The sequence below is a fragment of the Serratia proteamaculans genome (genome assembly GCF_946227095.1).
GTDB classification, from domain to species: domain Bacteria; phylum Pseudomonadota; class Gammaproteobacteria; order Enterobacterales; family Enterobacteriaceae; genus Serratia; species Serratia proteamaculans_E.
On sequence record NZ_CAMISV010000006.1, the window covers coordinates 1 to 57,671 of the forward strand.

Here is a 57,671-nt window from a genome sequence, read left to right on the forward strand (position 1 = left end):
ACGCCGCCACAGTGCCTGTGAGGATCAACCCCCTGCAGTTTATGAAAGTGCCTGGTTCATGAGGCACGGAACAGTCTAGGAAACTAGGGTCTATTCAACCACCTATTACCGGTCACAATTCAAAACCGGTAATACCGCCATCCGGGACGATCTGTACGCTGGGTTGAATTCAGGTTTTAACCTTGAAGGCTGGCAGATCCGCGATAACAGTACCTTTTCACATTATTCCGGCCGTGACAGCCAGTGGCAAAACAATACCCGTTATTTGCAGCGCGGGTTCTCGTCTATTACCTCAACGTTAACCGGAGGTGATTTCTATTCACCAGGCAATATGTTTGACTCTGTCCGTTTACGGGGGATCTCACTGGCTTCCGATACCAACATGTTGCCCAATTCCCAACAGGGATTTTCACCCGTGGTTCACGGCGTGGCACAAACCAATGCTTTGGTCAAAGTGATGCAGAGCAGTAACGTGATTTACCAGGAAAACGTCCCGCCAGGTGCTTTTAGCCTCGACAGTATTCAACCCACTGGCTCCGGCGGCGATCTATTGGTGATCGTGAAAGAGGCAGACGGCAGTGAACAGTCTTTCACCGTGCCCTTTTCCGCCGTGCCAAACATGTTGAAACCAGGGATCGCCAAATACGCGCTGTTGGCGGGCAAGGTCAAGCAAAGCAATACTCGTTACAGTCCGGATTTTCTGCAAAGTTCATTGCAATACGGCTTCAACAATTTGGTCACCGGCTATGCCGGTGTGCTTATCAGTAACGATTACCGTTCTTACCTACTGGGGAGCGGCTGGAACCTGCCCTTTGGGGCTGTATCCGTAGATATCACCCAGGCGGACGCTCATTTCCCGGGCAGGAGTGAAAGCGGACAAAGCTACCGAATTGCCTACAGTAAATTCCTAGATACCACCGCCACCAACTTTACCCTGGCGGCCTATCGATATTCGACCAAGGGTTATTACAGTTTTTCAGATGCTATTTATACCCACGACGGTTATCGCCAACTAGCCGATCGGCAACCCGATATTCAGGGTCCACCGGGAGGATGGTCCGAGGATCCGCTGGATATGAATACGCTGGATGCATTGCGTTCGGCCCGGCCACGCAATACCTTTAACCTGAGCCTGAACCAGCGCCTCAGCGACAATCTGGGCACACTGTTTTTCTCTGGCACCCAGCGCGATTACTGGACCGCACAGGGCAACAGCCGGGAATACCAACTGGGTTATTCCAATGCCTTCGGCAAGGTGGATTACAATCTCTCCGCCAGCCGTGTCCGTAATGACAGCCATGAAGAAGAAACGCGTTATTACCTGTCAATCAATGTGCCCTTCGATGCTTTCGAACACACCGCCTATCTGAGCAGCAGCCTGTCGATGACGGACAGTCATTACCAGCAGAGCCAGCTCAGCGTCAGCGGCGTGTCCGGTGATGCCAACCAACTGAGCTATACGCTGTCCGGCGCCAATCAGTCTGGCGGCGAGAATATGGCTGGTGCAAGCGCCAACTATCGCACGTCGCTTTCAACCCTCGGGGGATCTTACAGTGAGGCAACCGATTATCGGCAGGTTGGGTTTAGCGCACGCGGTAGCCTGGTAGCCATTCCCTGGCACCTGCTGGCCAGCAATGAGATTGGCCACACCCTGACGGTGATCGACGCCCCGCAGGCTGCTGGCCTGATGGTTAATGGCGATGAAAGTATTATCACCAACCGGGACGGATTAGCCCTAGTTCCCTACGCCACGCCGTATCGCCAAAACACGCTTACGCTCTCAGACACCAATGACGCAACCGGCGCAGAGATTACCAATAACATCGGCTATACCGTACCGTTCTACGGTGCAGTCAATCGCGTCAAATTTGCCACCGATCTGCGCCAATCTTATACGCTGAACGCCACCTTCCTTGATGGAACCCCCCTGCCATTCGGCGCGGAGGTTATTGACCAAAGCGGAGGATCGGTCGGTTATGTCGGCCAGGCCAGCGTACTGTACGTTAAGAGTGAACAAGTACCAGAACGTCTCGAAGTCAAGCTCAACCGGGGTGACGCCGGCAACTGCGTCATTGCTCTGACTGCCGCCGATATTGCGGCGGTGAATAAGCTAATTTGCCGTTGATTACGTGTGATTGAGGTCATTATGAAAACATTGTATTTATCCATTTTAATAGCCGGTTTTTACGCCGGAGAAAGCTCGGCAAAGTGCTACGGTAATCCTTTGGTGGTAGCGAACCCGATCACTATCGACCTGTCAGATAAGCTCAGTGTTAACTCACCTGAATGGACCGGGCAGGTACACACACAGTTTTCAGGCGTCTTCGACTGCACAACCAGAAACAACAGATTGGGCTATTTCTCACCAATAGCCGATACGGCCAGTAACACATTGGTTGTCGGCTTTGGCGATGGAAAACACTGGATTAAGATACAAACCTCAGCGCCTGAACAAAGTGAAATCACTCTTGCAGAAAGGGGGCAACATTCAGCGACAGAGCTGAATATCGGCTATACTGTTAAAGCGACACTGGTAAAAAAATCTGGCAGCACTACGACAAAAAATAGCTATTATATTGATAACTCCATGATGGCATCCGACTGGACCGGCATGTCCTTATGGGAAATTATCACCTGGCCCATCAAACAGGCGGGAAAGTTTTTATCCTGGTTGACGGGCAATGGATGGCCGGTGGATCAACGGGACATGTATATGCAACCCTTAACTATCTTATATACGCCAAAAGCCACGACCTGCCAGTTTGAAAATGCTGGCCTGGCGGTGCGATTACCGCGTTTGGGTCTTGCCCAATTAGCCGGTCAAACTCGCCCCGGTTTTACGCCGTTTACCCTGAATATGCGCTGTGAAAACAGACTGGAGAATGGAACGTCAGACAGAAGTATTGAGATGTTTTTATCGAGCAACAACCTATTGGCCTCAGATAACAGCGTAATGATAGACACCGGCGCCGGATCGGCCAAAGGTATCGGCATCCGTCTTACCCAGCCAAACGGTCTTTCAACGCCAGTGATAATGTCAACCTCCACAACTCATAAAGGAAACGCGACCTCACTGTTTAAAGCTAACGCAGGTGACACATTGGATGCCCAATTCACAATGACTATGGGTGCTTATTATTTCCCCTATAACCTGTCCGCTGCGGGCAAAGGAAAGATAAATACCAGCGCCACATTAAACATTTTTTATGAGTAAATGCTGCAAATAACAAATCGTAAATAACCATTTGTTATAATAAGGATATTATAATGGGTGAACAAACGCAAATTGGCGTAAAGGTAGACAAAAACCTGAAAGATGGGGTCGATCAAATATTACGCAACCTAGGAATAAAACCCACTACGGCTATCACCGGGCTTTATCATTATATTTTGCAACATAAAGAGCTGCCGTTCATCAGCAATACGCAGGTTAACAAACCCAGTACCTTACTCAGCAATTTATTTATGGATTATCTATTACTGAAAAATACCCTGCACGATTTTTATCGAAAAACAGAACGCGCAGAGCAGATCACCGAAAATGGTCTGTCATTGCTAAAATATGTCATCCTTGAGTTTATCGCTAACTTCCGTCAAATAGAGAAATCTTTATTTTCGTCAAACTACGAAGATAGCATAGACTGGAAAAAGGTGTTTAACGGTTCCAAACGGGCATTTTATATTATTGAGACTCATCTCATGTTTGAAGCCAGTAAGGGCTACTTTCTTGATGAAATCGGAATAATAAAACTATCGCTGGAGTTAAAGATGCTCACTGATGCCGAAACGGGCACGTAGCCGATTATTAGTTAAATATTAATTTATTTAAACCGCCCTCATTGAAGGGCGGTTTCTTTGGGTAATTTACGGTCACATATTCGATGTCAAAGAAAACCTCTACGTTTAATGTCGATAGTTACCGAAATAAAATGGAACTTGTCTATTATGAGAAAAGTCTTTCTGCGTAAGCAGATCCTTGTCGCTGCATCATTCGTAACAATAGTGCTACGGCTACCTAAGGTGATTTATATACATTTCCTCAGGGAAATGGCGTCGTACGAATACTCTAAAAGAGAGGGTTTTATTTCCGCCATCGGCATTAGCATGATCTTGTGGTTCTTTATCACACAATTCATTTTATGGTTATGGTAACGCTTCCGTTACGGACGCAATGTCACACCTGCACTGTCCGTTTCAATGTCATAACGAGCCCCGAGGAAGAGATCGAAAGGTTGTGGATCCCATTTAACCAGCGCGCGGATTTCGAACTGAATAATACCATTGCAGACGGGGGACTGCATGTCCCCCAGTAACGTGATGATAATAGAGTCAGCGATAAGGCGCGGCTCGAAGCGGATTATCGCCTCACGTATCATGTATTCCAGTGCCCCCCAGGAGCGAAGCGTTGCATAGCCACCGACCAGCGGTGAAATGCCGAAATTAACCACCGACACCGCAATAGATCCATGACGCACCTTATCCAACCTATCCTCCATATTAGCCGTATTAGCCGTATTGAAAATATCGGTAATATTTCGCTGTATAAGTGTGCGCATCGTGCGAGCATCAAAGTGGTAACGATCCCAGAATTAAACACGCTCGATGCTTCAGCAGATCTTCTGGACACTCGTAGAACCCGGCCAGCATATGTAATATGCTGGCCGTGGGTGCACTAGTTCAACCCAATACATGAACTACTGGCCTAAGGTATCATTATCCCGTCGGAGAAAAAATCAATACGGCCTTCGGCTAACACTTACGTGGTAACTAATTATCAGGATTTTGTACGCCAAACCAATTCACCGGTATGAGGTGCCCCTCCGATGTCGATTGGTCCCATACTCAGCACAAGCATATCACCCTCAAGGTAATAAAAGCGTACCTGTTGCTTACCTATCCAATTTGGAAAGCTGCAGCCTTCAACGCAATGGACAACCTATTTTTGAGAGCAATCAATTTTATAGCGTCCAACATAGCAAAGTGATGTCACGAATGCTTGACGGATCTCCTGATCACTTCCTTTAAACTGATCGCTTTGTACGAAAGGAGCCTGTCCGGTACTGTAAAGCTGCACTGCCATATAGCCAGAGGAGTCATAATACAGGAGACCAATCATGGAATTTCCCAATGGAAAACGTATTTTGTTGTCATCGGTTTTTAAAACTGACGATATCAATCGCCAGCTTCCCAATAAAATATTGTCCACTTTTACTTTCTATTCTAATTCAATTAAAAATGCACCGCGTTCCGGGCCGGCACCAACGACCATGACAGCCAACTCATCGCCAGACTTCAGTTTTTTGGCATTGATATCATCGTGGATCATCTTAAGTGTGCTAGGAATAACTAGATTGCCATACTTCCGCACGTTAGTACTGAATTTGGACTGTTCAACGCCAGTCTCTTCGCTGAACATTTTGATAAAACCTTCCACCATATTCGGGCTGGCTTGATGGGTGTAAATCCGCTCGACCTCATTAAAATAATGTTGGCGGTGGATTTCCAACCCCTGGTGATTGAGTTTCATTCCTTTAGAGTAATAGAGTTTAGTTTTATCTCCAGCCATGGCATAGCAAGACAGTTGCTCACTTTGCTCAAGGCCGGGCGGGTTCAATGCCCCACCGCCGGGATAATGGATCAATGGGTCATCAAATCCCTCCCCGTCACCAAAACTCAGCGAATCACGGCTATACAAACTGTAACCGTTAGCAGAAGGACTATGCCGCAGAACAATCGCCGCAGCGCCATCTGAAAATAGAGCAGGTGATGCCCACAATGCGTTGTTCAACGGATGATGCGTGTTGTAACGATAAATCGGTGAAACCATGTATAAACTGGATACTTCATAGGTAACAATCAGAATATTTCTTACATTCAGCTTCGCTGCTAGTGACAACGCTCGCGCCATACCTGCGCAACCAGAAGCGAGTTGTAATGGAGGAATATGGTCAGGTATTTCAAGCGCACGTAACAATTTAAATGAATCGTAATCCAGTTGTACCTCATATGGCGTACTGGTGGCTACCATCACTATATCAATATCTTGTGCAGTCACGTTGGCATCCTCCATAGCCGTACGAGCAATCTCTATAATGTGATTAAAATCCCTAAAAAAATCAGGGTCCCAGCTTTTAGATGCTACTGGACCAATAATATTTTGAATATCACTACCGGATAGAAAACTGCCTGGTTTTTTTCTGTTGGGCACCTTAAAGTTTTTTGCCCATTCATCTATACCTAGTACTTTACCGATAACACTAGAGATTCCAGCGATTTTATAATTAAAATAAAATCCTTGCTGTGTTATACTCATAGTCACACCTTATATTATGGATAACAAACCCGTTAATTTATTGAAATTAAATTTTATAAAAGACAATTAAATATAACATTAAAAAAATTACTTTAATTGATGTTTTGAAAAAACAAAACTATTACTTTTTTGCTCAACATTTTCAATGCGCTCAAATACACGACGAGCAGAAACCAATAACGGTGTGCCAGGCTCAAAGATATCGGTCACACCACACTGATACAAAAACTCGTGATCTTGCTGGGGAATAACACCACCGACAAACACAATGATATTATTCATATTTTTCACACTAAGCTGATTAAACAACTCAGGTATCAGGGTTTTATGTCCTGCCGCTAATGACGATACACCGATAGCGTGGCATCCCGAACTCATTGCGTGATCTGCCGCTTCCTCCGGGGTCATAAATAATTCGCCCAATTCGACTTCAAAACCTAAATCGCCAAAACCTGATGCCACCACTTTAGCACCACGATCGTGTCCGTCCTGGCCCAATTTGGCGATCATGATTTTAGGCCTTCTGCCATACTGCTGTAGAAACATCGCTACCTTTTGCAGTAACTCCTTCCATTGGAGATTATCTTCTAACAATTCACCGTAGAGACTTTGTATAACCTGTGGTTTTGTATGGTAGCGGCCCCAAACATCGGCCAATACCGCAGAAACTTCACCGACTGTAGCCCTGACACGCATTGCTTGCACGCTCAGTTCTAGCAGATTTCCTACACCGGACTTAGCGCAATGTGTCAAATTATCCAAAACCTGACTCACCGCTTGTGCATTACGCACCTCACGCAATGTTTTCAAGCGGATAACTTGTGCATTACGCACTGCACTATTATCAACTTCACGGTAATCGACCGGTCGTTCACCCGGTAATCTGTATTTATTCACCCCGACGATTACCTGTATACCCGTATCTATCTTCGCTTGAGTCCGCACCGAGCAAGCGCTAATTTGTTGCATCACCCAGCCTGATTCAAGGGCTTTTAGCATCCCGCCCATCGCAGCAATTTCCTCCAACAGTTTCCTGGCTCCAGCAGCCATTTCATCGGTGATTTTTTCCATCATGTATGAACCAGCCCATGGGTCCACTACCGCACAAATCCCGGTTTCCTCCTGAAGGATCAACTGAATATTGCGCGCCAGGCGTGCCGAAGTGTCTGTTGGTAAAGCGATAGCTTCGTCAAAGGCATTGGTATGCAATGATTGTGTTCCACCAAATACCGCTGCCATCGCTTCGACGGTGGTACGTACCATATTATTGTACGGATCTTGCACGGTTAACGACCAACCCGACGTTTGACAGTGGGTGCGTAGAATCAGAGAAGTTGCACGTTGCGGATTAAAGGCCAACATGGTTTGATACCAAAGTAGACGAGCGGCACGTAGTTTGGCAATTCCCTGATAAAAATCCATGCCGATACCGAAGAAAAAACTCAGACGGCCAGCAAAATCATCAACGTTCAGCCCCTGGTTCAATGCAGTCTGCACATACTCTTTGCCATTGGCCAGAGTCAATGCCAACTCCAGAATATCACTGGCACCCGCCTCTTTCATGTGATAGCCAGAAATTGAAATGGAATTAAACTTCGGCATGGTTTTCGACGTATAAGAAATAATATCCGAGACAATGCGCATTGAGGGAACTGGCGGGTAAATATAGGTATTTCTCACCATAAATTCTTTTAAAATATCATTCTGAATCGTGCCCTTGAGCTGCTCAGATGCCACCCCCTGTTCTTCTGCCGCCACAATATAAGCTGCCAGAACAGGCAATACTGCGCCGTTCATGGTCATCGATACCGATATGCTGTCCAGAGGGATCTGGTCGAATAATATTTTCATATCTTCGACAGAGTCTATTGCTACACCAGCTTTGCCTACATCCCCGGTGACGCGCGGATGATCTGAGTCATAGCCCCGATGAGTGGCGAGATCAAACGCCACTGAAATCCCCTGAACGCCCCCTGCCATCGCCTTACGATAAAACATATTGGACTCCTGACAGGTTGAAAAGCCGGCATATTGGCGAATGGTCCAGGGCTTAACACTATACATAGTGGCATTCGGTCCCCGAACATAAGGTGGTTGCCCCGGCAATGAGTACACATGTTCGATATCTTTTATATCATCATGGGTATAAACCATCTTTAACGGTAATACATCAGGTGCATTATTATTTATTAATTCTACGTTTGAGTCGCAATGTAGTGAATTTTCAGACATCACGTCAGATTCAGGTAATTTCATGATATACCTAATATTTTAGTGAAGAGGCATTAAGTTGTAAGATATGCAGGAAATATAAAACTAGGTGAGGATGATATTTAAGTCCACCCGTCATAACAAAAAAAGTGAAACAAAACGAAAATAGGCTAGAACAGCAGTCTCCCTATGGTGATCAAGGCAACACGAGGACATTCAACTCGCAAAAACTACGGGTAGATATTCAGGTCGAGAAGCTGACGTCACAACTCACGAGCGTATCATCACGCTTCGTCAGCCAAGTCAAGCTATTGAACATACAACCCCTTGACTGGGTGCTAGATTAAACGTATCTGGGCTATCATCAGTCCAAAAAACCAATCAGACTAATTATATTTTTCATAATGTTTTTATCCTGTACTCGTTAATTTTCTTTCAGTAGGATAGTGTGAAAGTTAGGGTAATTAAATGAAGTAGTGTTCATGACAGTCAAAAATTTCACTGAATAATTCAAAATTGAAGCTGTAAAAATATTAACAAATAGGATACCCTTTTTCTGAAATTACCCATTTCAGTTGCTCCCGTACCTTCAGGAGCTCGCTTTGGGCTTCCAGTAAATCATGGGCATGTTGTTCGCTGTTATCGGGTTTTATGGCCCACAGCCATTTGTAGAGGTTGTGCGCAGAAACGGACAGAAACTTCAGCAACGGAATAACCACGCTCCGTGATTTGACGGACGGCCTCTTCTTTACTTTTAGTTGTAAATCTTGGTGCTCCCATACGCTCCTCCTATAATAAAATTATTGCGCAGGATCGCCTACCAGGCGAGGTCAGTCTACTTTAATCTGCCGTTTTTTAATAGCTCCATATCTCGCCGATAAATAATAAAGTAAAAAAAAATTCCGAATTAATACAAATACCAGTAAGGCGAGTCAATTATACATATTCACGCTCTGAGTTAAAAAAGCCCTGAAACCGCAAGGTCGCTCAGGGCAAAGGGGGTAAGAGCAATTATCTACATGGACTGGCTTTAGACCAGTGTAAATATTCTAGTTGCTTAGCGATTATTTTCTAATTTTTAGTATTAAAAACGATTTTATATCGCAACATTAGAATATTTATGTGTCTGGCTATCGCAATATCGATGCTCCTTAGGTCGCTATACTGCTGTTAGGGTATGACATAAAGTAGGTTTATTACGACAACGGAAAAAAAATAGCTCGTGCTGTAAGTATTTCACTTAACCGAACCATTCACTTCTAGAGATCTTCCGATATACTTTTTATGTCCCTGCGAGGAGATCGCCACGTGTAAAGCCTGATTCACCGAACACCAGATCATCGCCGTTCTTAAGTCCGTCAAGACCGGATGCTCCGTCAAATATGTCTGACACAAAGCGGGAATATCTGAAGCCTCGAACTACAGCTGAAAAGCAAAGTACGGTGGCATGAAAGCCAATGATATCAAAAAGATGAAAAACATTGAGGACGAAAATCGTCTTTTCAAACAAATGTTTGCCGCTCTCAGTCTGGAGTGCCGGGCACTGAAAGACGTCATCGAAAAAAAGCTTTAAAATCAGCGATAAAACGTGAGCTTGTTGGCTATCTGACCGCACAATTTGCCATGAGCATCCGCCTCGCATGCAGGACGTTATCGCTAAGCAGGGCAGTATATTTTTACCTGCCCGATACCCACGTGATGAACCGGTGACCCAGATACTGACTGAAATGGCGGAGCGTTACCCGCGATACGGTTTTAAGAAGCTGTTTCAGGTGCAGCACAGACAGGGCCACTCCTAGAACCATAAGTGGGTTCACCGAATTTACTGCCTGTTGAAACTGAATTTTCGTCGCAAGGGAATGCTACGTCTGCCGGTGCGTAATCCTGCTCCCCTGGCGATACCAGAAGCACTCAACCAAAGCTGGTCGATTGATTTTATGCATGATGCACTTGTGTGTGGCAGACGCTTCCGGACCTTGAATGCAGTGGATCATTTTAACCGCGAGACCCTTACGATAGAAATCGAACTGAATATTCCGACTCAGCGGGTAGTAAGAGTGCTGGACAGGATAGTAGCGAATCGCGGATAACCATTGAAGATGTGGATGGATAACGGACCAGAACTGATATCACTGGTTCTGGCGCAGTGGGCCGAATAACACGGTGTATTACTAGAATTTATTAAGCCAGGCAAACCGACGAAAAATGCCTTTATCTAACGGTTTAACCGAACGTACCGGACCGAAATACTGGATTTTTATCTGTTCAGAATACTGAATGAAGCACGGGAAATAATGGAGCGCTGGCTGACGGAATATGTAAACTGTCGAGTGAATCGAGATTATTTCCTTCTTGTTATATATACTCATCAATTTTCGGCCAAATGTATTTTGCTCCACACCCTTGACCAAAATGGTCGCTCCGTATAATGTGCCTGACGCCTTCAATGTGGACGCAAAATTACCGATAATGGCGCTTTTACCACTATGTCGCCTGGTAGGCAGTGCAGCAGATAATACATTGAAACTGAATCGTAATTACCTTCTAGGCGTTTCGGCAACGGGATGAATACGTCATGCTCAATACATTCTGCAAATCGCTCAGAGCCCACGCGATTTTCTGCCGCTTTCAAGCTGTTTGGATTGAGATCCAGTAATGTGATGTATCGAATTTTGTGTTATGACTTTGCAAGATAATAACCCGTCCCTACACCGACCTCTAAATGTCGAACTCCTATATACTGTTGAAAATGCTCTAGTAGTACAGATTCTGTTTTGCAGCGCCACGCATAACGGTTAGAGAGATTTAGCACCCACCAGTCATAGAGTCTTAGTGATAACGGAGTATATACTTTAGCTCCTTTACTGCTGTCTGTATGCATTTATAAATCATTTTATTTATAATGTTAAGTCCATAAATATAACTTACATAGAAAGGTGTTAAAAATATTAAGTATAAAAATTTAGCGGCCAGCAAAATCTCTCTACTTATATGATGAAAGTTGGAGTCAATCCTTTGATAAAACATCCATTATCAACAACTTGATCAAGCTTGTAGTCGAGCGCATACTAGACTATTGCACCTGCAATATAGGCATACGCCGTTACTGATCTCTCACGTATATTGTTTTTTAAAAATTAAAAAAACCAGAACATGTAACGAGTAAAAAACCCGTCAGTGGGTTAGCATTTTTTAACATCCAGTTATATATCATGGCACCCCTTCCTGTTTATAATGCCAGGGAACAAATTCATCCCCCGGCATTCTTAATGATTAAAGCACATAGCCTCCACGTTACAGTTTGGGTACCTTCGTGAAAAAGTTTGCCATTTCATTTGGAAAACCTTTAGCAATCGTTGGGCGAAGGTCGTCCATTGGCACGTTAAAGTCTTTCGGCTGTTCGGACGTTTGCATTTTTTGGTGCGCCGTCACATTTGATTGCAGCCCGTTAAAAATGCCTTTCATATTACCAAACATATCGTCACAGGATTTTGTCACGTTGCTCATCACGGACTTCGCCGCATCAGGGCCCGACATCTGAATATTACTCACCCCTTGCATAAAAGGTTGGCTAAGGGAAGATTGAGAATTCTGTCCCAGGCTGCCGCCCGCCTGCATGGTTTCAAAGATTTTTGCTGGATCTAACATAGTAATTACCTCTTCTCGGTTGTGTTTACATCGCTTTTGGGCAGGAGAATCCTCTCAACGCCCGTGACCAGAGTGGGAAATCCTTCATGGTGGAACGCAATTCCAGTTTCAGCATGCCAACGACGGAAGACATTGACATCGTTAACTCACGCCTATCGCCGGCAAGGGGTACTGGATTACTGGCATCAAACATGCGGAACAAAGCCCAGGGGCCGTCAAAACTGGAAACCTGAATCTGGCCGGTACCCGTTCTAAATGTCAGGCGAACATAGCTGCCGCCTTTGGGGCCGGGCCAATCAATGCGGGTTGGCTGACTGTAACCGTGGCTGTAGGTAATCACCTGGCCATCAATATCCAAAGTGGCTTCGGTAATGGTAGGCGTCAGTGATAATGGCCTGATAAACATTGAAAAAGAGAGCTTCTCGCCCGAGGTAAAGAAAGTGTCGCGAATCAATCGGGCATTTTCGAAAGCCCCCAAGGTACTCGCATTGACAATGCCTTCGGCTCCTGGCTTGGCATTCCACTTTTTGGCGTTCACATCCACGTAGGAGGCCAAGTTTTCGTCAAAGAACTGCTGCATGGCGCCATCGCGACCGAACATACGTGAGAAGTCTTCGATCCCGACCTCTGCCCTGGCGTTGCGGGCAAACGGATAACGCCCGCTGATGCTCCCTTTGCACAATCCGGAGGCCAGCGACGAAGCCCCTTTGCTCAGATTTTTTTGGCTCTGCTGCACCGTCTGGCTATCCCCAACCTGCAGGAGATCCATCATGACGCTGTACACCGGCTCCGGCTGCCGCGCCGCATCCAATTGCAAGCGCTTCAAGGTGCCGCCGGCCGGTACCACTTGCCCGCCGCGCAGCGAGGTAGACAACGTGGTCAACTGGCTATAGAGCGCCTCAAAACTGCGGCTCAAGGGATCATTGCTGGCATTGGTGGTTTGCAGTAGCTGGTAGCCCAGGCGACGAAGCAGTTCAAAGCGATCTTCAACCGCCCGTTCCGGCGTCAGACGAAAGCGCGCACGCTCGCCGGAGATTTCGCCGAGAATATCACGCCGTTGCTGCTCAATTCGGTTGCGCTGACGATCGAACCAGCTGGCCGCATCCCCTTGATTAGTTCCCGTAATGCTGGTTTCCCGAGCGGCAAACCGCACCAGGTTAGCCAATGACGAAGACGGATCCGACAGTTGACGCGCCAAAATCGCCGCATCCTCAAGCCCGTTAACCGGCCGGGCCCGAACGTCGCGAACAAAGGCATCCCACTTGTCCGCATACTCAATCAGATAGAGTTTCCTCGCCTCATCGGCCAGCTTCTGCGCGGAAGCAAGTGTGGTGACTTTCGAGCCATCCTCTTTGCTGTCGCGCAGCACCCAGGACTCCTCTTCGATCATATCCTTGGCGGCATAGTCCAGCTGAGGCAGGAACACATCCCGATAACTGGCTCGGGTATAGAACCCCGGCACGGCGCTATCGGTAACCGTTGCCTGACTCTTGCGCCGCAACATCAAAGAGACATTTGGCCCCGCAGCATCGGCCAAAGAAATGTCGCCGATGGCGGCCGGCAAGGGTTTTTCTTCTATGCGGCGTACAACCCTGAGCTGCATCGGAATATTCATCGCCTTCACCCGTGCCAAGCGCAACAGATCGCCGTCCATTTTCATCACCGGCGCATCGGGCAACGAGAACATTTCGCGCAAGTGGTAAGCGAAAATATCCTTGTTCATATCGGTGTAGCCTTGCGGCATAAAGTTTTCCCACCGCGCCATAAACCAATCGTTCAGCGCCTGTGCGGAACGATGCGAAGGTTGCCCCATCATCAGATAAACCTTCAGGGTGCTATACACATCTTTATTGGAGGCCGATACGTCGTTCTTCAGCTCACTGGCTATGTAGTTCTCTACCGCCGGCCAGAAAATCTGCAGCAAATGGCGCTGGTAGGTTTTTTGCGCCGCGTTGTTGATCAGCTTGTGTTCGAAGTAGGGATTCGGCAAAGGTGACACTTCACCTCCCAGTTGGGCGTTCATATAGCCCATTTGTTCATACGCAGAAATAACGTCATCGCTGATGCGATTAGTGACAGGTATCTCACGCACGATGCGTTTTGTTTCATCGAAGCGTGCCGCAATATAGGAAATATAATCGCTCTCCCACAGGTAACGCATCGCCAACAGGTTGAAAGACACCGCCAATAGGATCAACACCAGGGTATAGCGCCCAATCACGCCCATTCTGTTGCCCAACGGCAGCCCATGCGACGACTGCTGCAATACCCCGCGCTCCTGTCTGGCGTAGCTCAGTTCAGGGTGATATATGCACCCGGTTGGACGGGCTTCATACATGTCCGCCGCCTGCGCGTTATAAATAGCGCCCTGCGGCGGCAGCGCGACGGTGCTGCCCAACCAAACCTGCTGCAGATGGCAGGAATAGCCCACCGGGGTCTGCGGGAAGATCTGCTCCAACAGCGAATAAAGCGGATTGCCCAGCGAGCCGAGCGCCTCCGTGAAAAACAGCAGTTGCTGACGATTGTGGCCGTCCGGCACATCGTGCAACAGCTCAAGAACGTGATGACTGACTCGCGCCACCATTTCACGGTAAAGGGTTTCGTACTGTTCGAAAGGAGTTTCCCCCTGTTTGGCGCGATTGAGACTAAAACCCATGCCTTTTTGCAACAGATCGTCGCCCAGCATCGACAGGAAGGTGGCCCCGCCGACAATCTGATCGATATGGCTAATGGTGAAGTACACCGCCAGATCGCTGCGAAACCAGGCGGCGAGTTCCAACAAGCGCACCCGCAACGCATCGGCCACGGATTTTCTTTCCGTCAGCGACGCATGCAGCAGCCAACGTGCATCCAGGCATAATATGATGCCGTCAACTCCCGGATGGCGGCGATGGCGCTTAATCAGTTTGAACAGGGTGTCGCGCGCTTTGCTGCCTTCTTCGTCCAAGCCGTTCAACTGCAACCATTCGCCAGAGGTGTCTATATACACCGAGTTTTCCGCCAGCCACCAGTTACAGTCCTGCGTCGGCCCGATATCCACCGTCTGCTGCAGGCCATAATGCTCCGCCATCAGAAAACGTTCCCCGCTTTCTCCGATTAGCGATGTTTTCCCGCTGTTCGGCGGCCCAATAACCAGGAACCAGGGTTTTTCACCGATGTGATGGCGGTTAAAGCGGTATTTAAAGCGCTGCCAATTGGTGCACTGCTTCGCTAATCCCACGTACTGCAATGTGCGCATAGCATCGTAAAAACGCGAGGTCACGCGATCGCGCTGGGCCGACTTTTTCTTGACCGGTGCAGGCGCTCGGGCGTGGCCGAATACCCAAGACAAAAATGTCGCGACGAATGGCCACAGCGCCCAGCACAGAATCAGAGCGATGATGATGCCGCGCCCCCACACGGTGAACAAAGGCCTGTAAGTGCCGATGGCAATCAGCGGCCCAATCCACCACACCACCGCACAAAGCAATAGGGCCAGCACTAAGACGAATGATCTACGTATCATATAACTTCCTTATTCCGACGCAGGTGAGTTCCTTCAGTTTTCCCCAGGGGCAGCCGCAACATCTGCTTTGTTTAAATCCGCTGGCGGATCGGATATCTCTCGTTCACCAATTCTCCAAAGAATGTCTACCCGGCGGTTACGGCGGCGCCCTTCTTCGGTCGCATTGTCATCCAGCGGTTCTGCATCCCCTTTGCCGACCGACGTCACGGTTCGGTTGTATTTGCTATTGACCAGCGACTCTCGCAGCTTTTCCGCCACCGTCTGCGCACGCGCTTCGGAAAGCTTCAGGTTGGAGTTGTTGGACGTTTTGCGATACTGAGTGTTGTCCGTATGGCCGATCACTTCCAAGTCACCCGGCCACGGGGCCAAGGCTTCCCCCAGGCGCTCAATATTGCGTTTCTGTTTAAACTCCTCCGACAGTGTCGACTTGCCGTTGGCGAATGCGCCGTCGGAAGTAAAGATTAACAACCAGCCACGCGGATCCGCCCTGACCTCAAGCCAACCTTCTCTAAGTATTTGAGGCAGCGGCTGCGGAAGGGTTTCCATTATATTGATTTTTCTAGGTATTGGTGGCGTCCATGCCAAGATGGCATTACGCAACGCCCGTGATTGTTCGTGTAGATACCAAGCAGCTGACCCATATGTCAGCAATGCCAGCAACATGCCGTAGCCCAATAACTTTATAGGGGTGACTCGGCTCACTCTATGCGTCACCCTCTCCGGTTTGGCATCGGCCAGCGTTTGCGTCGGATCCTGGCTATATAAGTAACTATCAAGATGATTGCGTACGTCAGCCAACAACACTGCCCCACGCTCCATCACATGGAATTTCCCCTCAAACCCCAGTGACAGGACAAGATCGTAGAAAGCCAGGATATCCTTATCCCGCGGAGTGGCGGCCAGATAGCCCTGCAGATGGTCAAAGCATTTTTCGCCGCCCCAGGCGTCGCGATAAAACTCGACCAGCAGGCTGAGATTTAGCGTGCCCGCTTCCAGAGTGCTCATGCAGCATTCGTCAACATAAGAGCAAAGCAGGTACGCCAGCTTGTCCACATCATCCGGCGTAATATGTTCCTTCAGTAAGCTCTGTTGAAACTGCTGTATCTCCCGGACCATTTGGGCGCGCACCGCCGCCGGATTCAGCTGCCCCTGATCGCGCCCCCGTTCCACCTGCAGTAAAACCGGTATCGCCGCAGCAATCAGCGCATTATCCCAATGCCCCATCATCACGCCGGGCCTGCTCAACGCCGCCCGTCCAAATAGGCCATTGACGCTACCTGAAGCTGCCTCGCCAGCCTGTGCTACCGCGTGAGGTTCACCGGTTGCCGCTGTGACAAATTCAGACTCACCCGCTGCTGGCTCGGCATGCGCGGCTCCCGCCGGATTTCCCTGACTGCCAGGACGCATTTTCGCGGCCAATGCGCGAGCGCCCAGGGAAAGCCCGGCAATTTCCGCTGCAGTTTTCCCCGCCTCCGCAGAGGGAAGCTGTGGATAAGCTTTGTTGCGTGTGGCCGCCATCGCCTCGCGCATTTTTCTCTCGAACTCGTTCATCCTACTCTTCCTTGCCTTAGCCCCCAGACGTCAAAACGCAAATCCGGGAAGTCGCCAACAATACTGAGCGCCAGCGCCGATCCAGCCATCATTTCCTTATAAATAGGGTCTGAGTGATCGACCTCGAAATAAATGCTGTTCGGGTAATAAGGGATATGCCGCGGCGGTGATGCCATAGGGAGCAGTCGCGCTCCCGGCAATTGCAAATCGATCAGTTGAATGATTTTCTCCACCGACCCCAACTTGACCTGAGCGGGGAAGTACGAGCGCAAATGCTCGATGGATAAACCACAACTGACGGCAAACACCAGTTTTTCCAACCGCAGTTGGGTATCGTTTTGACACAGATAAATACCGTCCCCCCGATCAATAAACGACAGTGCTACTGCAGGCGCTTCGATAACCAATGACAGTGCTCGGCGAATCGAGGCGAACAGCTGAAAATAGCTGTTGTGCGGCTCGTTGTGCAGATACACCAGATCCGCACGATCCCACAGACGTTCTCCGCCGGGGATTATGCTCAACCGCCCCAACAGGCTCAGCAAGGTTTCGAACAGCTTTTCCGGATGCACCTGCGGGCACGCCAACAGTTGGCTGATGCGCAAGTTAAACTCGCTCAACGTCTGCAACAGCAGCAATTCCAACAGTTCAGAAAGCCCGCCAATGGTCATATGCACATCGGGCCGGAATACCGACTCCAGGCGCTGACTGATCAGGCCGAGCAGTTCGCTGGTGAAGCCGGGCAACCAGCCGATGGCACGGAAATCGAGCAGCGGCGGCAATGCACGTTCATCCAACATAATTCGGCGATCGCTGGTTATTTCGCGAATAAAGCCAACCGGCAAGGCGCTTTCCGCACTGCTGACGGTTTCCTCCAGGCTCAGCCGGGTAACCAAGCTCCCTAACTGCATAGTGCATACGCGCGGCGTGCCTTCCAGGCTAACGCCATGGTTGCGATCCGGCACCTCGGCATCCACAGTGCGAAACCGGCTGTTCTTGCGATCATCCTGAACCAGGTCAATCTGCGCGTTGCCCGTAATATCCATCAGCACCGACAGGCAAACCACCTTCCCTTGGCAATCCTCGCCCATCACCAACGGCAAAGGCAGCGGCACATCTTCCGGCATGCTGAAAGGCGTGCCGTCCGGAAAGACTCCTTTGGCTTTTTTCAGCGCGAATTTGCCCTGTTCCAATAGCCCGCGATCGATCTCCAGCGTGATAAAACCCCAGGTAAAGGTCTCGACGCTGCGCAGCCTCGTATCAATCAAGTGTTCGAAAAACCGTTCCTGTTGCTGGAAGTGCTGCGGCTCCATCAACATGCCTTCTACCCAGGCGACGCGTTGTTTAGGTAACATGTCATTCATCCATTTTGTCGTTAGCCACTACTGAGAGTGACGTCATTCCCACCATTACCTTTATTTGCGAATAAGCCAGCGCTGGTGATTTTTGTTCGGCTAAAGGCAATACCCCACTGATTTGCTGAAACTCCGCGCCGATAACGATCCACCGTTCCTGTCCGGCGGGAACCTCAAAGCGATAACGCCGCGTCTCTTTCGGTTGCAGAATGCTCTGATTGCGGCTCAATACCCCCTCAGTCAAAGGCGCATCGCGACAAGGTGCGCCATCGCTAACCCCTTCCGGTATCCAGCCGGGCCGGGTGGTTTCGATCACGCACACCTTGACAGGCTGCGCCTGACCGGCGGCATTGGGATTCGCATCGGCACCGGCGGTAACATCAACGTCAATCGAACGCATTCGGTTGGTCATCTCCTGTGACGGATCCTGAGAGAACCAACTGCACCCGCTCAGTAACCCTGCCGCCAGAACGCCCGATGCGGCATACCCCCGGAGGATCCTCACCATGGTGACTCCTATGCGTTGATAAAATACTTGGTCTGACTTGGCGCAATTTGATTCGCGACCATGTTGTTGTTATTGGTCATGCTCATATCCCCCAAACGCGTTGCCGGCATGCCCTGGATAAAATATTTCCCCGAGCCCTGCATCGGTTGCATTTGGGCTGAATGGGTACCTGAGGCGGCACCGATAACGCCCCCAGAATCGATAGTCGTCACCCGGATAGTGGCTATATTCTGTTCATTGCCACCGCAACAGAAATAGTTGGCGACGTTCGGTATGCCGGTATTGTTCGGCGCGGTATTCGGGCCCGGCGCCGGTATCATCGGATCACAGCCGGCAAAGCTGATCCCCCCCATGTTGGTATTGGCCGCTGTCATTTCGATTACCCCACGTGTACCTGGCCGCCATCGATCTTCAGCACCGCCGAAGACTTCAAAGAACCAATTTCGCTTTTCATGACAAAGCTTTGATCGGCATCCTGCACAATGTGCTTTGCCTGAACTTCGTCGGTTTGATCCACCTTGCGGCTGGCATATCCGCTGCGGACGAACAAGCGCTGGGAAATCTGATGCAGGGTGTCAGCAATCCAGCGGCTGCTGCGCGTCAGCAGCGTGAAATCCGGGCTATGCAGCATCAGTCGCTTAGCACCATGCAGTTCAATTTCCGGCGCCACAATGCGCAAACTGGCGCATCGGCTATCGAGCGTCATCAGGGTGTTTTCCTGGCGGCGCGACAAAATCTCGGTAATGACCAATTTTGTTCCGTCAACAATGACGCAAACGCGATCGCCCTCCAAAGGCCGCACCAGGCAACTGGTGGCCACCGCCAGGCAATAAGCGCGCATGCCATCGACATACAGCCCCCCATTGGCGTCAGCCTCCACCGTTACCACCTTGCGGCTGCCCTGTTCTGCCCGTGGGGCTCGGCTCACCAATCGCAACGGGGTAACACTGGTGTTGGCACCCCCTTTCTGATGCTGTTCTCTTCTGGATTTATACATATCTGCTCGCTCCTGTAGGTCGCGGATAGGTTGGTTGTCGTGGTCCCGGTTGTTGATGTGCGTACCATTCATCAATGGCAATTAAAAAAGGGTCGGCGTTGAGGGGGGCAGTCTCAGTGCGGCAACGTTTTGCGCCGTGCAACCGGGCCGTTTGCTGCTGTGCGGTGGACAAAGGTTGCTCCAGCAAATTCATCTCCCGCAAATCGGCCTGATTGAGGTTGGCCTGCGCCAGCTCGCACCGGTGGAATTCCGCCCGCGGCAGCACTGCCTTCTCCCAATTAGCGCCGTTCATTGCGCACTCGCTGAAACGCGCATCCTGACCTTGCGCCATCAGCAAAACCGCTTGGTTAAAATCGCAGCGCAGCAGCCTTGCTTCGGTAAAAATCGCCAGCGACAGATCGCTGCCGGCGAAGGAACACGCCTCCAGCTCAGAGCGATGAAAGCTGGCCCCCAAAAGCGGCAGCTCAGCCAAAATACACTTCGTCAGCCGGCTGGCGAACCAGATGCGACCTAGCCCTGTGATGGCCTGCCAGCTGCAGTTCTCGATCTGGCAACTCCCCGCCACCTGCCGTTCCAAAGACAAGGCTTGCCAGACGCAACCCTTGATTTGGCAGGCGTACCAATTGACGTCATGCAACAATCCCTGATGCATCATCACGTTCTCCACCACGCAGGTCTGTGCGGCAAAATGGCTTAAGCGGCTGTGTTCAACCTCCGCGCCCCGCACTTTACTGCGGTTCAGGCTGAGATCGTCAAACAGGCAATTAACGACAAAACACCCCTGTAAGTCGCCTTCGTTGTACGCCAGATTCCAGACGCTGACCCCATTCAGACTCAGGTTGTCTTGCCGGCATTCGCTAAATGTCAGACGCGCCAGCCGGCCGCCGACAATACCGATATCTTTCATCGTGCAGCGCTCGAAATGCAGTTGGCGAAGATCGCAGTCTTTAAAGACCACCCGTTCAAAGCGGCAGTCGATGAAAAAGCAGTCGCTCAGCGCCAGCACCTGCAGTTCACGATCGTGAAAGTACCGTTTTTTGAACACCCGGGATTTAGGCGATACCTGAGCCAGCGCCCCCTCGACCTCTTGTTTGATCGCCTCGGCGTCAGGCAATGCCTGTTGAATAACGCGGCTGTCAGTTGTCATGCGGATACCCTCCATGCAGGGCTCTGCGAGGCATCCAGCACGCGCGTTCAAACAGGCAGCCGCTAAATCGGGTAGCCGCATCCTGCCAGGACATCGCCAGGTTTGCCGATGCCAGATTGCACTGGTCAAACCCCGCATCACGCAAATCGGCGTTATACAACATGCCTTGCTGCAGGCTGGTGTTTTGCCAACGCGAATGAGCCAGTACGCTATCTTTGAAACGCGCCCCCGCCATATCGCAGGCGGTTATTGACGAAGAGGTCAAATCCGCCTGATCGAAGTTACTTTCGATGAAAGAGCAGTGCAGTAAGCGGCAACCAGCCAGGTCGGCCTGTTTCAACCCGACTTTGGTGAAACTGCAATCACTGAACGTCGAGCAGGCAAAATCCACCTGCATCCCCGCCGTCATGCTTTCAATGCTGCTGCGTTCAAAGCGGGCTTTTCGCCAGACACCGCCAAGCAGGGAGTTCTTGGTCATCACCATGTCGAGGCTCACCGCCTCCTCGGCCAAACAGCGATTGAATATGCAGGCGTCCAATTGACCCTGCAGAAAGCGAACCCCGCACAGCACTGTCCCATTGAACATGCCATTGCCGATCGTGCAGGCGTCGAAGCAGCTCGCACTCAACGTCCCTTGATTAAATACGCAGTAGTTCAGCGTTGACTTCCCAACCTGCAAGCGCTGGCCTTGCGGTGCCTCCAGCGTCACGTTGTCGAACGTCACTTCACGCAGATGGCTTTCCGTCAGCACCGCGTCTTGTAACGTGCAGTGGCTCATTCGAACGTTGCGCAAGGTCGTCCGTGTGAGATCCGCTGCGACAAAAACACATTTTTCGAACGCGCAGTTTTCCAGCGTCGCTTGCGAAAAATCGCACGCCACAAAGCGGCAGCGGAGGAAGGTTTTACCCGTCAGGTGGCCGCTAAAACGCACACTGCTAAAGTTTTTTTCCTCCAAGGTCGCGATATCCTGATAGAGCAGATCGGCCTCGTTATCATCAGGTACCTCCGGCAACGCTCCCGACGCCGCAGGCTCAGCCTGTTGCTGCCGGTGTACTGCAATGGCCTCGCGGATGCGCTGATAAAAAGCGGCCGACGTCCCTGCGGCGGTGGGCGTAGGGTCGTAATGCAGCGAATTGGGGTGATCTGCGGCGGACTCGATGATGTTCAGCCCCATATCCGCCGGCATCAGGTCCGGGTCGAACAAAAACTCAAAGGGAGAGGCACCGTCATCGCTGCGCTTATGCAGCACCTGCTGGAAATGGTCGAGGGAACGGGGAGCATCACAACGATCCAGCGCCGCCATCATCAACTCGATAGACTCATCCAAAAGATGCTCAACCGGCACGCTGCCGGTAAAGATCATCAGAGCGATATCGCTATCCGGCAGGAACCACAGCGTCTTGCGCTGCAAAGCGACGGTTTCCAATTGGCCGCTCCCATGACGGCGAATAAATACCTGCCCGCGCACCGCAGGCAAAACGCCGTGAATCGCCTCGCCTTGCGCATGAAATCCCTGCAGTCCAAACGGCACCTGATCCGGCCACTCCGCCTCCGACAGCCACTGCGCGGGCGGCGCCATCTGGAAATAGCGTCTATCGATCGCGGCCGGCAACCCCGGGAAGACAGTTTCCAGGTATTCCTTGCCCGACATCTGGCTCGCCACCTTGTCGATATGCGCTTTACGCAGCAGGAACTCGTGCGGCACCGGGGTTGGCGCCGCCAATGGCGAGCGCTCCTGTGCGGAACCGTCGGCGACCAGGTTCATCAGCAAAGGCCGCAGGCCATCGTCGCTGCCGCGCCCCAACGGATTTTCCTTGACCTCTGTTCCTCCCCAAGCTGAAGGATGATCCATCGGCATTCTGAGAAAAGGCTCTACGCCAAGGGTACCGCGCCGCCCTTCCCCCTCAATGCGCCAACGGCGCGAGAGGCTGCCGATATCCGCGCTGACGTTCAACGTTTTAACCGGCCGGCCAATACCGGCATGCCCGGCGATCAGATACTCGGCGAACGGCTTGGGTTCCGCAGCGTCCAACACAGGAAAACTGACAGGCGCGCTTCTCCACGCCTCCCAAATCTGGGCCTCGCTCACGAAGTGTGCCGGCTGGGACAGATAACAACCTGCAATGACGCTGACGCCAAGCCTGCTTTCTCGTCCGAGCTGATAGCCCCCTTTGATAACAACCAACTGCTGCGGTCGTATGATTCTCATTGCGGTCCCTCGTTAGTTCTTGCTTTGCATCCCAACCGTTTTCAGGTCAACACCGGTTTCAGACAGTGACGCGCCGGTGTAACTGATGGAAACCCCCGTAGTACTGTTGCTGCTGCCGGTGCTGCTGACGCTGCTGCCGGTCGTGCTGATGCTGCTGCCCGTGGTGCCGATGCTGCTGCCGACAGTGCTGATACTGCTGCCGGTAGTGCTGGTCGAGGCGCCGGTGGTGCTCAGGCTAACGCCTGTCGTGCTGGTTGAAGAGCCTACGGTACTCACGCTGACGCCGGTAAAGCTGGTGCTCGAACCGGTCTGGCTGGTGCTGACCGTGGTAAAGCTGTTGCTTTCACCCACCATGCTGTTGCTGATGCTGGTAAAAGAGTTGCTTTCGCCCGTCATGGAATTGGACACGCCGGTGTAACTGGTGCTCTGCCCGGTGTATGAGTTGCTCAACCCGGTAAATGACGTGCCGACGCCGGTGAACGAGGTGCTGACACCGGTGAACGAGGTGCTGACGCCGGTGAACGAGGTGCTGACGCCGGTAGCGCTGATGCTGACCCCCGTCAATGATGCATTGACCCCCGTTATGGATGCGGAAAAGCCGGTAATGCTGAAGATGTAATCCTTATAAGAAACGTGATTACTGAACCAGTCGGTAAAGGTGCGGCGGATAATGTCGAACTTGTCCATGCCCACATCGGTGGCCTGGTTGCGTTCCACAGTGGTCTGCAGATCGCGCTCGGCATGCAGCATGACGCGTTCATTATCACGGTTGTCATCGAAGGTCAGTTGGCTGGCGTGCTGCGGTTTGCCAAAGCGCAACGAGCGCGATACCAGGCCGGTATAGTTGATGTACTCCGGCAATTGATAAGGTGGCGGGTTGTCGCCGTTATAGACAATGCCGGTGACCATAGGACGATCCAAATCGCCATCAACATAGGTGATCAGCACTTCCTGCCCAACGCGCGGCATGGCCAGCACGCCCCAGCCTTTCCCTGCCCAGGCTTGCACGACGCGGATCCAACAGGAACTGTCTTCCTCGGTAGTTTTGTAGCGATCCCAATGGAAATGGACGCGAATACGCGCAAATTTGTCGGTGTGAACTTCGGAGTTGGGCGCCCCCACCACGGTCGCACTTTGAATGCCCGGCATCTGCGGCCTGGGGGTCAGCCGCAATGGGCGAAACGCCACGTCATCATTCAGGGCGCTGAATTGGCATGTGACATTGCGCCCCTCACTGCTGCTGTCAGGGCCATCCTGCACGAAAATATAGTCACAGCGAATCAATTTAAAACGGCGGTTACGGTTGCCGTCCGGATGCAGCGTCAGGGTAAAATCTTTACCGGCCATCAGCCCCACGGCGTTGCTTTCGCCGAACAGCAAATGGCCGTCGCTCTGCATTTCTTCCAGACGCAGCCGTGCCAAATACTCACCGCGCTCGGTATCAACATAGCCCGCCGCGTAGTCATACCATTCCAGTGGGGTATTCTGCAGGCCGAGGCTGCTTTCCTCGACCTTGGTTTGCAGATTTTTTCGCGGGTTCAGGTAATCGAAATCACGCAGCACAATCTCGTTCGGGCGCACCTTACGCGAGCGCTGAATACGCTGGATCCCCTCGCGGATTGCCCGGTTCTCTTCACTGTCCGGCATAAATGGCAGCACCGCATAGCCCTGGTCCAAATCATCGAAGTTCTGACGCTCCGTGATAACCAGCGTATGCTTATCCGACTCATGATCGAAGTAATACCAAATGCCTTCGTCTTCAAGCAGTCGGCTAATAAACGCAAAATCCGTTTCTGCAAACTGCACGCAGTATTCCCGCGGCGGATAGGTTCTCTGAATATCCAGGCGATAATCGGCAAAGCTATAGCGAGCAAATATTTGCTCGATAATATCGAGTATGTTCAGATCCTGAAAAATACGGCAGTTGCGGTTTTGCATCAAAAACCATAACCAGGTGCTCAGTTCGAGCTTATAAACAAATTTATCTTGATGCTGCCCCGTATCAGAGGCGCCAATAACGTAGGCATAGAATGGACGCGAACCAAAGTCCGGCCTTTCGATACGAATATTCACCCCCTCGCCCAGCAGGGTTTCATAATCGACGTCGGCCTGTTCGCACTCAAATTCGAGCGTATATTGAGAATTACTCGACAGCCCCTCCTTCGTGGTGAAGCTGAGCGGAAATGCGTTCAAACCTGATAAAACAGGGTTATCAATTTCGATTAAAGGCATAGCAACCTCTCTGACACCGGATTTCCCCACAAGGCCGCTAGCGGCCAACGGGAAAAATTAAAAATCAGTCGAAATAAACACTCAAACTTTCGTTCTCGACCATGAGTTGGATGTTTTTCAGTTCCTGTCCCGTACGTTTGCGCTGCAGCACTTCATTACTGATCGGCGGTAAAATAGCCTGTTGCAATAGCGACTCAACCGCTCTGCCGCGCGATGGGTGCGTGCTGACACGCTGGGCTATCCAACCGGAAATATCGCCTTCCAGCACCAAAGAAACGCCCACTTCTTTTTGCAAACGCTGTTGTAAACGGGAAATCTGTTTCGCGGCGATATGGGTAATCGCTTCGATGGAAAGCGGCACATAAGGGATCATATTCATGCGCGCCAGCAGAGCCGGCGGGAAAACACGCACCAAAGCGTCATGTAACATCGGGCGTAATGCTTCGGTTTTAAGATCCGGCGTTTCTGACAGCGTGGCTTCTATTTCGGCGGCGCCGACATTGCACGTCATCAAAATAAAGCACTGACGGAAGCTGATCATGCGGCCTTCGCCGTCCTCCATCACGCCCTTGTCGAAGACCTGATAAAACACTTCGTGTATATCGGGGTGCGCCTTGTCGAACTCGTCGAGCAACACGATGGAGTAGGGTTTTCGCCGCACCGCCTCAGTCAACTTGCCGCCTTTGCCGTAGCCGACATAACCGGGCGGCGCGCCCTTCAAGGTGGAAACGGTATGAGACTCCTGAAACTCGCTCATATTGAACACGATCAGGTTATGCGCCCCGCCATACATCGCTTCAGCCAAAGCGAAAGCCGTTTCGGTCTTGCCGACGCCGCTCGGACCGGACAACATGAAAACACCCAGTGGCCGATCGTGCGCCTGAATGCCGGCGCGAGAAATGCGCACCGCCTGCGCGATCTCATTGATCGCCGTCGTCTGGCCGAATATCTGTCGCTCAAGCAATCGGTTGAGATTGAGCGCGTTGTCCAGGTCGTTTTGCAACATGCGCCCCGTGGGAATGCCGGTCCAGTCCGAAAGCACCTCCGCCACGACGCGATCGTCCACCCAGGGGTAAACCAATGGCAGATCGCCCGCCTGCAGTTCACCCAATTGCTCCGCCAACAGCGGCAACCGGTCAGGTTGCTGCTGCTCCGCCTCCCGCAGTTGCGTCACCGCCAGCCGTTCCTGTTCCTGCCGCCGACGTAATCCGGCCAGAAGCTGCTCCTTGGCGAAAATCGCATTCTGCAACTCACTCATGCGGTTAGGCGCCTGGCCAGCAAACCTGACCTCATCTTGCAGGCTGTTCACCTCGGTTTGCATGACCGCCAGACTGGCTTCCAGAGACTCAATCTTTTCCGGCTGGGCATGCTGGCTCAGTGCCACGCGTGCGCAGGCGGTATCCAACAGGCTGATGGCTTTATCCGGCAACTGGCGCGACGGTAAGTGACGCAGCGACAGATGCACCGCAGCCTGCAACGCCGATTCGCGAATAATGACGTTATGGTGCCGTGCAAAATGCGGTGAAATGGCACGCATCATGTTGACCGCGTTTTCTTCGTCAGGCTCGGAAACCAGCACATATTGGAAACGACGCGTGAGAGCGGCATCGGGTTCAATGAATTGTTTGTATTCCGACCAGGTTGTCGCCGCCACCATACGCAGCGTTCCCCTCGCCAACATCGGCTTAAGCAGGTTGACGGCATCGCCCGTACCGGTTTGGCCGCCTGCGCCCACCAGCGTATGTGCCTCATCACAGAACAGGATCACCGGCACGCCGGAACGGGTAATCGCATCAATCAGCGCTTTGAGACGCGATTCAAATTCGCCTCTCATGCTGGCACCAGCCTGCATTCGCCCCAGATCCAGTGACAGCAAACGCGCGCCTTGCAGCAAGGGCGGTACCTGACCCGCGGCGATCTTGCAGGCCAGCGCCTCGGCTACGGCGGTTTTCCCCACCCCCGCTTCCCCGACCAAAATAGGGTTGTTTTGCCTACGACGGAGCAAAATATCAATCACCTGGCGCAGCTCCGCTTCGCGGCCGATAACCGGATCGATCTCGCCGGCGCGCGCTTGGCGAGTCAGGTCGGCGCACCATTGATCGAGAATGTCTCCACCGTCTGCGGAACCTGAAGCATCGCCGCGATATTCCCCCTCGGCGATCTCTTCTATCTCTTCATGCTCGACTGAATTGGCCAAAAGAGACGGGTAATCATCAAAAACCTGCGGAATGGGGAGCTTTTTAAATTCATCGCTCAACCGGTATAACCCGCGCTGCAGCGTGGCGTCCTGCAGAATGCCGACCAGGATATGGATAGTGCGTACCCCGCCGCCCGGAAACTCGGCAAGTTGGCTCATTAACAGCCCCCTTTCCACTACCGTTTCTAACTGCGCGGACAGGTCCACTACCGCATTGGTGCGGTTAGGCAGGGTATGGAGGATACGATCCAGCGCATCGCTGATGCGCTGAATATTGACCTCGTAATGCGCCAATATCAGCGGAAGATCGCCGCGTTCCTTATCCACCAGCACCTTCAACCAATGTTCAAGCTCCACATACTCATGCCGAAAAGTACGGCACAGTTTGGTTGCCTCAACAAAAGACTGATAAGCAAAATGCCCTAATCGCGAGAAAAGACGTTCACGTTGATACACCTTAATCATCCTTATATTAAGTTGGTGATTGGTAGACCAGTTGCCTAAACATCCCTGCTTTAGGTTTCAACCAGCCATCTTTGCTCAGAGATTTGCCGCCCAACTGCGCCGCCATTCCCGGTTCAGTGATAATGAGCAGACTGATATCGAGCATCAGCTGATAGCTCATAAAGTCATGGCAAATGCTCACTAGCGCCTGAAGCCGCCGGCTGCCGCGCTGATACTGCTGATATTGCGGTGCCGCCAACGGGCCAATCTGGATATGCGCGCCATATTGCGCATCAAAAAAACGGCTGCCGACGCGCGTTTCCCCCAGGCACCCCATCTTCTGGCTGTCGGCCTTTTTACCGTCGTCAATCCATTTGGCGTAGCGCGGCGTGACCTCGATCGGCACGGAAAAATAGGCCGCCAACATCTGGTTAAGCTGCTTCAGAGAACGACGCCCCGGCAGATAAACGCCAGGATAAGCCTCGCGCAGCCGTTGAATATGCGTATTCACCGCCAGGCCCGGGTTCACCCCGCAGGTTTGCCGCAAATGAAGCAAGAACGGATTTTGGTGATCGGCATGGTCATGGCCGATCATCGCATTCAACTGTGACCAGGCGCGATAGTGCAGCACGGCGAAACGCTGGCTCATAATGCCGACGAACTGTTGGAATGCCTGATTTCGCCTAGCGATGACTTCGGTGCGCGCATGTTCCGTCATATGGATCGGCAAAGGCCCATAAGGTGCAAACATGCCGAAGTGTCGGGCTTTGATCAGTACTTGCGGCGGACGCTGCTCAATATCGACTATCTCGCGCGAAGCGAAGGCCATATCGGCGGGCTGCGTGATACTCAGGCGTTCGCGGCTGCGATCGTTAGTCATACCCAGGCGTGGCGCATCCTGTTGCGCGCGCTCTATCCGCCGCAATAACTCGAAGAAATCCTGCCGCTTGGACAGCCCCTTGATTTCCGCGGCCCCCACCTTTTCGCGCAGGTGATTCGGCGGCGACTGCTGTGCCGACGTCAGCACCGTTTTTTGCGCCAGCGGCATGTCAGCCATGATAGATAGCCCCCCAGTTGGCGTGAGTTTCCCCATCAAGCATCAGCATCATGCTTAACGTTTGATTCAAATCGCCATAGTGGCTCAGCGCATGGTGCAGTACCTTACCGAACAGATAAGCGCCGTGGTCGGCGTGGTGATTGACGCTCAGGTTGACGCTGATTTCAGCGCCTCGGATCCATGCCAACGGCCCTCGCCCCTGGTAGCGTTCAAAATGGTGATCTACCGAAGCGTTCTTGATACTGGCGATGCGCCTGCGCTGGCTGACGTCGTCCGGGTGGCAAAACAGCGATAGCCAGTCGCGCAACAGCGTCGAACAGTCCTGCACTTCGGGGCGCGCATAGCGCAAGGGGTTCATCGCCAGCATCTGAACGGCCTGCCAAGCCTGGCTTATGTTCGGCACCGCGATGGGATTGGTCGGATGGCGCACAATTTCAACCTGGTGCACGGGCATCGCTGTTTCCAGCATAAAATGCGGCTGTTGAAGATGGGCCGGTATAAGGTGGCGCTCGCACACCAGCGCCTCAACGCTCAGCGAGCTCAGAGCGTCGATATCAATACCGCTTTTGCCTGGCGAGATGGAGATGAACGTATCCTCGTTGGGCAAATGCAGATTGTTATATTTGGATGGCGAAGGCTCACGCCGGCGACGCAGCTGGTATCCGGCAGGCTCGCGTTCACAGTCAAAATACGTATCTGCCTGCAACGATGAAAAAATCACCGGATTGCCGTCCGGCATCATACCCTTGACTTGCTTGACGCTATGGATCTCGTACAAAGAGGTATTCAGACGATCGACGACCAGCTGATGTTCCGTTTTCTCCCCCGTCAGTTGCAGCGGCGAGCAATAACGACGGTACAGGTTGATGACCGGGGTCGCAAAAAGGTGAAAATCCCTGGCGTGGACGCGACCAATCAAAGGGAGCGGGCGCTGCTCAAGCACGAACAACACCTCAAACTCATGTACCCGTTCGCATTGCAGCAGGAAATCCCGAACGCCGCACAGCTCCAGGCTGAAGAAACGGCTTGGGGCAGCGAAATATTCACGCATCAACCGGCTACCCGGCAGTTCCCCCACCGCCACCGGCAGCAGCGCTTCATCTTCGCTTACGCCGCCCAGGCGCAAACTCGCCGGTGAAAGCACGCTAATCACTGGTTGATCATCCGTTTTCGCCCATAAAACTATACGTAAAGTATGGTTAAGCAACGTTGCCATAAGCTGATTCACTCGCACCGTTTCTTCCGCCAACGTCAGGTGCAACGGCTCGAGGTCGAGCGCAGAGAGGGAAAGTACGCCGTGAGTCGTCAGGCGCAGCCGCACATGTGCAGAACCGTCTTTCAAATGCCGAGCCACGCCGGCTGGCAAATGATGCGGCGGTAAAACTTCGCATTCGGCCAACGCAATCTCAATCGGCTGTACTTTGATGTGGCGCGCAGTGGTAAACGTGGCTGGCTTATTATTCAGCGACGCATCGTTAAGCGTGAGCTTGCTTCCACGCGGCAATTCAACCTGACTGTGCCACTGAGGGAAAGACAGATCGGGTTTGATGGCGATGGTCGCAATAGAGGGAACCGGCGTATACCAGAGAGGCGCCAAACGAGAAAGCATCTGCAATGCAAACTCAGGCTGCTCATTGTTCAGCTTTTCTTGAACCCGCGTGCAGAGAAAAGCCGAGCCTTCCAGCAGGCGTTCGACAAAGGGATCAAGCACACCGTCGATATGCATTCCCAGATGCTGGGCTACCTGCGGATGAGACAGCGCAAATTGACGCCCGGCCTCGCGAAAGTAACGCAGTTCATCATTATATAATTGAAGAAAGCGCTCACTGAACATAATTCCCCCTACTAATCAAACACACGAACAGCACCACATGAATAATCAAGCGCAATGCGCAAGTTCACTAACATCTCATCGCCCGGTAATGAGCAGGTACCGTATATGTCAAATAAAATGGCCAGAACATAAGATTGACGTTCATTAACCGCCGGCACGACACGAATCGTTTTCGGATCCAAACGAGGTTCAAAAGAGGTAATGATTCTTTGTATATGTTTCGCTAAGGTTAAAGGATCGGTGCTAATAGGTATCCGTTGGCTCAGCGAAGGAAAACCATAATTGAGCACTGAGTTTTCACAGTGCCTGTAATCATAAAGTTTCAGATCGGCGCTGCGCGACGCATCATTGAGCAAAAACTCTATATCGCGCACTATAACCTTCCGCCATTTATCCGGACCAGTGCTCTGAGTTTTCGTGCTGAGTTTATCGAATAACATTGGCAATGACGCTTTCATCTGCCGCCTCATTATATTTGGCTATGTCTGCCCGCAATAATGCGGGCAGACACCCTGCAATTAATGTTATTTCATCAATAATTAGATACGGGCATTAAGCTTGAGATCATAACCCGTCTTGATTACCGCCCCCATGGAGCCATCATTATTCTGCTCTTTATACTCAACTTCGATACGGGCAAAGTTGAGTTTGATAACGTCTGTCGGAAGCACGGTATCAATTTCGGCGCCAACCGTAGAGTTCAGCGGCATATTGCCAACGGTTTTGAAAGACGAAACCAGGCAGTTGCTGAAGGTGACGGCCATGAAGTCCTGCTGCCCCTGACCTGATTTACGGCAGACCAGTTTCGCCTGAGGAATATGCTCACCCGTAGCACACATGAGGAAAAGCTTCGGCGAGGCCTTGTTGCTAACCATTCGAAACTCAAAGTCTTTCATCTCCACTTTGCCAGAACCGCCACCACTGCCATATCCCCAGCGCCCAGCATTTTCTTCAGCCCATTGCCAGGCCTGCAGCTGAATCCATCCTGGATAGGTTTGATCAGGTGATTCACCATCAACACCTTCAATCTTCAAAAAATAGTCTACTAAAGCTTTAGTACTCATTTTTGTCTCCTTGACTGATAAGTCTAACTCATTAAGTTAAAAGTTGATTCAGATAAGTTCGGACATCGCCTCCGCTATCATCACAATAGCAATGTTAACGTTTATTTAAATATTAAGGTAAAGATGCTCGCAGCAAATAAATTCACCACGCCTACAAATCTTAATATGATATTAAAACATACTAGCCGCCGTAATAATTGGCGTTGGCAATATCCTAATCAATGACCAGCCGTAACTTATCTGCTCCCATCCTTTTTAGCTGACGGAAGTTTGGACACCAGTCGCAAGGATACGGTCATGCCTTCCAACTGGTAATGAGGGCGTAAATAGAAATGTGCTCGGTAATATCCAGGATCGTCTTCGACATCCTCGACGCGAACTTCCGCGGCAGCTAATGGACGGCGCGCTTTTGTTGCCTCTGTGGATACCGAAGGATCTCCATCGACATAATTCATCAACCAGTCATTCAGCCAAAGCTGCATGTCGTCTCGGGAACGAAACGAACCGATTTTATCTCGCACGATACATTTTAAATAATGCGCGAAGCGACACGTAGCAAAAATATAAGGCAATCTAGATGAAAGTTTAGCGTTAGCCGTTGCATCGGGATCCTCATATTTCGCCGGGGCATGCATCGTGCATGAGCCGATAAAAGCCGCAAAGTCTGAATGTTTACGATACACCAGGGGTAAAAAGCCCGCGTCGGACAGCTCCTGTTCCCTTCGGTCGGAAATCGCCACCTCAGTCGGACAAGTGAGCTCATAACCGCCTTCGTCAGAAGGAAACGCATAGGCAGGCAATTCCTCAACCGAACCGCCGGACTCGATCCCCCTGATTTTGGAACACCAACCATACTCGTGAAAAGCACGGTTGATATTCAACCCCATGGCATACGCCGAATTCGCCCAGGAAAAATCGTCATCCACGCCAGGCCGGACAGACTCTTCAAAAGCAAACGCCTCCACCGGGTTGGTTTTAGCCCCGTAGGGTAAACGCGAAAGGAAACGCGGCATGGTCAAAACCAAATAACGCGAGTCATTACTTTCCCGCAGACGCCGCCATGAGGCGTATTCCGGCGTCGTGAAGATTTTGCCAATATCACGCGGATTCCCCAGTTCGTTCCACTTGCTCATTTGCAATAGCGACGGCGACGCAGCGGAAATGAATGGGCAATGCGATGCGGCGGAGATTTTCGCCAACTCCGTCAGCAAGGTTACGCTCATCGGGCTGTGGTCGAACTCGAAGTCGCCGATTATGCAGCCGAAGGGCTCACCGCCGAACTGACCATATTCTTGCTCATAAATCTGCTTGAAGATTGGGCTTTGATCCCATGCCGCACCACGGTAACGGCGCAAATTACGCGTCAACTCATCCTGGCTGATGTTAAGCACGCGAATTTTAAGCGTCTCGCTAACGTTGGTATTGTCCACCAGATAACTCAGGCCCTGCCATGCAGATTCCAGCTTCTGGAATTCCGGATGATGCAAAATATTGTTCATCTGCTCTGAAAGCTGTTCGTCGATCTGGGCAATCAGCAACTCGATGGTCAATACCACATCGTGGCTCACCTTTACCTTGCCGCGATTGGCGTATTCCGACAGCGTGCCGATGGCCCGGCGCACCGCCTCCGAAGCTTCATTCGTTCTCGGGCGAAAAGAGCGTTTAAGCAAGCCGTCCAGCTCATTTTCCACCTCGCTCTTTTCTATCTCGACAACAGCGGTAGCCTGCTGCTTTGCCGTATAGCGTCGTTGCCTCGCTCCCATTACGCCTCTCCTTTATTGCCGGTATCCTGTGCATCCTGCTCTGCGTCTGCCACCGTTTTGCGTGCATCCATCACCAGGCGATGCAGGAAATCCGGCTTCTCAAGCAGGTTTTTCACCACTTCTTCCGCGCTTGATTTCCCATCCATATAAGTAATTAATTCAGTAAGGTGCTCTCTGGCCTCCAGAAGTCGCTGCATTTGAGGAACCCTTTTGGCAATCGCCCCCGGAGAAAAATCATCCATGGACTCGAACTCCAGCTCAACATCCAGCAATGAATCATCTTCACTTAAGGTATTCTCAACGTAAAACTGCAGGTGAGGTCTAATTGCTCGCATGCGATCGTTGAAGTTATCCTGATCGAAAGTCAGAAACTTCCGTTCCTCAATGGGCGCCAAAGGTTTTTTCCGATGTCCGGAGAGGTCGGACATAACCCCAGTCACAAAAGGCAACTCAACCTTCTTTTGTGAACCATAAAGTTCAACGTCATATTCAATTTGCACACGGGGCGCATTATTCTTGCCAATAAACTTTTGAGAGCTTGAGTCCTTAGCCATTGGAAAACTCCTCTGTAAAAAATCACTTCCCAGCCAATTGGTTTAACGATGCCAGAGATTCAGGCAAGAGTTCCTCAACTATCGTCGCGAAATCCATGCCAATCATTTTTTGCGAGCGTCTGATAAGAATAGGAGCGGGATGGCTTGGCTCATAATTCTGGAAGTAATCCAGCACCTGGTCCAACAATAAAATGACATCCTGCCTGGAACGAATATATTTATTCCCGTTAGCTATATTTACTTCTTCACCCGCTATATCGGACGACAGTTCCTCGTCAGCATGCGGTAATTCCTGCTGTTCAAGAGAGCTCAGCAAACGGATAAGCGTCTGAAAATAATCCCGGACCTGGCGACAATCCAATCGATAGTCTTCCGCTTGCAAATTGGCGTAATTTTCCACCCGCTCCAAAGCCTCCAACTGCAACGTCAATTGTTGCTGCAACGAGGGTATACTACGCGAGGAAAAGTAGGCATTGGTCTGGCCAATCAATTTAACCGCTTCAGAGAAATGCTGATATTTCCCCTCTTGCTCAACAAGGCGAAAATTGAGAAATTCATCTATTGTTAGCGAGTTATCGGGATAAATGCGGCTATTTTTGATTTCGTGCAGACAGGATGAAGTGGCGAGCCAACCTAATGCAGCGGCATGATTGCTGCCCGCGGATTGGTCGATATCGGCCTGCGGGAAAATAGTTACCCCTTCATCAGAATATTTCTTATCTATTTGCGCAATTCCCAGATAAAAGGCCGAAAAACCATCGATATGAAGATTTGCACGCATAAGCCAAAGTACGACACGCAAATCAAAACACTGTTCAAGCAGCGCTGTGGCCTGCTCGCGAATAGCAGGCCAATTAACATCACGGGCGCTATCCAAAGCATTCAGCGGATCGGTTTCACTATCATATTCTGACAGGGTAAATTCTATCTCACTATAGTGAGGGTCAAACTCGACACCATTTATCTCATTAGATGTGACTTCATTCATTGTCTGTCATCCTTTTCACTCAGTTGTTGCAACTGTGCAAAGTGAACCTACTATGTTCACCAATCCTTCCTAGATTTACTACAGAGTAATTGTTAACCACCCTGCACACAAATTGTTTAGATGTATTAATACTTCAAATATTAATAGGTTTTACCTATCAAAAAAAACCTGACGATCGACGATAGCGATCAAAATGCAATTTAATATTATTTAAATCAAAAAAAACAATAAGATACATAAAGTCAACATGAATCACATGACCAGTGAAAAATACTATTAAATTAATTAAGTGTGATATATTATCCCGAACAAGATTAATCTAACTAAAAACATTAATAAAAAAATCAATATTTCAATAATATTTATTGAAACATTGATGGTTTCTATGAATAGATCCGAGTTCCTTAGACGATCCCATATCCATATACCAATCGCTTTAATAAACTGCAGGACTTAATCTTCACAGGTACGATGCCGACGTCTATAATTATAATAAACCTCAGCATAATCTAATAACTACTTTTTATCTCCTTCTCTATTTTTAGGGTTCCTTTTCTTTATGCTTTCTAGTTTCAGCCACTGGGAAAAACTTTCTTCCGCCACTTTTTATGTAAATTACCTACGTAACTAATGCTGTTTTTTAGCCACAAGAAAATGCTGACATCTTTCATCCTTTTATTGAGAATCCTGGTTTGAATAGGTTAATACTTTCACAGTTAGTTTACGTCGTCATACATCCATCAACAAAGGTATCCATAACCAACTCTGCTATCATCGCCCACCCATACGCCAGCAGATAGCCCGGAACGATAAGAGATTGTGCACAACAGCCCCCCTCATGCATCCTTATATAAGTCATGTCACTACCTAATACTTTCAAGCTGCATTTTTTAATGCAGCACTGTTTAGTGCTCCTTTTTCCTAGCACGCAAACATTTAGGCCACTTTAGCCAGTTTTCATAACAGCTGTAATGGTGGCTAAGAACCAGACACAATTAGTGAACAACATATAAAGACAGCATTTATTTAATGACGGCGTACTTCGTCTTGACGGCCTTGCAAAGTATGCAACGGCCTTAAAATACCCAATCCTCATCCGCTTAATTTCTTTCCTAGGCGTTTTACTTCATGCTGAAGGGTATCATCATTTTTACGCTGTGGATCAGGTTTTTGGTAACGTGTTGCCCACGCGTAAAGGCTGCTAGTAGAAACACCAAGCCGTGTCACAACCGCATAAACAGGGTAGCCCCCAGCTTGTTAATATTTTCACGGCTTCATATTTTATTTTTCAATGAAATTCTTGACTAAATACAAACACTCCTTAATTTAGCATCCATTATTGTACTGACACCACTGAATTATTAGTCATTGCAACACAATCCTAATACAATTATGAAGTAATCTCATATGAGGATAATGCACCAGAGTTAACCTAGTGCATTGTCTTAATTGTAAATAATTAACTTTCACCAAAAGTTAACTCTTCCGTATTGAATACTCTAATAACCTCATCTGATAATTGATCCTTAACATTTATTCTTGCTTTCGCAAAACTTATAATTTCAATTTCTTGAAACGCATGATGATTGTTTGGGATTTTAATCCTGCTCATTAATTGTGGGTCATTGACACCATAAAAATGCCTACTATTATGCGTTGGGTTATAATTAAGAGCGGCCACACCATTTAATGATGCGCTATAATCATAATACATTTTCGATACTCCACGCGTCGCCACTAGTTCGATAACTACTGTTTGCCCAGGTTTAAGTTCAATATTTAACCCAGTAGATTGACCCTGTAGTGGCATAGTGAATTTGGCCACCTGAATAAAGGTGGTGCCGATGAAAGTCAATCTCAAATCAATTTAGCAAAATCAAACGGGCTAACCGCCATCTCCCGATTCGCATCCAGATAATCAGCCTATCACTGCAGTATTAGCCTGTGCTCTCTAAGATGCTCCGCCTTATGGATGTAGGCCGCCCGTACAGAGTTACGCTCCTAATGGCTCATCTGCCGCTCTACCGCATCCTTCGACCACAACCCCAACTCAATCAACGAACTACAAGTCATCGTTCTGAAATCCGGTCAAAAACCAAGGCGTTGACAATACGTTTCCAAATTTCAACCTTGGTATCATAAACCATCACGCGAATTACTTTTTTGACGGTGTTCGCAGTCATCGGTTCCGCCCGGGATACGGTCACCAACCCAGCGCAAACCTCCCATTATCTCAACGAAACAAAAAAACAAGAGGCTGCTGAAACCAACAGCGCCAGCACTTTCGCTAGTACCGCCGATCTATTTTATTGATATTTTTAATAAAATTAACTTAAGCACGATACCCAAACTCCCCGCAAGCCACTTTTCCACCGAGCTCTAGGTTGTCCACATAATCCCCATACCACTGCAACATCTCCCTACGCTGCTCCAGATACTGCGCATGGTTGTATGTGCCACGAATGGTGTTCTTATCCACATGCGCAAGCTGTAACTCGATCCACGCCGTGTTATAGCCCTGTTCGTGCAGGATGGTACTCATCGTGTGCCTGAAACCATGTCCTGTCGCCTTCCCGTGATAACCAATCCTTTTTAATACCTGATTGATACTCGCTTCACTCATCGGTTTAGTGATGTCGTTACGGCCAGGGAAAACCAGGTTGTAACGGCCTGTCACCACTTGAATCTCACGAAGTGACGACACAACTTGATCCGATAAAGGCACCAGATGCGGGCGACGCATCTTCATCCTTTCTACCGGGACCTCCCAAACACGTTTATCGAAATCAAATTCTTTCCATTCAGCCATACGCAGTTCAATAGTACGAACGCCCGTTAACATCAGAATCTTTGTCGCTAGCCGGGTTATTGGGCTACCGGAATAAGCAGCAAGAGCTTGTAAGAAAGCCGGAAAGTCATCTGCTAACAGGTGAGGGTAATGAACAGATTTTGGTGGGGTTAACGCACTTGCCAGCTCTGAGGCTGGGTTAGTTTCAGCTCGACCAGTGACAATGGCGTAACGAAATACCTGATTACAGGCCTGGCGGATTTTGCGCAGTTTGTCTAGCACACCACGCTTCTCGAGTTTACGCAGCGAGCTGAGTATCTCCAGTGGCTTTATCTCTGCAATTGGGCGCTTACCGATATCCGGGAAGATATCGTTTTCAAACGCTTCCATAATGTCTTCAGCGTAACCCTTCGACCAGTTAGGGCGTTTGTACTCATGCCACTCCAGAGCGATAGCTTTGAAGGTGTTTTCTACCATCGCTTTGCGAGCTTGTTTCTCAACCTTTTTCTGTTCACTGGGATCAATAGCGTTAGCGACTTGCCGTTTAGCTTCATCTCTGCGTTGTCTGGCTTCAGATAACGAAATCTCTGGATAGATACCCAACGCCAACATCTTTTGTTTACCGTCAAAACGGTACTGTAAGCGCCAGTATTTAGATCCATTGGGATGAACCATTAAATGCATTCCTTCGCCATCGGTAAGCTTATAAGGCTTGTCGGTAGGCTTTGCACTTCTTACCTTTACATCGGTTAATGCCATTTGAGGCTCTCCGTTGCTGGCTGTTGGTACAAGATTCCATTGAACGGGGATGTACCATCACATATACCAACAGATACTACTTGATGCCAGTGGGTGTAGGTAGACTCCGAGAGAATTTCGACGCGCTAAAATCAGTCAACTCACTGAATTTCAGGCATAAAAAAAGACGTCGGTTGACGTCTATTTACTTCAAAATGGTACGCCCTACAGGGCTCGAACCTGTGACCTACGGCTTAGAAGGCCGTTGCTCTATCCAACTGAGCTAAGGGCGCATTGGGATGCGGCAACCAGAGTTGCGGAGTGGGATTATACGATCAGGGGTTACTGAGTCAATGCCTTTTCATGACGTTACGGCGGTGGCCGTGCTTTATGCTGGTTTTTCAACCATTACTGCCTCCGCCCATTGCGTTAACATCATCATTTACCTTGAATTAAATCCGGCAGCAAATTGCTGTCACGTTGAGCCAACCCGGATTCGGCCAGCTCGGCAATGCGATCCGATTGCTGATGCCTCGCGGGGCGCTGCAGGCAAATGCGAGCCGATTGCACCATAGCATTAATATTTCCCCAGTCGGCATGCTCCGCAGTCAACAGGTTGCAGGCAACCGCCAACGGTTGATAAAGCGCGGCGCTAACCGGTGCAGTATTTAACGATGCATGGCCGACAGGTACCCACGCCAGCAGCATAAAGCCAATCCCTCCGATATTTCTCATCCGTGTAACCTCCGGCACAACGCGCTCAGGCGTGATCGCCAGGAGGGGAGCGCTTTGTGCGCAGCGAGTTGGTGCAGCGCAATCAACTGCGCTACGTCCGCCGGGTGCATCGACGAGTCAAACACCGTTTCGCCCACGAGTTTGGGCGGATAAACCGAGTGTTCAAGCTGCTGATGCCATGGGTGCAGCCGGGTGATGATCATCATGATGGTGGCTCCATTAGCGCCTACGGCTGGCGCGAATACCGCAGTGTGAATAGCCACAGCTTAGGTAGCTCGAGGTAAAAAAGGTGTAGAGGATCATTCTGTTGGCATAAAAAAAGCGTAAATCATGCCGGGCAAACGCCGTCGAACACGATTCAGCGCCTGACAGCGCGCTCCGCTTCTGACAAAATAGCGCCATCCCCGGCTTTTCTTAATTGATGGATTTCCTCACTGATGTCAGCAAAGATTATTGATGGTAAAACGATTGCGCAGCAGGTTAGAAGCGAAGTGGCTGAGCAAGTTAAACAACGTCTGGCCGCCGGCAAACGCGCGCCAGGCCTGGCAGTCGTGCTGGTTGGCGAAAACCCGGCCTCACAGATTTATGTCGCGAGCAAGCGCCGCGCCTGTGATGAGGTGGGTTTCCTCTCCCGCTCCTATGATTTGCCCACCACCACCAGTGAGGCCGAACTGCTGGCGCTGATCGATCAATTGAATACCGACGGCGAGATCGACGGTATTTTAGTGCAGCTGCCGCTGCCTGCCGGCATCGATAACGTCAAAGTGCTGGAACGTATTCATCCGGATAAAGACGTCGACGGTTTCCATCCGTACAACGTCGGTCGCCTGTGCCAGCGCTCGCCTAAACTGCGTCCCTGTACCCCGCGCGGCATCGTCACCCTGCTCGAGCGTTATAACATCGATACCTATGGACTGAATGCCGTCGTGGTTGGCGCGTCCAACATCGTCGGCCGCCCAATGAGCATGGAGTTGCTGCTGGCCGGTTGCACCACCACCGTGACCCACCGTTTCACCAAAAATCTGCGTCATCACGTTGAAAACGCCGATCTACTGGTGGTCGCGGTCGGTAAACCAGGCTTTATTCCAGGTGACTGGATCAAACCGGGCGCGATCGTGGTGGATGTCGGCATTAACCGACTGGAAAGTGGTAAAGTAGTCGGCGACGTAGATTTTGAAGCCGCCAGCGAGCGCGCAGCCTACATTACTCCGGTTCCGGGTGGCGTTGGCCCAATGACCGTTGCTACACTGATTCAAAATACCTTGCAGGCCTGCGAGGTTTATCACGACGTTCAACCTAAATAAGTAAGGCAGTATGGAAACTTTTAATCTGGATAATCACCCGCACGTCGAACTGTGCGACCTGCTCAAATTCCAGGGCTGGTGTGAAAGCGGCGGCGGCGCCAAAGAAGTCATCGCCGATGGGCAGGTGAAAGTGAACGGCAAAGTAGAAACGCGTAAGCGCTGCAAAATCGTTGCCGATCAGGTAGTCGAGTATAACGGCGGCAAGGTTGTCGTTAAGCCGTAAGCCGTGCTCCATAGAAAAAGGCGCTGAGGGTTAACTCAGCGCCTTTTTTGTTTGTCAGCCTACAGCGAATTACTTACGGCGCCAGGTAGTCCCCTGCGGGCCATCTTCCAGCACGATGTTCATCTCGTTCAACCGATCGCGCGCGGCATCCGCCAGCGCCCAATCTTTGGCTTTACGCGCGTCATTGCGCTGTTTAATCAAGGCTTCGATCTCCGCCACTTCACCGTCGTCGGCCTGTGCTCCGCCCTGCAGGAACAGTTCCGGCTCTTGCTGTAACAGACCCAGCACCTTAGCCAGCTTGCGCAGTTCCGCCGCCAGCCCATTGGCTGCCGTCAGATCTTCAGCCTTCAGGCGGTTAACCTCACGCGCCAAGTCAAACAGCGCTGAGTAGGCTTCCGGCGTATTGAAGTCATCGTCCATCGCCTCACGGAAGCGGGCTTCAAACACTTCGCCGCCGGCCGGTTGAGCATTGGCGTCGGTACCACGCAGCGCGGTGTACAGACGTTCCAGGGCTGTACGCGCCTGTTTCAGGTTCTCTTCGCTGTAGTTCAGCTGGCTACGATAGTGGCCAGACATCAGGAAGTAGCGCACGGTTTCGGCGTCGTAGTAGCCCAGCACGTCGCGGATGGTGAAGAAGTTATCCAGCGATTTCGACATTTTTTCTTTGTCGATCATCACCATACCGGAGTGCATCCAGTAGTTGACGTAAGGGCCGTCGTGCGCACAGCTCGACTGGGCAATCTCGTTCTCGTGGTGCGGGAACATCAGATCGGAACCGCCGCCGTGGATGTCAAAATGAGTGCCCAATTGCTTGCAGTTCATGGCAGAACATTCAATGTGCCAGCCCGGACGGCCTGCGCCCCAAGGCGATTCCCAGCTCGGTTCGCCCGGCTTGGACATTTTCCACAGTACGAAATCCATCGGGTTGCGTTTCACGTCGTCGATTTCTACGCGTGCACCGGCCTGCAACTGATCCAGATCCTGGCGTGACAACAAGCCGTATTGCGGATCGCTGTCGATGGAGAACATCACGTCGCCGTTGCTGGCCACGTAAGCGTGATCGCGATCGATAAGGCGCTGGGTGATCTCAATGATCTCGGCAATATGCTGGGTAGCTCGCGGTTCGATGTCCGGGCGTTCAATCAGCAGGGAGTCGAAATCGGCGTGCATCTCTGCCAGCATGCGCGTGGTCAGTTGATCGCAGCTTTCGCCATTCTCTGTCGCGCGGCGGATAATTTTATCGTCAACGTCGGTCACGTTACGCACATAGTTCAGCGAATAGCCGAGGTAGCGTAAATAACGCGCCACTACGTCGAAAGCAACAAAGGTACGCCCGTGGCCGATATGACACAGGTCATAGATGGTTACCCCGCACACGTACATGCCCACTTTACCGGCATGAATGGGTTTAAATTCCTCTTTTTGACGACTCAGGGTATTAAAAATCTTTAGCATCGGGACATTCCGTGGTGTGCGTGATAACAAAAATGGTAATTAGGCGATTAACCCAGCAGCGTATTGAAACCCGAAGCCTGATCTAATGCAAGGTTAAGGCCGCGGTTTGCTAAGCTGAGAGGTGGAAAACAGTGAGAAATCAGCGAACGCCTTCAACGTTATAATATAACAACTGTCGTTTTACCACAGTCGGCATGCGGTTTAGCCGCTGCTGACTGATTAAAGGAGATATGTTATAACGGCGGTCTGATTGTTCACTCGATCCCTGTGACATCTCAATTCATCTTGTTAGGACTAAAACTATGGTTACTTTCCACACTAATCACGGCGATATCGTTATCAACACCTTTGCTGACAAAGCGCCGGTTACCGTTGAAAACTTCCTGAACTATTGCCGTGCAGGTTTCTACGATAACACCATTTTCCACCGTGTTATCAATGGCTTTATGGTTCAGGGCGGCGGTTTCGAACCTGGCATGACCCAGAAAGACACCAAAGCGACCATCAAGAACGAAGCCAACAACGGTCTGAAAAACACCATCGGCACCCTGGCAATGGCTCGTACCAACGATCCACACTCTGCGACCGCACAGTTCTTCATCAACGTGGCTGACAACGACTTCCTGAACTTCCGCGGCGAAAACGCGCAGGGCTGGGGCTACTGCGTATTTGCTGAAGTGTCTGAAGGCATGGACGTGGTTAACAAGATCAAAGCGGTGAAAACTGGCCGTAGCGGCATGCACCAGGACGTACCGGTAGAAGACGTGATCGTCACTAGCGTTACCGTCAGCGAGTAATCGCGGCTGCATGAACACGCTGTTCATCGCAGATCTGCATTTAAGCGCACAGGAACCGGCAATCACTGCCGGTTTTCTGCGTTTTTTGCAGCAAGATGCTCCCCACGCCGACGCCCTGTACATTCTTGGCGACCTGTTTGAAGCCTGGATCGGCGACGACGATCCCGAGCCGCTGCACGGCGAAATCGCCGCGGCCCTGAAGGCGCTGCAACAGACTGGCGTCCCCTGCTACTTTATCCACGGCAACCGTGATTTTCTGGTCGGCAAACGCTTTGCCCGCGCCAGCGGCATGCAACTGCTGCCGGAAGAAAAAGTGCTGGATCTGTATGGGCGAAGAATCCTGATCCTGCATGGCGACACTCTGTGTACCGACGATCAGGCCTACCAACAGTTCCGTCGTAAAGTGCATAATCCCCTGATCCAAAAACTGTTTCTGGCAATGCCGCTACGCTGGCGCCTGAAGATCGCTGCCAAAATGCGGGCCCGCAGCCAGCAGAGCAACCAGTACAAGTCGGAATCGATTATGGACGTCAACCCACAAGCGGTTGAGCAGGCGATGTTGCGCCACCAGGTTCACTGGATGATCCACGGCCACACTCACCGTCCGGCGGTACATGAATTGACGTTGAGCAACGGCAAGGCCCACCGCGTGGTGCTGGGTGCCTGGCACGTCGAAGGCTCGATGATCAAAGTCAGCGTCGACGCCGTCGAACTGATCCAGTTCCCGTTCTAAGTTCCTGACTTGTCGCACAGGTAAAAAAATTCACCCTTTTGACGATGAAAACCGGCGACGCAACCGTTTTCCTCGCCGTGCGCTCATGGTATGCTCTACGCCCTCATTCGGCCTCCCGCCGCAGGCAACCGGCCGTCGTTTGTACAATCACAGGAGCCTTACACCCATGGGAGCCAACGCCGCTTCAGCCACCCACGCTGGGGTTAAAATCGCAATTGTAATGGGATCGAAAAGTGACTGGGCCACCATGCAGTTTGCGGCCGACGTCCTGACCTCGCTCAATGTCCCGTTCCATGTCGAAGTCGTTTCCGCTCATCGCACGCCAGACAAGCTGTTCAGCTTCGCCGAACAGGCGACGGCAAACGGTTTTGACGTGATCATTGCCGGTGCGGGCGGTGCTGCGCACCTGCCAGGCATGCTGGCGGCGAAAACGCTGGTTCCGGTGCTGGGTGTTCCGGTCCAAAGCGCCGCACTGAGCGGTGTAGACAGCCTGTATTCGATCGTGCAAATGCCGCGTGGCATTCCCGTCGGTACTCTGGCGATCGGCAAAGCCGGTGCGGCCAATGCTGCACTGCTGGCGGCACAAATTCTGGCGCTGCACGACACCGCGCTGGCACAACGCCTGGCCGACTGGCGTCAGGCACAGACTGACGACGTGCTGAATAACCCGGATCCGCGGGAGGAAGCATGAAGCCGGTTTGCGTACTGGGCAACGGCCAGTTAGGGCGCATGCTGCGCCAGGCCGGTGAGCCGCTGGGCATCGCCGTGTACCCGGTTGGCCTCGACGCCGAACCGGAAGCCGTGCCCTACCAGAACAGCGTGATCACCGCTGAAATCGAACGCTGGCCGGAAACCGCGCTGACGCGCGAACTGGCGACCCATAACAGCTTCGTCAACCGCGATATCTTCCCACGTCTGGCGGACCGCCTGACGCAAAAACAGTTGCTCGATCAGCTTGGCCTGGCTACGGCACCGTGGCAGTTGCTGGCCGATACCGCCGAATGGCCACAGGTGTTTGCTGCCCTTGGCGAACTGGCGATCGTTAAACGCCGTGTTGGCGGGTATGACGGCCGTGGCCAATGGCGTCTGCGTCCAGGCCAGGAAGCCGAACTGCCGGCCGATGCCTATGGTGAATGTATCGTTGAGCAGGGCATTAACTTCTCCGGTGAGGTCTCGCTGGTTGGTGCTCGCGGGCATGATGGCCAATCGGTGTTCTATCCGCTGACCCATAACCTGCATGAAGAAGGCATTCTGCGCACCAGCGTGGCGTTACCGCAGCCCAACCCTGCGCTGCAACAGCAGGCGGAGCAAATGCTGACGGCCATCCTTGATGAGCTAAACTACGTCGGCGTGATGGCGATGGAGTGCTTTATCGTTGGCAATCGTCTGTTGATTAACGAGCTGGCTCCCCGGGTGCACAACAGCGGTCACTGGACGCAGAACGGCGCGTCCATCAGCCAGTTCGAACTGCACCTGCGCGCCATTCTCGCCCTGCCGCTGCCGAAACCGGTAGTGAGCACCCCGTCGGTAATGGTCAACCTGATTGGCACCGCAGTGGATCCTCAATGGCTGGCGTTGCCGCTGGTACATCTGCACTGGTACGAGAAAGAGGTGCGTGAAGGTCGCAAGGTCGGGCACCTGAACCTGAACGATCCTGACGCCGCGGCATTGCAACAGACGTTACAGGCATTGGCACCTTTGCTACCAACCGAATACCAAAGCGGTCTGGCCTGGGCTCAGCAAAAGCTGGCTTAAGCGTTACGCCGCGCCAAAAACAAAGGGTTCAACTCATAGAGCTGAACCCTTTTTTATTGCCGATGAAAAGCTAGCGGCGATAGCCCTGCGGATTTTTACTCTGCCAGTTCCAGGTATCGCGCATCATCACGTCAAGCCCGCGTTGCACCTGCCAACCCAGTTCCTGTTTCGCCAGCCCGGCATCGGCCCAGAAGGCAGGCAAGTCACCTGCGCGGCGCGGTAGGATCTGATAAGGAATGGCAACGCCCGAGGCTTTTTCAAACGCCTGCACCATTTCCAGCACCGAATAGCCAACCCCAGAACCCAGGTTATAAGCTTTAAAACCGGCGATCTGCGCTAAATGATCCATCGCCGCCAAATGGCCCTGCGCCACGTCCATCACGTGAATATAATCACGCACGCCCGTGCCGTCTTTGGTTGGGTAGTCGCCGCCGAACACACTCAGGCTTTCCCGCTGGCCTATCGCCACCTGTGCAATATAAGGCAGCAGGTTATTGGGGATGCCGCTCGGATCTTCGCCAATCAGGCCAGACTCGTGGGCACCCACCGGATTAAAGTAGCGCAGCGCGATAATCGAAAACGCCGGTTCGGCCCTGGCAAAATCCTGCAGGATCTGTTCGACCATCCATTTGGAAGTGCCATAGGGGCTGGTGGTGCCACCGATCGGCATATCTTCCCGGTAAGGCACCGGGGCATGTTCTCCGTACACCGTGGCGGAGGAGCTGAAGATAAACTGATGGACTCCCGCCTCGCGCATCGCCTCCAGCAACACCAGCGTCCCCGCCACGTTGTTCTGATAATACTCCAGCGGTTTTTGGGTGGATTCCCCCACCGCCTTAAGACCGGCAAAGTGGATCACCGAGGCAACTTCGTTTTCCTCAAAGATGCGCTTCAGGCAACCGGCATCCTGCACATCTCCCTGATAGAACGTCGCGGCTTTGCCCGTCAGTTGTTCCACGCGCCGTAAAGACTCTTCGGACGCATTGACCAAATTATCCAGCACCACCACATCTTCACCACGTTCCAGCAGCGCCAGTACCGTATGTGAACCAATGTAGCCCGCGCCGCCGGTTACCAGAATAGTCATAACTTCACTTCCCCTTATTCAGTATCAGGAGCGAAAACCCGCCGTATCAGCGGGTCTCGTGTGCCTGGTTAACCGCTCAGCGTGAGCCAATGTTGCGTAACGGTTTGCCGGCCATCAGATTGCGTTCGATATGTTCCAGAGAGATATTTTTCGTTTCCGGGATCAACGCCAGCGTGATGAAGATAAATACCAGGTTGAGCGCCGCGTAGACCCAGAAGGTGTAAGCGCTGCCCAGCGAATTCAGCATGGTCAGGAAGGTTGCCCCGACGATCATATTGGCGATCCAGTTGGTGGCGGTGGAACAGGTGATGCCAAAGTCACGGCCTTTCAGCGGTTGGATCTCGGAACACAGCACCCAAATCAGTGGGCCGGCACTCATGGCGAAACCGACAATAAACATCAGCAGCATGATAATGGCGAAGTATTGCTCGGTCGGTGAATTCATCCCCACATGCATCATCGTCCCCAGCGCCCCCATGCCCACTGCCATGACGATAAAGCCCAGCGTCAGCGTCGGTTTGCGGCCCCAGCGGTCAACCAGGCCAATGGCGATAAAGGTGGCCAGTACGTTGACCAAACCCACAATCACCGTCCCCCACATCTGCTGGGCGGTACTGGCAAAGCCCGCCAGACCAAAGATCTTCGGCGCGTAATACATGATAACGTTCATGCCGGTGAACTGTTGCATCACCTGCAGCAGGACGCCGAGAAAAACGGCACGGCGGAAGTTTTTATTGTCTTTAAACAGTGACCAGCCGCTTTGTTTCAGCTTGAGGCTTTCACGAATTTCGTTCAGTTCATGCTGCGCCTGAGCACTGCTGTCACGCAGTTTCTCCAACACCTGACGCGCCTGTTCATGACGGTTACGCGAAGCCAGCCAGCGTGGGCTATCCGGCAGGAAAAACACCCCGACCAGCAGCAGGATGGCTGGAATGGTGATCACCCCCAGCATCCAACGCCAGGCGCCGGTGTAACTGAATGCGGTATCCGACAGGTAGGCCGCCAGAATGCCGATGGTAATCATCAGCTGATACATCGAAATCATGCTGCCGCGAATTTTTTCCGGCGCGATTTCAGACAGATAAATGGGCGCCGTATAGGATGCGACCCCCACCGCCAGCCCGAGCAGAATGCGGGACAGCAGCAAGACTTCAACGTTAGGCGCCGCCGCTGAGCACAACGAGCCCAACACGAACAGCACTGCGCCAATCATCAGGCTGTATTTACGCCCGATACGGAAGTTCATCCAACCGCTGCCCACGGCACCGACCGCGGCCCCAAACATCATTGAGCTGACCACCCACTCCTGCTGGGAACTGGTCATATGAAACGAATCAGTGATAAACGGCAGAGCCCCCGCAATGACGCCGATATCCAGACCAAACAGCAGCCCGGCCAGTGCGGCTAAAAAACAGACGAAAAAAGTCATACCTGCATTGCTTTGGCTTTTTTCAGCCGCCGACATGTTGACGGTAGTACTCATACTGCCTCCAATCGATAACGTTCTTAAGTTGCCGTTATGATAGGAGGCAATCCGCCGGAGAGAAGTGAGTGCGATCACATTAGTGGAAACGATTACATAATTTAATAATCACTAAAAAAGACAAATCACAACCCTGCACAGACTTAACTATATTGATTTAATGTGACAATTTACCAGATCGTGGAGTTAAAATGACGATATTGGTAACATCCCTTTACCCTCATTTTTGATATCCGTTTTAGTAAATCGAACATTAAGTGTAACCGATTTCACACTCTGAACGTCGAAGTACCCTGGCCGAAAGAGCTGGAGTTGGGGATAAATACGGGGTGTAAGCGAGGAACTGGAACGCGTGGGTGGCAGTACTTATTGTGGTTATGACCGGCCCTGTCACCCGGGCCGGTCTGGTATCACGTTGAGTTAACCCTCGTAGCTACGGAACAGCGCCTGCCCGCGCAGCAACCGCACGCCCAGCCAACCGCCACACAGTGACAACAACAGCGCGCTGAGTAACGGCAGTGCCCACCACAGTACCGGCGTGGGCGCCCATGGGAAGTCAAACACCTGGCTCTGCAGCAACCACAGCGCCGCTTCCGCGCCCACCGCAGCGGCAATGCCCGCCACCAGCCCCAGCAGGGCAAACTCACACCACAGCGTGCTGCGCAACAGGCGCTTGCTGGCACCCAGCGTGCGATACACCACCAATTCCTGACGCCGCTGACGCATACCCACCTGCACCTGCGCCATCAGCAACAGGCCGCCACAGAGCACCACCAGCACCACCATCACTTCCAGTGCGCGACTCACCTGCTGCAGTACACCACCCACCTGTTTGAGGATCGAGCCGATGTCCAGCAGGCTGAGCGTCGGGAACTGACGATTAAGCTGAGTCAGCATCTGACCATCCCCGTCGTAGCGGAAACTGGTGAGCCAGGTTTGCGGTTGGCCGTCCAGCGCACCCGGCGGGAAGATGAAGTAAAAGTTCGGCTTCAGGCTTTCCCAATCCACCTGACGCAGGCTGGTGACCTTGGCGCTGAACGACTGAGTATCGCCGCTGAAGGTCAGCGTATCACCCAGTTTGATCTTGAGCCGCCCGGCAATGCCCTGATCCATCGACACCTCGCCGACTTTCGGCGGCCAACTACCGGCCAGCAGCGGATTGTGCGCTGGCAGATCTGCCAGCCAGGTCAGGTTCAGCTCACGATTCACCGCCTCGCCACCCGGATCGTCCTCATGCACCCGCTCGGTCGCCACCTGCTGGTTAATCTCGGTCAGGCGTACGCGGACAATCGGGTAATAAGTTTCCGGCTTGATTTGATGCTGTTGCAGGAAGGTTTTCACCTGAGGCACCTGCGCTTCGGTCAGGTTCAGCAGGAAGTAGTTCGGGCTGTCCGGCGGTAACTGCTGCTGCCAGCGCTCGAGCAGATCGCCACGCAGCACCAATAATAACGCCAACAGCATAAATGACAGCGAGAACGCCGCCAGTTGGCTGACAGTGACCCAGGGCTGATGCAGCAGACGATTAACCGCCAGCCGCAGCGCCAGGTTTTTAAGCGTAATACGGCGCAGCAACAGCAGGCTGCCCCAACCGATACCGCCCAACAGCAGCGCCAGCACCAGAATACCGGCGAGGATCGACCACAGCAGCGTGCTGGCCCCCATCAGTGCAGTCAGCAACGCCACCACTATCACCGCCGTCACCGGCAGAAAATAGCGTAGCGGCCAGACGTTGGCCACCACGTCACGACGCAGTACCCGCAGTGGCTGGGTCGCCAGTAACTGCCGGTATGGCCGCAGCCCCACCAGCAGCGAAATCATCAGCAATGCGCCTATCGCCCACAGCCACGGCCAGGCACCGGCAGCAGGCAATTCCGCCGGCAGTACCGGTGCCAACAGCCTAATCAATACCGCTTCAAACCCCAGCCCGATAATGCCACCACACACCGCCGCCAGCAGGATCACCGCCAACCACTGGCCGACGATCAACTTTCGCAACGCGCTGCGACCGGCCCCCAGGGTTTTCAGCACCGCGATCAGGTCGTAACGGCTGCGGCAATAGTGGCTCATCGCCACCGCCACGGCGGCAATCGACAGCAGCAGAGTCAACAGCGCCGACAACAACAGGAACTGCTGAGAGCGCTGCAGGGATTTCCCCAGGGCGCTGCCGGACTCCTGCAGCCCAAACCAGCGCTGGTCAGGCCCCAGCTGCGGCGTCAGGCGAGCTTCGTAACGCTGGATATCCTCCGGGGTCCCGGCAAACATATAACGGTAAGTCAGGCGACTGCCCGGCTGTACCGCCCCGGTTTTGTCCACATCCACCAGATTGATCATGATGCGCGGTGCCGTCTGGAACGGGTTGAAGCCGGAATCCGGCTCCTGAATGATTTCTCCGGCGATGCGTAAGCGGGTATCGCCCACGTCCAGTTGATCCCCCACCTTCACGTTCAACAGCGCCAGCAGGCGTGGTGCCACCAGCACGCTCCCCGGATCCAGTTTGACGTTAGCCGGGCGAGTCTCCAGCTTGCCGTACAGCGGATAGGCCAGATCGGTGGCTTTTACATCCGCCAACTGGGGCCGATCGCCGGCATAGGTCATGGTGGTAAACGACAGCTGTCGGCTGACTTTCAGCCCCTGTTGCTGTGCGTCCAGCAGCCAGCCTTCCGGTACCGGCCGGGCGCTGCGCAGCACCCGATCACCGGCAATAAAATCGCGGCTCTGCTGACTCAGGCCTTTGTCCATACGGTCGCTGATGCTGCCCAAGGCCAGCACGCAGGCCATCGATAGCGTCAGCGCCAGCCAGACGATCAGCAGTGACGGCGAACGCCACTCGCGCCAAAACCAACGCCAGATCATGCTTCCTCCCACAGCTTGCCTTCACGTAGGCGCAGCCGCCGCTGGCAGCGTGCCGCCAGGGTTTCGTCATGGGTGACCAGAATGAGCGTGGTGGAGAAATCGCGGTTGAGGGAAAACAGCAAATCGGCGATACGTTCGCCGGTCTGGCGATCGAGATTGCCGGTGGGCTCATCGGCAAACAGCACCCGTGGTCGGCCACTGAACGCCCGTGCCAGCGCTACACGCTGTTGCTCACCGCCGGAAAGCTGTGCCGGCAAGTGGTCAAGACGCTTGCCCAACCCCAGTTGATCCAACAGTTGCACTGCCTGTTCGCGGCTCTGGCGATCGCTTTCACCACGCAGCAACGCCGGCAACTGTACGTTTTCCAGCGCGTTGAGCGTCGGTACCAGCATAAATGATTGAAATACAAAGCCGACATTTTTGGCGCGCAGGGCGGCACGGCCCTCTTCATCCAGCGCGGTCAGTGACTCGCCCAACAAATGCACCTCCCCTTCACTGCCGTCGTCCAGCCCGGCGAGGATCCCCAGCAGCGTTGACTTGCCCGAACCGGACTCGCCAATCAGGGCAATTGTCTGCGCGGGTTTGACAACCAGCTCGACTCCGGTAAGGATGGAGAGCTGATGCTCACCCTGACCAACGTGTTTACTAAGATGATGAACTTCAAGAACGTTTTCCGCTGGCATCTTCCCTTCCTTTTGCTGTTGGGATTATTCAGTTTACGCGCTGTCGCCGCTGATACCTTATTGATATTAGGCGACAGTTTAAGCGCCGGTTACCGCTTGCCGGTGGCGCAGGCCTGGCCGACGCTGCTGGCCGACCAATGGCAGAAAAAACCGGGTGAACCGCAGCTGGTCAACGCCAGTATCAGCGGCGACACCGCCGCACAGGGGCTGGCACGCCTGCCCGAGTTGCTGAAACAACACCAGCCACGCTGGGTACTGATTGAACTGGGTGCCAACGATGGCCTGCGCGGTTTCCCTGCGCAGGACCTGCAGCGCGACCTCAGCCAGATCATCACGCTGGTGCAGCAGGCCGGAGCCCAGCCGCTGCTGATGCAAATCCGTATTCCCCCCAACTATGGCCGCCGCTATACCGAGGCCTTCAGCGCGATTTATCCGCAGCTGGCCAAACAGTTCGACATTCCACTGCTGCCGTTCTACATGGAACAGGTGGTGGTAAAAGCGGAATGGATGCAGGATGACGGATTGCATCCCAATAAGGATGCCCAACCGTTTATCGCCACCTGGATGGCGGAACGCCTGGAACCTCTAGTAAAACATGAGTCTAACTAAATAGGGTTGTACACTAGGTAAAGTTATGCAAAAAGCAGTGTTGATAACCGGCTGTTCCAGCGGGATTGGATTGATTGCCGCGCAGGATCTGCGTAACCGTGGCTACCGGGTGCTGGCCGCCTGTCGCAAGCCGCAGGACGTAGAGAATATGCTTCAGCTTGGGCTGGAAGGCATTGAGCTGGATCTGGACGACAGCGCCAGCGTCGAACGTGCCGCCGCGCAGGTGATCGAACTGACTGGAGGCCGCCTGTATGGCCTGTTCAATAACGGCGGTTTTGGCGTTTACGGCCCACTGAGCAGCATTTCCCGCCAGCAGTTGGAACGGCAGTTCGCCACCAACCTGTTCGGTACCCACCAATTAACCCAACTGTTATTGCCGGCGATGTTACCGCACGGTGAAGGGCGCATTATTCAGACCAGTTCGGTGATGGGGCTGGTGTCCAGTGCCGGACGTGGTGCCTATGCCGCCAGCAAGTTTGCGCTGGAAGCCTGGTCCGACGCGCTGCGAATGGAGCTGCACGGCACCGGCGTTCAAGTCAGCCTGATTGAACCCGGTCCGATCTCCACCCACTTTACCCAGAACGTCAATCAGGCGCAGAGCGATAAACCGGTGCATAACCCCGGCATTGCCAAGCGTCTGACGCTGCCGCCAGAGGCCATTTTACCCAAACTGCGCCACGCGCTGGAAAGCCCAAGGGCCAAACTGCGTTACCCGGTGACCCTGCTGGCGCACGCGTTGAGCGTCTTACGCCGCATCCTGCCCGGCCGCTGCCTGGACTGGGTGTTACGCAGCAACGGTTAATTTGGCCGCCGGGGTTGAAGAATGCTGCTCCGCCCCCATCTAAAAGCCAATGGCTCCGCAAGATCAGAGAGAAAATTACATGCTAGCTCAAGCTGTTGTTGATATTAACGAAACAAACCTGCACCAGACGCTGGAACAGTCAATGTCCATGCCGGTGGTGTTCTACTTCTGGTCGGATCGCAGCCAGCACTGTCTGCAACTCACCCCGATACTCGATAAGCTGGCGGCGGAATATGCCGGTCAGTTCCTGCTGGCAAAGGTCGATTGTGACGCCGAACAGGCCATCGCTGCCCAGTTCGGCTTGCGCTCGCTGCCTACCGTGTATCTGTTCAAAGATGGTCAGCCCGTCGACGGTTTCCAGGGCCCACAGCCGGAAGAAATGATCCGTGAGTTCCTGCAGCGTTTCCTGCCGAAGGAAGAAGATCTGAAACTGGCGCAGGCGACCGAACTGCTGGCCGAAGACAAAGCCGCAGAGGCGCTGCCCCTGTTGAAAGACGCCTGGCAAGCCAGCCAGCAACGCAGTGATATCGGCCTGACACTGGCGGAAACCCAGATCGCGCTGAACCGCACTGAAGATGCCGAAGCCGTACTGGCGACCATTCCGTTACAGGATCGGGATACCCGCTATCAGGGCCTGGTGGCGCAAATTGAACTGCTGAAACAGGCCGCTGACACGCCGGAAATTCAGCTGTTGCAACAGCAGGTGGAGCAGCAGCCGGAAAACGTCGACTTGGCCGTGCAACTGGCGCTGCAACTGCATCAGGTTGGGCGTAATGAAGAAGCGCTGGAGTTGTTGATCGGGCATCTGAAGAAAGATCTCGCCGCCGCCAACGGCAGCGCGCGTAAAACACTGATGGATATTCTGGCCGCACTGGGCACCGGCGATGCGCTGGCCGCCAAGTACCGTCGTCAGCTGTATTCACTGTTGTACTGATGGTTTGGGGCGCAGTGCTTCCGCTGTGCCCCGTCCCTTCTCAGCGGTAAACCCGCACCCCGCCTTCAACGCCTTTCGGGCTGAACAACACCTGCCAGAGCTGAATATCACGCGAACGGAATGCGCCAGCACAGGCGTTCAGGTAATAGGTAAACATCCGTTCAAAACGTTCAGAATAGCCCTCGGACAGCATCGGCCAGGCCTGTTTGAAATTCTCATACCAGGCCATCAGCGTGCGATCGTAATCGGCACCGATATTGTGCCAATCCTCCATCACAAAACGCCCTTCGCTGGCCTCGGAGATATGACGCACTGAAGGCAGGCAGCCATTGGGGAAGATGTACTTGTCTATCCAGGCATCAACGTGAAGATTGGTCAGATTGGCACCAATGGTGTGCAGCAGGAACAGGCCATCGGGTTTAAGATTACGCGCGGCAACACGGAAATAAGTGTCGTAGTTTTTTGGCCCCACGTGTTCAAACATCCCAACGGAAACGATGCGGTCAAATTGCAGATTCAAATCACGATAGTCCTGCAGCAGAATCTCGACCTCAAGACCGGCACAACGCTCCTGCGCCAGTTTTTGCTGTTCGGCGGAAATGGTCACACCGTACACCGAGACCCCATAGTTTTCCGCCGCATACTGCGCCAGTCCACCCCAGCCGCAGCCGATATCCAACAACGACATACCCGGTTTTAACTGCAGCTTTTCGCAGATCATTTTCAGCTTGGCCAACTGCGCCTGTTCCAGCGTTTCGGCCTCCTTCCAGTAACCACAGGAATATTGCATATAGGGATCGAGCATCGCGCGGAACAGATCGTTGCCAATGTCATAATGCTCTTTGCCCACCTGCCAGGCACGTTTGCGTGACTGCAGGTTGAACAACCGGGTATAGGCAATGCGCGCAATGTCGCTCAGATTTTTTGGCAAGCGCTCATCGACACCGGCCTGTAAAATGCGGGTGAATAACCCATCCAGCCGATCGCAGTCCCACCAGCCGTCCATGTAACTTTCGCCGAACCCAAGCGAACCTTCCTGCAAAATGCGTTTAAACAGCGCCGGGTTATGCACCTTGATATCGCAGGCACGGTTACCATTGATGACGATACCGGCAGCGGACAGTAATTCCTCCACAATGCGATACCAACGATCTTTTTTTGGGGCGAGTTCATCAACACTGATTGAGTCCATAACAATCCTTGGCACTGATGTCATTTCAAAAAGCATAGTCGCAAATAAAAATGACAAATATTCGAAGTGAAAAGCGGCAATGCTTTTTACTGTAGCCAAGACGGACAACGTCATGAAATGAATTAAAATTATTGGAAACATGCCAATTTGGAATGTTAATGGCCCAGTGCCCCTGATTTATTAGTCTTTACACTGCGGCTGGCGTAATATCTGTTTACATATGTCTGACAGGAGGTTTGCCATGTTCACCCTTATTCCCATCGTGATTGTCGTCGCACTGATCATCGTTTTCGCCGGCGTCAAAATTGTTCCGCAAGGGTTCCAATGGACGGTGGAACGCTTCGGCCGCTACACCAAAACGCTGATGCCCGGTTTAAACCTGGTGGTGCCGTTTATGGACCGCATCGGCAGAAAAATTAATATGATGGAGCAGGTGCTGGATATCCCTTCACAGGAAATCATCTCGCGCGATAACGCCAACGTGGCCATCGATGCGGTGTGTTTTATCCAGGTGGTCGATCCGGCGCGTGCCGCTTATGAAGTGAGTAATCTTGAGCTGGCGATCGTCAACCTGACCATGACCAACTTCCGTACCGTGCTCGGTTCCATGGAGCTGGACGAAATCCTCTCGCAACGTGACAGCATCAACAGTCGCCTGCTGCATATCGTCGACGAAGCCACCAATCCGTGGGGCATTAAAATCACCCGCATTGAGATCCGAGACGTGCGTCCGCCAGCAGAATTAATCTCGGCAATGAACGCCCAGATGAAGGCCGAGCGAACCAAGCGTGCCGATATTCTGGAGGCCGAAGGCGTGCGTCAGGCTGCCATCCTGCGTGCCGAAGGTGACAAACAGTCGCAAATCCTCAAGGCAGAGGGTGAACGTCAGTCGGCGTTCCTGCAGGCAGAAGCCCGTGAGCGTGCCGCTGAAGCAGAGGCGCGAGCCACTCAACTGGTGTCCGATGCTATCGCCAGCGGCAATATCCAGGCAGTGAACTACTTTGTGGCACAGAAATACACCGATGCGCTGCAGAAAATCGGCTCCGCCAACAACAGTAAAGTCATCATGATGCCGCTGGACGCCAGCAGCCTGCTAGGTTCAATTGGTGGCATTGCCGAACTGTTGAAAGACAACAAAGGCAAGTAATCATGCTCGAACAAATTGCAGCAAACCCGCACTGGTTTTGGCTTTCCCTCGGCGGGCTGCTGCTGGCGGCAGAAATGCTCGGTGCCAGCGGCTACCTGTTGTGGAGTGGCGTATCGGCGGTGGTGGTCGGCGCCATCGTCTGGCTGTTGCCGCAGTTGGGCTGGGAATGGCAGGGGGTGATTTTTGCCGTACTGACCGTAGTGGTCGCCTATCTGTGGTGGTACTGGCTGCGCCAGCGCCCGGCTGCAGCTTCCAGCGGTTCGCAGGTGCTGAACCAGCGCAACCGCCAGTTGATTGGCACCCGCGCCACGCTGACCGAATCTATGCATAACGGTATGGGGCGCATTAACATCGGCGACAGCAGTTGGCGTGCCCAGGCCAGTGAAGATCTGGCGGTGGGCACCGAGGTGGAAGTGATCGCCGTCGAAGGCATAACGCTGGTGATCCGCGCCCTTACCCGTTAGTGGTTATGGCAACAACCCGCCAGATTGTTAATGATCGGGCACTCGGCTCCGTCATCGCCCGGACACTGATCCGCCAGCGCCACTAAACGCTGGCGCATCTCACCCAGCTCGGCAATGTGCTTTTCAATATCCGCCACTTTTTGCAGCGTGCGCGCTTTCACATCGGCGCTATGGCGGGCTGGATCGTTAAACAGCGCCACCAGCTCACGGCATTCATCCAGATTAAACCCCACCTGCCGAGCCTGGCGCAGCAGCGTCAATTCTTCAATGTGCTTTGGGTTATAGCTGCGGTAACCGTTATCGGTGCGGATT

46 protein-coding genes, 1 tRNA gene and 4 pseudogenes (1 of these 51 running past the window's edge) are annotated in these 57,671 nt (G+C 52.3%); 15 read left to right on the forward strand and 36 right to left on the reverse strand.

Translation table 11 applies throughout. The features are described 5' to 3' along the window. Positions 1–163: 163 nt before the first annotated feature. The 3 genes from OC597_RS13420 to OC597_RS13430 are packed head-to-tail and all read left to right on the forward strand — an operon-like array spanning position 164 to position 3,798. Positions 164–2,125: a fimbria/pilus outer membrane usher protein gene (locus OC597_RS13420; protein ID WP_262209091.1), complete on the forward strand. Its 1,962-nt coding sequence runs from the start codon at positions 164–166 to the stop codon at positions 2,123–2,125. 21 nt (positions 2,126–2,146) lie between these two features. Then, positions 2,147–3,214 (forward strand): fimbrial protein, encoded by a 1,068-nt coding sequence (locus tag OC597_RS13425; RefSeq protein WP_112347622.1) that lies wholly within the window; start codon positions 2,147–2,149, stop codon positions 3,212–3,214. Positions 3,215–3,267: 53 nt separating this feature from the next. Further along, a complete protein-coding gene (locus OC597_RS13430) occupies positions 3,268–3,798 on the forward strand; it encodes a type II toxin-antitoxin system RelB/DinJ family antitoxin (RefSeq protein ID WP_262209093.1) in 531 nt (176 codons plus the stop codon). 362 nt (positions 3,799–4,160) lie between these two features. Here OC597_RS13430 and OC597_RS13435 read toward each other — a convergent pair whose 3' ends face one another. The 5 genes and pseudogenes from OC597_RS13435 to OC597_RS13450 all read right to left on the reverse strand — a co-directional run. Continuing rightward, a complete protein-coding gene (locus OC597_RS13435) occupies positions 4,161–4,556 on the reverse strand; it encodes a type VI secretion system baseplate subunit TssE (protein ID WP_262209095.1) in 396 nt (131 codons plus the stop codon). A gap of 218 nt (positions 4,557–4,774) precedes the next feature. Then, a pseudogene (locus OC597_RS26655) lies at positions 4,775–5,206 on the reverse strand (lipocalin-like domain-containing protein). Positions 5,207–5,215: 9 nt separating this feature from the next. Then, positions 5,216–6,313 carry a 3-oxoacyl-[acyl-carrier-protein] synthase III C-terminal domain-containing protein gene (locus OC597_RS13440; protein WP_262209097.1) on the reverse strand — a complete coding sequence of 366 codons (1,098 nt, stop codon included), beginning with the start codon at positions 6,311–6,313 and terminating at the stop codon, positions 5,216–5,218. A gap of 87 nt (positions 6,314–6,400) precedes the next feature. Beyond that, a complete protein-coding gene (scpA, locus tag OC597_RS13445; RefSeq protein WP_262209099.1) occupies positions 6,401–8,569 on the reverse strand; it encodes a methylmalonyl-CoA mutase in 2,169 nt (722 codons plus the stop codon). Positions 8,570–9,075: 506 nt separating this feature from the next. Further along, positions 9,076–9,304: pseudogene (locus OC597_RS13450) on the reverse strand (transposase); the annotation flags it as partial. Between the two features lie 556 nt (positions 9,305–9,860). On the opposite strand from OC597_RS13450, the pseudogene OC597_RS13455 reads away from it, so the two are divergent. Next, positions 9,861–10,842, forward strand: a pseudogene (locus OC597_RS13455) (IS3 family transposase); the annotation flags it as partial. Positions 10,843–11,818: 976 nt separating this feature from the next. Here the strand turns inward: OC597_RS13455 and OC597_RS13460 are convergent. The 24 genes and pseudogenes from OC597_RS13460 to OC597_RS13575 form a co-directional block, all read right to left on the reverse strand. Then, positions 11,819–12,172 carry a DUF6277 family protein gene (locus OC597_RS13460; RefSeq protein WP_112347629.1) on the reverse strand — a complete coding sequence of 118 codons (354 nt, stop codon included), beginning with the start codon at positions 12,170–12,172 and terminating at the stop codon, positions 11,819–11,821. Between the two features lie 25 nt (positions 12,173–12,197). Further along, positions 12,198–15,677 (reverse strand): type VI secretion system membrane subunit TssM, encoded by a 3,480-nt coding sequence (gene tssM / locus OC597_RS13465; protein WP_262209101.1) that lies wholly within the window; start codon positions 15,675–15,677, stop codon positions 12,198–12,200. A gap of 33 nt (positions 15,678–15,710) precedes the next feature. Beyond that, positions 15,711–17,228: a DotU/TssL family secretion system protein gene (locus OC597_RS13470; protein WP_262209102.1), complete on the reverse strand. Its 1,518-nt coding sequence runs from the start codon at positions 17,226–17,228 to the stop codon at positions 15,711–15,713. Then, on the reverse strand, positions 17,225–18,583 hold the full coding sequence (tssK, locus tag OC597_RS13475) for a type VI secretion system baseplate subunit TssK (protein WP_112347632.1): 1,359 nt from the start codon (positions 18,581–18,583) through the stop codon (positions 17,225–17,227). Before tssK ends, OC597_RS13470 begins: the two co-directional genes overlap by 4 nt. 1 nt (position 18,584) lies before the next feature. After that, positions 18,585–19,091: a type VI secretion system lipoprotein TssJ gene (gene tssJ, locus OC597_RS13480; RefSeq protein ID WP_262209104.1), complete on the reverse strand. Its 507-nt coding sequence runs from the start codon at positions 19,089–19,091 to the stop codon at positions 18,585–18,587. A gap of 8 nt (positions 19,092–19,099) precedes the next feature. Beyond that, entirely contained in the window at positions 19,100–19,465 is a 366-nt protein-coding gene (locus OC597_RS13485) for a PAAR-like domain-containing protein (RefSeq protein ID WP_112347634.1), read from the reverse strand. Positions 19,466–19,470: 5 nt separating this feature from the next. Continuing rightward, positions 19,471–20,088, reverse strand: a complete 618-nt coding sequence (locus OC597_RS13490) for a DUF3540 domain-containing protein (protein ID WP_112347635.1) — start codon at positions 20,086–20,088, stop codon at positions 19,471–19,473. Further along, positions 20,081–21,250 carry a pentapeptide repeat-containing protein gene (locus tag OC597_RS13495; RefSeq protein ID WP_258528239.1) on the reverse strand — a complete coding sequence of 390 codons (1,170 nt, stop codon included), beginning with the start codon at positions 21,248–21,250 and terminating at the stop codon, positions 20,081–20,083. Before OC597_RS13495 ends, OC597_RS13490 begins: the two co-directional genes overlap by 8 nt. Further along, positions 21,225–23,444, reverse strand: coding sequence for a DUF2169 family type VI secretion system accessory protein (locus tag OC597_RS13500; RefSeq protein ID WP_262209107.1), 2,220 nt, complete (start codon positions 23,442–23,444; stop codon positions 21,225–21,227). Before OC597_RS13500 ends, OC597_RS13495 begins: the two co-directional genes overlap by 26 nt. 12 nt (positions 23,445–23,456) lie before the next feature. Then, positions 23,457–25,676, reverse strand: coding sequence for a type VI secretion system tip protein VgrG (vgrG, locus tag OC597_RS13505; protein ID WP_262209109.1), 2,220 nt, complete (start codon positions 25,674–25,676; stop codon positions 23,457–23,459). Between the two features lie 64 nt (positions 25,677–25,740). Beyond that, positions 25,741–28,329, reverse strand: coding sequence for a type VI secretion system ATPase TssH (gene tssH / locus OC597_RS13510; protein ID WP_262209111.1), 2,589 nt, complete (start codon positions 28,327–28,329; stop codon positions 25,741–25,743). A gap of 16 nt (positions 28,330–28,345) precedes the next feature. After that, positions 28,346–29,374: a type VI secretion system baseplate subunit TssG gene (tssG, locus tag OC597_RS13515; RefSeq protein WP_262209113.1), complete on the reverse strand. Its 1,029-nt coding sequence runs from the start codon at positions 29,372–29,374 to the stop codon at positions 28,346–28,348. After that, complete coding sequence (gene tssF / locus OC597_RS13520) at positions 29,367–31,208, reverse strand: type VI secretion system baseplate subunit TssF (RefSeq protein ID WP_112347639.1); 1,842 nt, start codon at positions 31,206–31,208, stop codon at positions 29,367–29,369. Before tssF ends, tssG begins: the two co-directional genes overlap by 8 nt. An 11-nt stretch (positions 31,209–31,219) precedes the next feature. Beyond that, a complete protein-coding gene (locus OC597_RS13525; RefSeq protein ID WP_262209115.1) occupies positions 31,220–31,666 on the reverse strand; it encodes a type VI secretion system baseplate subunit TssE in 447 nt (148 codons plus the stop codon). Positions 31,667–31,747: 81 nt separating this feature from the next. Further along, positions 31,748–32,272 (reverse strand): Hcp family type VI secretion system effector, encoded by a 525-nt coding sequence (locus OC597_RS13530; RefSeq protein ID WP_112347641.1) that lies wholly within the window; start codon positions 32,270–32,272, stop codon positions 31,748–31,750. 236 nt (positions 32,273–32,508) lie between these two features. Further along, the gene (tssC, locus tag OC597_RS13535; RefSeq protein WP_262209118.1) at positions 32,509–34,035 is read right to left on the reverse strand and encodes a type VI secretion system contractile sheath large subunit; all 1,527 of its coding nucleotides are present in this window, start codon (positions 34,033–34,035) and stop codon (positions 32,509–32,511) included. Next, on the reverse strand, positions 34,035–34,589 hold the full coding sequence (gene tssB, locus OC597_RS13540) for a type VI secretion system contractile sheath small subunit (protein WP_112347642.1): 555 nt from the start codon (positions 34,587–34,589) through the stop codon (positions 34,035–34,037). The genes tssC and tssB overlap by 1 nt, the downstream gene beginning before the upstream one ends. Positions 34,590–34,611: 22 nt before the next feature. After that, positions 34,612–35,577: a type VI secretion system protein TssA gene (locus tag OC597_RS13545; protein ID WP_261142147.1), complete on the reverse strand. Its 966-nt coding sequence runs from the start codon at positions 35,575–35,577 to the stop codon at positions 34,612–34,614. A 1,459-nt stretch (positions 35,578–37,036) separates the two neighbouring features. Continuing rightward, complete coding sequence (locus OC597_RS13550) at positions 37,037–37,387, reverse strand: hypothetical protein (protein ID WP_146751344.1); 351 nt, start codon at positions 37,385–37,387, stop codon at positions 37,037–37,039. A 47-nt stretch (positions 37,388–37,434) separates the two neighbouring features. After that, positions 37,435–37,766 (reverse strand): annotated as a pseudogene (locus OC597_RS13555) (hypothetical protein); the annotation flags it as partial. 143 nt (positions 37,767–37,909) lie between these two features. Then, positions 37,910–39,124, reverse strand: coding sequence for a tyrosine-type recombinase/integrase (locus tag OC597_RS13560; protein WP_261142144.1), 1,215 nt, complete (start codon positions 39,122–39,124; stop codon positions 37,910–37,912). A 195-nt stretch (positions 39,125–39,319) separates the two neighbouring features. Next, positions 39,320–39,396, reverse strand: a tRNA-Arg gene (locus OC597_RS13565). A 145-nt stretch (positions 39,397–39,541) separates the two neighbouring features. Next, the gene (locus OC597_RS13570) at positions 39,542–39,838 is read right to left on the reverse strand and encodes a hypothetical protein (protein ID WP_262209122.1); all 297 of its coding nucleotides are present in this window, start codon (positions 39,836–39,838) and stop codon (positions 39,542–39,544) included. Further along, positions 39,835–40,101: a hypothetical protein gene (locus OC597_RS13575; RefSeq protein ID WP_261251747.1), complete on the reverse strand. Its 267-nt coding sequence runs from the start codon at positions 40,099–40,101 to the stop codon at positions 39,835–39,837. The genes OC597_RS13570 and OC597_RS13575 overlap by 4 nt, the downstream gene beginning before the upstream one ends. 174 nt (positions 40,102–40,275) lie before the next feature. Here OC597_RS13575 and folD point away from each other — a divergent pair, with 174 nt between their 5' ends. Then, a complete protein-coding gene (gene folD / locus OC597_RS13580) occupies positions 40,276–41,142 on the forward strand; it encodes a bifunctional methylenetetrahydrofolate dehydrogenase/methenyltetrahydrofolate cyclohydrolase FolD (RefSeq protein ID WP_262209124.1) in 867 nt (288 codons plus the stop codon). A gap of 10 nt (positions 41,143–41,152) precedes the next feature. Further along, positions 41,153–41,365, forward strand: coding sequence for a ribosome-associated protein YbcJ (ybcJ, locus tag OC597_RS13585; protein ID WP_085115525.1), 213 nt, complete (start codon positions 41,153–41,155; stop codon positions 41,363–41,365). A 69-nt stretch (positions 41,366–41,434) separates the two neighbouring features. On the opposite strand, the gene cysS is transcribed toward ybcJ, so the two are convergent. Continuing rightward, on the reverse strand, positions 41,435–42,820 hold the full coding sequence (gene cysS, locus OC597_RS13590; RefSeq protein ID WP_261463028.1) for a cysteine--tRNA ligase: 1,386 nt from the start codon (positions 42,818–42,820) through the stop codon (positions 41,435–41,437). Positions 42,821–43,122: 302 nt separating this feature from the next. On the opposite strand from cysS, the gene ppiB reads away from it, so the two are divergent. From ppiB to purK, 4 genes are all read left to right on the forward strand, one after another. Then, the gene (ppiB, locus tag OC597_RS13595; RefSeq protein WP_085115523.1) at positions 43,123–43,617 is read left to right on the forward strand and encodes a peptidylprolyl isomerase B; all 495 of its coding nucleotides are present in this window, start codon (positions 43,123–43,125) and stop codon (positions 43,615–43,617) included. A gap of 10 nt (positions 43,618–43,627) precedes the next feature. After that, complete coding sequence (locus tag OC597_RS13600; RefSeq protein ID WP_262209126.1) at positions 43,628–44,350, forward strand: UDP-2,3-diacylglucosamine diphosphatase; 723 nt, start codon at positions 43,628–43,630, stop codon at positions 44,348–44,350. Between the two features lie 166 nt (positions 44,351–44,516). After that, a complete protein-coding gene (gene purE / locus OC597_RS13605) occupies positions 44,517–45,041 on the forward strand; it encodes a 5-(carboxyamino)imidazole ribonucleotide mutase (RefSeq protein ID WP_085115521.1) in 525 nt (174 codons plus the stop codon). Continuing rightward, positions 45,038–46,105 (forward strand): 5-(carboxyamino)imidazole ribonucleotide synthase, encoded by a 1,068-nt coding sequence (gene purK, locus OC597_RS13610; protein ID WP_261251743.1) that lies wholly within the window; start codon positions 45,038–45,040, stop codon positions 46,103–46,105. The genes purE and purK overlap by 4 nt, the downstream gene beginning before the upstream one ends. A gap of 70 nt (positions 46,106–46,175) precedes the next feature. On the opposite strand, the gene galE is transcribed toward purK, so the two are convergent. From galE to ybbA, 4 genes are all read right to left on the reverse strand, one after another. Continuing rightward, on the reverse strand, positions 46,176–47,192 hold the full coding sequence (galE, locus tag OC597_RS13615; RefSeq protein WP_262209128.1) for a UDP-glucose 4-epimerase GalE: 1,017 nt from the start codon (positions 47,190–47,192) through the stop codon (positions 46,176–46,178). Positions 47,193–47,268: 76 nt separating this feature from the next. Further along, on the reverse strand, positions 47,269–48,657 hold the full coding sequence (locus tag OC597_RS13620) for a sugar porter family MFS transporter (RefSeq protein WP_261253775.1): 1,389 nt from the start codon (positions 48,655–48,657) through the stop codon (positions 47,269–47,271). A 438-nt stretch (positions 48,658–49,095) separates the two neighbouring features. After that, positions 49,096–51,528, reverse strand: coding sequence for a putative ABC transporter permease subunit YbbP (gene ybbP / locus OC597_RS13625; RefSeq protein WP_261251741.1), 2,433 nt, complete (start codon positions 51,526–51,528; stop codon positions 49,096–49,098). Then, positions 51,525–52,211 (reverse strand): putative ABC transporter ATP-binding protein YbbA, encoded by a 687-nt coding sequence (gene ybbA, locus OC597_RS13630; protein WP_099065340.1) that lies wholly within the window; start codon positions 52,209–52,211, stop codon positions 51,525–51,527. The genes ybbP and ybbA overlap by 4 nt, the downstream gene beginning before the upstream one ends. On the opposite strand from ybbA, the gene tesA reads away from it, so the two are divergent. The 3 genes from tesA (at position 52,182) to OC597_RS13645 (ending at position 54,556) form a co-directional block, all read left to right on the forward strand. Then, positions 52,182–52,820, forward strand: coding sequence for a multifunctional acyl-CoA thioesterase I/protease I/lysophospholipase L1 (gene tesA, locus OC597_RS13635; RefSeq protein ID WP_165366381.1), 639 nt, complete (start codon positions 52,182–52,184; stop codon positions 52,818–52,820). The genes ybbA and tesA overlap by 30 nt on opposite strands. A gap of 25 nt (positions 52,821–52,845) precedes the next feature. Continuing rightward, positions 52,846–53,622: an SDR family oxidoreductase gene (locus OC597_RS13640; protein WP_112347652.1), complete on the forward strand. Its 777-nt coding sequence runs from the start codon at positions 52,846–52,848 to the stop codon at positions 53,620–53,622. Between the two features lie 79 nt (positions 53,623–53,701). After that, positions 53,702–54,556 (forward strand): co-chaperone YbbN, encoded by an 855-nt coding sequence (locus tag OC597_RS13645; RefSeq protein WP_099065342.1) that lies wholly within the window; start codon positions 53,702–53,704, stop codon positions 54,554–54,556. Between the two features lie 40 nt (positions 54,557–54,596). On the opposite strand, the gene cfa is transcribed toward OC597_RS13645, so the two are convergent. Then, the gene (cfa, locus tag OC597_RS13650) at positions 54,597–55,748 is read right to left on the reverse strand and encodes a cyclopropane fatty acyl phospholipid synthase (protein ID WP_262209132.1); all 1,152 of its coding nucleotides are present in this window, start codon (positions 55,746–55,748) and stop codon (positions 54,597–54,599) included. Positions 55,749–55,989: 241 nt separating this feature from the next. On the opposite strand from cfa, the gene OC597_RS13655 reads away from it, so the two are divergent. Both OC597_RS13655 and OC597_RS13660 read left to right on the forward strand, forming a co-directional pair. Next, entirely contained in the window at positions 55,990–56,895 is a 906-nt protein-coding gene (locus OC597_RS13655; protein ID WP_017891872.1) for an SPFH domain-containing protein, read from the forward strand. Between the two features lie 2 nt (positions 56,896–56,897). Next, positions 56,898–57,359 (forward strand): NfeD family protein, encoded by a 462-nt coding sequence (locus tag OC597_RS13660; protein WP_262209134.1) that lies wholly within the window; start codon positions 56,898–56,900, stop codon positions 57,357–57,359. Here the strand turns inward: OC597_RS13660 and cueR are convergent. Further along, positions 57,356–57,671: the 3' portion of a Cu(I)-responsive transcriptional regulator gene (cueR, locus tag OC597_RS13665; RefSeq protein ID WP_099065345.1), read on the reverse strand. Its footprint extends 86 nt past the window's final position; the window shows 316 of its 402 coding nt (coding positions 87–402); its start codon lies off the right edge, out of view; the stop codon is at positions 57,356–57,358. The two genes, OC597_RS13660 and cueR, sit on opposite strands and share 4 nt — an antisense overlap.

What these genes read in the sequence shown, in the direction of transcription:
- vgrG (WP_262209109.1), bottom strand. Translation starts at nt 25,676, where the DNA reads ATGCCTTTAATCGAAATTGATAACCCTGTTTTATCAGGTTTGAACGCA.
- OC597_RS13545 (WP_261142147.1), bottom strand. Translation starts at nt 35,577, where the DNA reads ATGAATGAAGTCACATCTAATGAGATAAATGGTGTCGAGTTTGACCCT.
- folD (WP_262209124.1), top strand. Translation starts at nt 40,276, where the DNA reads ATGTCAGCAAAGATTATTGATGGTAAAACGATTGCGCAGCAGGTTAGA.
- cysS (WP_261463028.1), bottom strand. Translation starts at nt 42,820, where the DNA reads ATGCTAAAGATTTTTAATACCCTGAGTCGTCAAAAAGAGGAATTTAAA.
- tesA (WP_165366381.1), top strand. Translation starts at nt 52,182, where the DNA reads ATGAACTTCAAGAACGTTTTCCGCTGGCATCTTCCCTTCCTTTTGCTG.
- OC597_RS13530 (WP_112347641.1), bottom strand. Translation starts at nt 32,272, where the DNA reads ATGAGTACTAAAGCTTTAGTAGACTATTTTTTGAAGATTGAAGGTGTT.
- purK (WP_261251743.1), top strand. Translation starts at nt 45,038, where the DNA reads ATGAAGCCGGTTTGCGTACTGGGCAACGGCCAGTTAGGGCGCATGCTG.
- OC597_RS13435 (WP_262209095.1), bottom strand. Translation starts at nt 4,556, where the DNA reads ATGCGCACACTTATACAGCGAAATATTACCGATATTTTCAATACGGCT.
- tssB (WP_112347642.1), bottom strand. Translation starts at nt 34,589, where the DNA reads ATGGCTAAGGACTCAAGCTCTCAAAAGTTTATTGGCAAGAATAATGCG.
- tssG (WP_262209113.1), bottom strand. Translation starts at nt 29,374, where the DNA reads ATGGCTGACATGCCGCTGGCGCAAAAAACGGTGCTGACGTCGGCACAG.
- ybbA (WP_099065340.1), bottom strand. Translation starts at nt 52,211, where the DNA reads ATGCCAGCGGAAAACGTTCTTGAAGTTCATCATCTTAGTAAACACGTT.
- OC597_RS13460 (WP_112347629.1), bottom strand. Translation starts at nt 12,172, where the DNA reads ATGTTAGATCCAGCAAAAATCTTTGAAACCATGCAGGCGGGCGGCAGC.
- OC597_RS13560 (WP_261142144.1), bottom strand. Translation starts at nt 39,124, where the DNA reads ATGGCATTAACCGATGTAAAGGTAAGAAGTGCAAAGCCTACCGACAAG.
- ppiB (WP_085115523.1), top strand. Translation starts at nt 43,123, where the DNA reads ATGGTTACTTTCCACACTAATCACGGCGATATCGTTATCAACACCTTT.
- tssK (WP_112347632.1), bottom strand. Translation starts at nt 18,583, where the DNA reads ATGTTACCTAAACAACGCGTCGCCTGGGTAGAAGGCATGTTGATGGAG.
- ybcJ (WP_085115525.1), top strand. Translation starts at nt 41,153, where the DNA reads ATGGAAACTTTTAATCTGGATAATCACCCGCACGTCGAACTGTGCGAC.
- tssM (WP_262209101.1), bottom strand. Translation starts at nt 15,677, where the DNA reads ATGATACGTAGATCATTCGTCTTAGTGCTGGCCCTATTGCTTTGTGCG.
- purE (WP_085115521.1), top strand. Translation starts at nt 44,517, where the DNA reads ATGGGAGCCAACGCCGCTTCAGCCACCCACGCTGGGGTTAAAATCGCA.
- OC597_RS13425 (WP_112347622.1), top strand. Translation starts at nt 2,147, where the DNA reads ATGAAAACATTGTATTTATCCATTTTAATAGCCGGTTTTTACGCCGGA.
- OC597_RS13440 (WP_262209097.1), bottom strand. Translation starts at nt 6,313, where the DNA reads ATGAGTATAACACAGCAAGGATTTTATTTTAATTATAAAATCGCTGGA.
- OC597_RS13570 (WP_262209122.1), bottom strand. Translation starts at nt 39,838, where the DNA reads ATGAGAAATATCGGAGGGATTGGCTTTATGCTGCTGGCGTGGGTACCT.
- OC597_RS13470 (WP_262209102.1), bottom strand. Translation starts at nt 17,228, where the DNA reads ATGAACGAGTTCGAGAGAAAAATGCGCGAGGCGATGGCGGCCACACGC.
- OC597_RS13500 (WP_262209107.1), bottom strand. Translation starts at nt 23,444, where the DNA reads ATGAGAATCATACGACCGCAGCAGTTGGTTGTTATCAAAGGGGGCTAT.
- OC597_RS13620 (WP_261253775.1), bottom strand. Translation starts at nt 48,657, where the DNA reads ATGTCGGCGGCTGAAAAAAGCCAAAGCAATGCAGGTATGACTTTTTTC.
- OC597_RS13525 (WP_262209115.1), bottom strand. Translation starts at nt 31,666, where the DNA reads ATGAAAGCGTCATTGCCAATGTTATTCGATAAACTCAGCACGAAAACT.
- tssF (WP_112347639.1), bottom strand. Translation starts at nt 31,208, where the DNA reads ATGTTCAGTGAGCGCTTTCTTCAATTATATAATGATGAACTGCGTTAC.
- tssC (WP_262209118.1), bottom strand. Translation starts at nt 34,035, where the DNA reads ATGGGAGCGAGGCAACGACGCTATACGGCAAAGCAGCAGGCTACCGCT.
- OC597_RS13640 (WP_112347652.1), top strand. Translation starts at nt 52,846, where the DNA reads ATGCAAAAAGCAGTGTTGATAACCGGCTGTTCCAGCGGGATTGGATTG.
- OC597_RS13655 (WP_017891872.1), top strand. Translation starts at nt 55,990, where the DNA reads ATGTTCACCCTTATTCCCATCGTGATTGTCGTCGCACTGATCATCGTT.
- OC597_RS13490 (WP_112347635.1), bottom strand. Translation starts at nt 20,088, where the DNA reads ATGTATAAATCCAGAAGAGAACAGCATCAGAAAGGGGGTGCCAACACC.
- OC597_RS13485 (WP_112347634.1), bottom strand. Translation starts at nt 19,465, where the DNA reads ATGACAGCGGCCAATACCAACATGGGGGGGATCAGCTTTGCCGGCTGT.
- OC597_RS13660 (WP_262209134.1), top strand. Translation starts at nt 56,898, where the DNA reads ATGCTCGAACAAATTGCAGCAAACCCGCACTGGTTTTGGCTTTCCCTC.
- ybbP (WP_261251741.1), bottom strand. Translation starts at nt 51,528, where the DNA reads ATGATCTGGCGTTGGTTTTGGCGCGAGTGGCGTTCGCCGTCACTGCTG.
- galE (WP_262209128.1), bottom strand. Translation starts at nt 47,192, where the DNA reads ATGACTATTCTGGTAACCGGCGGCGCGGGCTACATTGGTTCACATACG.
- OC597_RS13600 (WP_262209126.1), top strand. Translation starts at nt 43,628, where the DNA reads ATGAACACGCTGTTCATCGCAGATCTGCATTTAAGCGCACAGGAACCG.
- OC597_RS13430 (WP_262209093.1), top strand. Translation starts at nt 3,268, where the DNA reads ATGGGTGAACAAACGCAAATTGGCGTAAAGGTAGACAAAAACCTGAAA.
- tssJ (WP_262209104.1), bottom strand. Translation starts at nt 19,091, where the DNA reads ATGGTGAGGATCCTCCGGGGGTATGCCGCATCGGGCGTTCTGGCGGCA.
- OC597_RS13550 (WP_146751344.1), bottom strand. Translation starts at nt 37,387, where the DNA reads ATGCCACTACAGGGTCAATCTACTGGGTTAAATATTGAACTTAAACCT.
- scpA (WP_262209099.1), bottom strand. Translation starts at nt 8,569, where the DNA reads ATGAAATTACCTGAATCTGACGTGATGTCTGAAAATTCACTACATTGC.
- cfa (WP_262209132.1), bottom strand. Translation starts at nt 55,748, where the DNA reads ATGGACTCAATCAGTGTTGATGAACTCGCCCCAAAAAAAGATCGTTGG.
- OC597_RS13645 (WP_099065342.1), top strand. Translation starts at nt 53,702, where the DNA reads ATGCTAGCTCAAGCTGTTGTTGATATTAACGAAACAAACCTGCACCAG.
- OC597_RS13495 (WP_258528239.1), bottom strand. Translation starts at nt 21,250, where the DNA reads ATGGAGGGTATCCGCATGACAACTGACAGCCGCGTTATTCAACAGGCA.